The 47,217-nt window shown below is 66.5% G+C and carries 46 protein-coding genes and 2 tRNA genes; 24 read left to right on the top strand and 24 right to left on the bottom strand.

Annotated features, from left to right (window positions below; genetic code table 11):
• The coding region (locus C6P61_RS11715) for a heavy metal translocating P-type ATPase (RefSeq protein WP_146115046.1) at positions 1 to 1,235 on the bottom strand (1,235 nt) is incomplete at its 3' end.
• A 118-nt stretch (positions 1,236 to 1,353) separates the two neighbouring features.
• Here C6P61_RS11715 and C6P61_RS11710 point away from each other — a divergent pair.
• The 9 genes from C6P61_RS11710 (at position 1,354) to C6P61_RS11670 (ending at position 7,170) form a co-directional block, all read left to right on the top strand.
• The gene (locus C6P61_RS11710; protein ID WP_105730112.1) at positions 1,354 to 1,551 is read left to right on the top strand and encodes a heavy-metal-associated domain-containing protein; all 198 of its coding nucleotides are present in this window, start codon (positions 1,354 to 1,356) and stop codon (positions 1,549 to 1,551) included.
• 401 nt (positions 1,552 to 1,952) lie between these two features.
• Positions 1,953 to 2,702 (top strand): septum site-determining protein MinC, encoded by a 750-nt coding sequence (minC, locus tag C6P61_RS11705; RefSeq protein ID WP_105730111.1) that lies wholly within the window; start codon positions 1,953 to 1,955, stop codon positions 2,700 to 2,702.
• 29 nt (positions 2,703 to 2,731) lie between these two features.
• Positions 2,732 to 3,547, top strand: a complete 816-nt coding sequence (gene minD, locus C6P61_RS11700; RefSeq protein WP_105730110.1) for a septum site-determining protein MinD — start codon at positions 2,732 to 2,734, stop codon at positions 3,545 to 3,547.
• Positions 3,548 to 3,552: 5 nt separating this feature from the next.
• A complete protein-coding gene (gene minE / locus C6P61_RS11695; RefSeq protein ID WP_105730109.1) occupies positions 3,553 to 3,813 on the top strand; it encodes a cell division topological specificity factor MinE in 261 nt (86 codons plus the stop codon).
• 31 nt (positions 3,814 to 3,844) lie between these two features.
• Positions 3,845 to 4,120 (top strand): YXWGXW repeat-containing protein, encoded by a 276-nt coding sequence (locus C6P61_RS11690; protein WP_105730108.1) that lies wholly within the window; start codon positions 3,845 to 3,847, stop codon positions 4,118 to 4,120.
• A 92-nt stretch (positions 4,121 to 4,212) separates the two neighbouring features.
• On the top strand, positions 4,213 to 4,866 hold the full coding sequence (locus C6P61_RS11685) for a YXWGXW repeat-containing protein (RefSeq protein WP_105730107.1): 654 nt from the start codon (positions 4,213 to 4,215) through the stop codon (positions 4,864 to 4,866).
• Positions 4,867 to 4,991: 125 nt separating this feature from the next.
• Positions 4,992 to 5,831, top strand: a complete 840-nt coding sequence (locus C6P61_RS11680; RefSeq protein WP_105730106.1) for a DUF2589 domain-containing protein — start codon at positions 4,992 to 4,994, stop codon at positions 5,829 to 5,831.
• A gap of 31 nt (positions 5,832 to 5,862) precedes the next feature.
• Positions 5,863 to 6,585 carry a hypothetical protein gene (locus C6P61_RS11675; protein ID WP_105730105.1) on the top strand — a complete coding sequence of 241 codons (723 nt, stop codon included), beginning with the start codon at positions 5,863 to 5,865 and terminating at the stop codon, positions 6,583 to 6,585.
• Between the two features lie 6 nt (positions 6,586 to 6,591).
• Positions 6,592 to 7,170, top strand: a complete 579-nt coding sequence (locus C6P61_RS11670; RefSeq protein WP_105730104.1) for a hypothetical protein — start codon at positions 6,592 to 6,594, stop codon at positions 7,168 to 7,170.
• Between the two features lie 65 nt (positions 7,171 to 7,235).
• On the opposite strand, the gene C6P61_RS11665 is transcribed toward C6P61_RS11670, so the two are convergent.
• Genes C6P61_RS11665 through purE form a run of 3 tightly spaced genes read right to left on the bottom strand, consistent with a single transcriptional unit; the run spans position 7,236 to position 10,002 of the window.
• Positions 7,236 to 8,297, bottom strand: a complete 1,062-nt coding sequence (locus C6P61_RS11665) for an L-threonylcarbamoyladenylate synthase (protein WP_105730103.1) — start codon at positions 8,295 to 8,297, stop codon at positions 7,236 to 7,238.
• Positions 8,288 to 9,502: a 5-(carboxyamino)imidazole ribonucleotide synthase gene (locus C6P61_RS11660; RefSeq protein ID WP_105730102.1), complete on the bottom strand. Its 1,215-nt coding sequence runs from the start codon at positions 9,500 to 9,502 to the stop codon at positions 8,288 to 8,290. Before C6P61_RS11660 ends, C6P61_RS11665 begins: the two co-directional genes overlap by 10 nt.
• Positions 9,499 to 10,002 carry a 5-(carboxyamino)imidazole ribonucleotide mutase gene (gene purE, locus C6P61_RS11655; RefSeq protein ID WP_105730101.1) on the bottom strand — a complete coding sequence of 168 codons (504 nt, stop codon included), beginning with the start codon at positions 10,000 to 10,002 and terminating at the stop codon, positions 9,499 to 9,501. The genes C6P61_RS11660 and purE overlap by 4 nt, the downstream gene beginning before the upstream one ends.
• Before the next feature lie 113 nt (positions 10,003 to 10,115).
• On the opposite strand from purE, the gene C6P61_RS11650 reads away from it, so the two are divergent.
• The 3 genes from C6P61_RS11650 (at position 10,116) to C6P61_RS11640 (ending at position 11,635) form a co-directional block, all read left to right on the top strand.
• Positions 10,116 to 11,093 (top strand): tetratricopeptide repeat protein, encoded by a 978-nt coding sequence (locus C6P61_RS11650; protein WP_105730100.1) that lies wholly within the window; start codon positions 10,116 to 10,118, stop codon positions 11,091 to 11,093.
• 25 nt (positions 11,094 to 11,118) lie between these two features.
• Positions 11,119 to 11,520, top strand: coding sequence for a YkgJ family cysteine cluster protein (locus C6P61_RS11645; protein ID WP_105730099.1), 402 nt, complete (start codon positions 11,119 to 11,121; stop codon positions 11,518 to 11,520).
• Between the two features lie 39 nt (positions 11,521 to 11,559).
• A tRNA-Phe gene (locus C6P61_RS11640) sits at positions 11,560 to 11,635 on the top strand.
• Between the two features lie 224 nt (positions 11,636 to 11,859).
• Here C6P61_RS11640 and C6P61_RS11630 read toward each other — a convergent pair.
• Positions 11,860 to 12,618 carry a UTRA domain-containing protein gene (locus C6P61_RS11630; protein ID WP_211296973.1) on the bottom strand — a complete coding sequence of 253 codons (759 nt, stop codon included), beginning with the start codon at positions 12,616 to 12,618 and terminating at the stop codon, positions 11,860 to 11,862.
• Positions 12,619 to 12,812: 194 nt separating this feature from the next.
• Between C6P61_RS11630 and C6P61_RS11625 the strand changes: the two genes are divergently transcribed.
• From C6P61_RS11625 to C6P61_RS11600, 6 genes are read left to right on the top strand one after another with little or no spacing between them, the layout of a single operon-like run.
• Complete coding sequence (locus tag C6P61_RS11625; RefSeq protein ID WP_105730097.1) at positions 12,813 to 13,865, top strand: ABC transporter substrate-binding protein; 1,053 nt, start codon at positions 12,813 to 12,815, stop codon at positions 13,863 to 13,865.
• A 7-nt stretch (positions 13,866 to 13,872) separates the two neighbouring features.
• The gene (locus tag C6P61_RS11620; RefSeq protein WP_244908901.1) at positions 13,873 to 14,763 is read left to right on the top strand and encodes an ABC transporter permease; all 891 of its coding nucleotides are present in this window, start codon (positions 13,873 to 13,875) and stop codon (positions 14,761 to 14,763) included.
• Positions 14,753 to 15,535 (top strand): ABC transporter permease, encoded by a 783-nt coding sequence (locus C6P61_RS11615; protein ID WP_105730096.1) that lies wholly within the window; start codon positions 14,753 to 14,755, stop codon positions 15,533 to 15,535. Before C6P61_RS11620 ends, C6P61_RS11615 begins: the two co-directional genes overlap by 11 nt.
• On the top strand, positions 15,532 to 16,548 hold the full coding sequence (locus C6P61_RS11610) for an ABC transporter ATP-binding protein (RefSeq protein ID WP_105730095.1): 1,017 nt from the start codon (positions 15,532 to 15,534) through the stop codon (positions 16,546 to 16,548). Before C6P61_RS11615 ends, C6P61_RS11610 begins: the two co-directional genes overlap by 4 nt.
• Positions 16,545 to 17,213 carry an HAD family hydrolase gene (locus C6P61_RS11605; protein ID WP_105730094.1) on the top strand — a complete coding sequence of 223 codons (669 nt, stop codon included), beginning with the start codon at positions 16,545 to 16,547 and terminating at the stop codon, positions 17,211 to 17,213. The genes C6P61_RS11610 and C6P61_RS11605 overlap by 4 nt, the downstream gene beginning before the upstream one ends.
• A 24-nt stretch (positions 17,214 to 17,237) precedes the next feature.
• Entirely contained in the window at positions 17,238 to 18,302 is a 1,065-nt protein-coding gene (locus C6P61_RS11600; protein ID WP_105730093.1) for a sugar phosphate isomerase/epimerase family protein, read from the top strand.
• A gap of 68 nt (positions 18,303 to 18,370) precedes the next feature.
• On the opposite strand, the gene C6P61_RS11595 is transcribed toward C6P61_RS11600, so the two are convergent.
• Together C6P61_RS11595 and C6P61_RS11590 are read right to left on the bottom strand one after the other, a co-directional pair.
• The gene (locus C6P61_RS11595; protein WP_105730092.1) at positions 18,371 to 20,560 is read right to left on the bottom strand and encodes a 3-hydroxybutyrate oligomer hydrolase family protein; all 2,190 of its coding nucleotides are present in this window, start codon (positions 20,558 to 20,560) and stop codon (positions 18,371 to 18,373) included.
• A gap of 203 nt (positions 20,561 to 20,763) precedes the next feature.
• A complete protein-coding gene (locus tag C6P61_RS11590; protein ID WP_105730091.1) occupies positions 20,764 to 22,296 on the bottom strand; it encodes a sigma-54 interaction domain-containing protein in 1,533 nt (510 codons plus the stop codon).
• 141 nt (positions 22,297 to 22,437) lie between these two features.
• Here C6P61_RS11590 and C6P61_RS11585 point away from each other — a divergent pair, with 141 nt between their 5' ends.
• From C6P61_RS11585 to C6P61_RS11575, 3 genes are all read left to right on the top strand, one after another.
• A complete protein-coding gene (locus C6P61_RS11585) occupies positions 22,438 to 23,370 on the top strand; it encodes a VTT domain-containing protein (protein WP_105730090.1) in 933 nt (310 codons plus the stop codon).
• A gap of 110 nt (positions 23,371 to 23,480) precedes the next feature.
• Positions 23,481 to 23,556, top strand: a tRNA-Gly gene (locus C6P61_RS11580).
• 83 nt (positions 23,557 to 23,639) lie between these two features.
• Complete coding sequence (locus C6P61_RS11575) at positions 23,640 to 25,856, top strand: FUSC family protein (protein ID WP_244908899.1); 2,217 nt, start codon at positions 23,640 to 23,642, stop codon at positions 25,854 to 25,856.
• A gap of 15 nt (positions 25,857 to 25,871) precedes the next feature.
• Here C6P61_RS11575 and modC read toward each other — a convergent pair whose 3' ends face one another.
• Genes modC through modA form a run of 3 tightly spaced genes read right to left on the bottom strand, consistent with a single transcriptional unit; the run spans position 25,872 to position 28,385 of the window.
• The gene (modC, locus tag C6P61_RS11570; RefSeq protein ID WP_105730089.1) at positions 25,872 to 26,957 is read right to left on the bottom strand and encodes a molybdenum ABC transporter ATP-binding protein; all 1,086 of its coding nucleotides are present in this window, start codon (positions 26,955 to 26,957) and stop codon (positions 25,872 to 25,874) included.
• Positions 26,954 to 27,637, bottom strand: coding sequence for a molybdate ABC transporter permease subunit (gene modB / locus C6P61_RS11565; RefSeq protein ID WP_105730088.1), 684 nt, complete (start codon positions 27,635 to 27,637; stop codon positions 26,954 to 26,956). The genes modC and modB overlap by 4 nt, the downstream gene beginning before the upstream one ends.
• Position 27,638: 1 nt before the next feature.
• Positions 27,639 to 28,385 carry a molybdate ABC transporter substrate-binding protein gene (gene modA, locus C6P61_RS17985; protein ID WP_161124868.1) on the bottom strand — a complete coding sequence of 249 codons (747 nt, stop codon included), beginning with the start codon at positions 28,383 to 28,385 and terminating at the stop codon, positions 27,639 to 27,641.
• A 96-nt stretch (positions 28,386 to 28,481) separates the two neighbouring features.
• Here modA and gph point away from each other — a divergent pair, with 96 nt between their 5' ends.
• The gene (gph, locus tag C6P61_RS11560) at positions 28,482 to 29,162 is read left to right on the top strand and encodes a phosphoglycolate phosphatase (protein ID WP_342352622.1); all 681 of its coding nucleotides are present in this window, start codon (positions 28,482 to 28,484) and stop codon (positions 29,160 to 29,162) included.
• A gap of 81 nt (positions 29,163 to 29,243) precedes the next feature.
• Positions 29,244 to 30,395, top strand: a complete 1,152-nt coding sequence (locus tag C6P61_RS11555; RefSeq protein ID WP_202428115.1) for a glycerophosphodiester phosphodiesterase — start codon at positions 29,244 to 29,246, stop codon at positions 30,393 to 30,395.
• A 37-nt stretch (positions 30,396 to 30,432) separates the two neighbouring features.
• On the opposite strand, the gene C6P61_RS11550 is transcribed toward C6P61_RS11555, so the two are convergent.
• From C6P61_RS11550 to C6P61_RS11525, 5 genes are all read right to left on the bottom strand, one after another.
• On the bottom strand, positions 30,433 to 31,341 hold the full coding sequence (locus C6P61_RS11550) for a phosphoribosylaminoimidazolesuccinocarboxamide synthase (protein WP_105730085.1): 909 nt from the start codon (positions 31,339 to 31,341) through the stop codon (positions 30,433 to 30,435).
• 350 nt (positions 31,342 to 31,691) lie between these two features.
• A complete protein-coding gene (locus tag C6P61_RS11540) occupies positions 31,692 to 33,014 on the bottom strand; it encodes a leucine-rich repeat-containing protein kinase family protein (protein WP_105730115.1) in 1,323 nt (440 codons plus the stop codon).
• On the bottom strand, positions 33,011 to 34,075 hold the full coding sequence (gene fba / locus C6P61_RS11535; RefSeq protein WP_105730083.1) for a class II fructose-bisphosphate aldolase: 1,065 nt from the start codon (positions 34,073 to 34,075) through the stop codon (positions 33,011 to 33,013). Before fba ends, C6P61_RS11540 begins: the two co-directional genes overlap by 4 nt.
• 233 nt (positions 34,076 to 34,308) lie before the next feature.
• On the bottom strand, positions 34,309 to 34,950 hold the full coding sequence (locus tag C6P61_RS11530; RefSeq protein WP_105730082.1) for a DsbA family protein: 642 nt from the start codon (positions 34,948 to 34,950) through the stop codon (positions 34,309 to 34,311).
• A gap of 23 nt (positions 34,951 to 34,973) precedes the next feature.
• Positions 34,974 to 35,852: an MBL fold metallo-hydrolase gene (locus C6P61_RS11525; protein ID WP_202428116.1), complete on the bottom strand. Its 879-nt coding sequence runs from the start codon at positions 35,850 to 35,852 to the stop codon at positions 34,974 to 34,976.
• Positions 35,853 to 35,966: 114 nt separating this feature from the next.
• On the opposite strand from C6P61_RS11525, the gene C6P61_RS11520 reads away from it, so the two are divergent.
• Positions 35,967 to 36,887 (top strand): LysR family transcriptional regulator, encoded by a 921-nt coding sequence (locus C6P61_RS11520; RefSeq protein ID WP_105730081.1) that lies wholly within the window; start codon positions 35,967 to 35,969, stop codon positions 36,885 to 36,887.
• Between the two features lie 222 nt (positions 36,888 to 37,109).
• Here the strand turns inward: C6P61_RS11520 and pyk are convergent, their stop codons facing one another.
• The 9 genes from pyk to C6P61_RS11475 all read right to left on the bottom strand — a co-directional run.
• On the bottom strand, positions 37,110 to 38,540 hold the full coding sequence (gene pyk, locus C6P61_RS11515; protein ID WP_105730080.1) for a pyruvate kinase: 1,431 nt from the start codon (positions 38,538 to 38,540) through the stop codon (positions 37,110 to 37,112).
• A 148-nt stretch (positions 38,541 to 38,688) separates the two neighbouring features.
• Positions 38,689 to 39,696, bottom strand: coding sequence for an NAD-dependent epimerase (locus C6P61_RS11510; protein WP_105730079.1), 1,008 nt, complete (start codon positions 39,694 to 39,696; stop codon positions 38,689 to 38,691).
• Entirely contained in the window at positions 39,693 to 40,409 is a 717-nt protein-coding gene (locus C6P61_RS11505) for a phosphatase PAP2 family protein (RefSeq protein ID WP_105730078.1), read from the bottom strand. Before C6P61_RS11505 ends, C6P61_RS11510 begins: the two co-directional genes overlap by 4 nt.
• Entirely contained in the window at positions 40,406 to 41,971 is a 1,566-nt protein-coding gene (locus C6P61_RS11500; protein WP_105730077.1) for an ArnT family glycosyltransferase, read from the bottom strand. The genes C6P61_RS11505 and C6P61_RS11500 overlap by 4 nt, the downstream gene beginning before the upstream one ends.
• Positions 41,968 to 43,539: an ArnT family glycosyltransferase gene (locus C6P61_RS11495; protein ID WP_211296972.1), complete on the bottom strand. Its 1,572-nt coding sequence runs from the start codon at positions 43,537 to 43,539 to the stop codon at positions 41,968 to 41,970. The genes C6P61_RS11500 and C6P61_RS11495 overlap by 4 nt, the downstream gene beginning before the upstream one ends.
• Positions 43,508 to 44,536: a glycosyltransferase family 2 protein gene (locus tag C6P61_RS11490; protein ID WP_105730075.1), complete on the bottom strand. Its 1,029-nt coding sequence runs from the start codon at positions 44,534 to 44,536 to the stop codon at positions 43,508 to 43,510. The genes C6P61_RS11495 and C6P61_RS11490 overlap by 32 nt, the downstream gene beginning before the upstream one ends.
• Before the next feature lie 19 nt (positions 44,537 to 44,555).
• On the bottom strand, positions 44,556 to 45,491 hold the full coding sequence (locus C6P61_RS11485; RefSeq protein WP_105730074.1) for a lysylphosphatidylglycerol synthase domain-containing protein: 936 nt from the start codon (positions 45,489 to 45,491) through the stop codon (positions 44,556 to 44,558).
• A gap of 41 nt (positions 45,492 to 45,532) precedes the next feature.
• Positions 45,533 to 46,357 (bottom strand): phosphatase PAP2 family protein, encoded by an 825-nt coding sequence (locus C6P61_RS11480; protein ID WP_105730113.1) that lies wholly within the window; start codon positions 46,355 to 46,357, stop codon positions 45,533 to 45,535.
• A 72-nt stretch (positions 46,358 to 46,429) separates the two neighbouring features.
• Positions 46,430 to 47,217, bottom strand: a 788-nt coding sequence (locus C6P61_RS11475) for a nucleotide sugar dehydrogenase (protein ID WP_105730073.1), incomplete at its 5' end; no start/stop codon positions are given.

Genomic DNA, 47,217 nt, shown 5'->3' with positions numbered 1-47,217 from the left:
CCCGCCATGATCGCTGCTGGCGTCGCCAGCCCGAGCGCGCAGGGGCAGGCGATCACGAGCACCGCCACCGCCGGCAGCAGCGCGTCTTCCAGCGCCACGCCCTGCCAGAAGTACCAGGCACAGAAGGTCAGCAGCGCGATCAGCAGCACCACCGGCACGAACACCGCCGCGACCTGATCGACCAGGCGCTGGATCGGCGGCTTGGCCGCCTGCGCGTCCTGCACCAGCGCGATGATGTGGTTCAGCACGCTCTGCGCGCCGACTGCCGCCACCTCGAGCTCGACCGCGCCGTCGCCGTTCAGGCTGCCGCCAGTCATCCGGTCGCCCGGCTGCTTGGGCACCGGCATTGGCTCGCCGGTCAGCATTGACTCGTCGACCTGGGTGCTGCCCTGCAGCAGCGAGCCATCGGCCGGCACCCGCTCGCCCGGGCGCACCAGCACCCGGTCGCCCGGCAGCAGCTCGGCCACCGGCACATCGACCAGCTGTTCGCGCTTGATGCCGTCAGGCAGCAGATGCGCGACCTCGGGCCGCAAGGCGTGCAACGCGCGAATTGCCTCGGTGGCCTGGCGCTTGGCGCGCGACTCCAGCCATTTGCCCAGCAGCACCAGCGTGATCACCAGCGCCGAGCCCTCGTAGTACAGATGGGGCATCTCGCCGGCCTCGGCGCGCCACCAGAGCCAGCTGCTCAGGCCCCAGCCCGCGCTGGTACCGATCGCCACCAGTAGCTCCATGTTGCCGCTGCGCGCTTTCAGCGCATGCCAGGCCGCGCGGTAGAAGCGCGCGCCAAGCCAGAACTGCACCGGCGTCGCGAGCGCGAACTGCAGCCAGGCCGGCAGCATCCAGTGCTGGCCCAGCAGCGAGCCGAACATCGGCAAGGTCAGCGGCGCTGACAGCAAGGCCGCCAGCAGCACCGGCCAGGCATCGCGCGGCAAGCCGAGCCAGCCTGTCGCCGGCTCGGCCTCGGCCGCTTCGAGCGGCCTGGGCTCGTAACCGGCGTCGCGCACGGCGCGCTGCAGCCGCGCCGACATGGCGACCGCATCGCCAGCGTCCGCTTGCCAGTGCACGCGCACCGATTCGGTCGCGAGGTTGACGCTGGCCTGCTGGACACCGGGAATTTTCTTGAGCGCGCGCTCGACGCGTCCCACGCAACTGGCGCAGGTCATGCCACCGACGCCGAAATCCGTCTCGCTGGCGGAAGGCTCCACCGCTGCGGTCGCTGTGCTTGCTTGTTCCATGCAGCAAGTATGTACCGGAAGTCGATCCGGTTCATGACGCCGCGGCTGGCGTGCGGCATCGGCTGGCTGGCGCGATACTTCGACGGCTGATCATCCACTCCACTGAAAGGAACTACTGATGCAACAGATCTTCACCGTCACCGGCATGACTTGCGGCCACTGCGAAAAGGCCGTGACACAGGCGATCCGGTCGCTCGACCCGCAAGCCCAGATCCAGATCGACCGGAGCCAGAACCGGGTCGAAGTCGAGTCCACCCAACCGCGCGAGAAGCTGGCAGGAGCGATCGCCGAGGAGGGCTACCCGGTCCAGGCCTGATCACGCCCCCGCTGGCGCTGCCAGCCCAGCCCAGACCCACTCGATGCCGCCCCGACCAGGCGGCATTTTTCATAAGTCTGTGGATAGATTCATGCTTAATCCGTAGTTATCAACAGGATGTGCATATTTCTCTGACTTGTTAGTCCGCGGAACGAGCAAAAAAGACCAAGCGTCCACAGGCTTGTGCAATGACAAAGCTGTTGATAAAAAATCACAAAATAAACTTATCCACAGATATGTACTACCCTCTACTACTACGACTATTTTTAAAGTAGATTCAAGTAAACAGAAGCGATAAAGTTCTGCTGGCTGACACAAAGCTTTTGCTGCAGAGGCACGAATGGCTTTTTTGGCATTTCAGCGCTGGCTGTTAAGATTTATGTTTTCTGACTGTTATTTGCATGTCTTCTGCCGCACCGGGCTCGACAGCCCATCTGTTCGAGGTCAAGAGCGCCCAGCTCCAGCTGGTGACGTTGTTGCTGAAGTCGACTCATCTCAACGAGGTGGCGAATGAGCTCCAGCAGCGCTATGGCAACAATCCCGACTTCTTCGCGGGCGATCCGCTGCTGATCGACCTGTCCGCGCTGCGCGACAGTGAAGAGTCGGTGGAGTGGAGCTTCCTGCTGCCGCTGCTGCGCCGCTATCACCTGGTGCCGGTGGCGGTCAAGGGCGGCAGTCCCAGGCAGATGCAATCCGCGCTGCAGGCCGGGCTGGCCCAAGGCGATGAAGCCACCTACGCCCGCGCCGAGGCGGCAGGCCAGGCGGTTCTGCGGGCAGCGGCTGCGCCCGTGCCGGAACCCGAGCTGCTGCCGGCGCTGATCGTCGACAAGCCGCTGCGCTCGGGCCAGCAGGTCTATGCGCGCGGCCGCGATCTGGTGGTGCTGGCCATGGTCAATCCGGGTGCCGAAGTGATCGCCGATGGTCATATCCATGTGTTTGCCCCGCTGCGCGGCAAGGCGATCGCCGGTGCGCGTGGTTATACCGATGCCCGCATCTTTGCCGCCAGCCTGGAAGCCGAGCTGATCTCGATCGCCGGCGTCTATCGCACCAGCGACAAGCCATTGCCCGCCAACGTGCAAGGCCGGCCGGCACAGGTCAGACTGCAGGCCGGTCCCGATGGCGAGAAGCTGGTGCTCGAACCTATCAACTAATCTGATCCTTCTTTCATAAAGAATCAAAAATGGCAAAAATAGTCGTTGTGACTTCTGGTAAGGGTGGGGTCGGCAAGACCACCACCAGCGCTAGCTTCGCTACCGGTCTAGCGCTCAAGGGCTTCAAGACGGTCGTGATCGACTTCGACGTCGGCCTGCGCAACCTCGACCTGGTCATGGGCTGCGAACGCCGCGTGGTGTATGACTTCATCAACGTCATCCACAACGAGGCCAACCTGCACCAGGCCCTGATCAAGGACAAGCAGTGCGAAAACCTCTACGTGCTGGCTGCCAGCCAGACGCGTGACAAGGACGCGCTGACCCAGGAAGGCGTCGGCCGCGTGCTGGCCGAGCTGGCCAACATGGGCTTCGAGTACATCGTCTGCGACTCGCCGGCCGGCATCGAGACCGGCGCGCTGATGGCCATGCATTACGCCGACGAGGCGCTGGTCGTGACCAACCCCGAGGTGTCCTCGGTGCGTGACTCCGACCGCATCCTCGGCATGCTCGGCAGCAAGACCCAGCGCGCGATCGAAGGCAAGGAGCCGGTCAAGGAGCACCTGCTGATCACGCGCTACAACCCGAACCGGGTCGAGGACGGCCAGATGCTCTCGCTCGAGGACATCCATGACATCCTGCGCATCGGGCTGATCGGCGTGATTCCCGAAAGCGAGACCGTGCTGCAGGCTTCCAACGAAGGCCTGCCCGCGATCCACAAGGAAGGCAGCGACGTGTCCGAGGCCTACAAGGATCTGGTCGACCGTTTCCTCGGCCATGAGCGCCCGCTGCGCTTCGTCGAGGCGGTCAAGCCGGGTTTCTTCAAGCGTCTGTTCGGTGGGAGATAAGCACCATGTCTTTTTTTTCCTTCCTGCTTGGCGAGAAGAAGAAGACCGCCTCGGTGGCCAAGGAGCGACTGCAGATCATCCTGGCGCACGAGCGCAGCGGTCGCCACACTTCCGAGCCTGACTATCTGCCCGCATTGCAGCGCGACCTGATCGAGGTGATCAGCCGCTACATCAACATCAATCCGGAAGATATCAAGGTCCAGCTCGATCGCGAGGACAACCTCGAGGTGCTCGAAGTCAAGATCGAGCTGCCCGAGCCGCGTTGAGCCCGATTCGACCGTCAACCCCGGGCTGGACATGCAAACCCTGAAATGGCTGTTGCCGCTGACCCTGGCGCTGCTGGCCGGTTGCGTCGTCGCTCCCGCGACGGTCGAGCCCGGGTCAGCGCCCGAGCTCGACGCGCGCGGCCAGCCCGCGCCGCCGGCACCGCGCCTGGAGCACCCGGGGCGTCCGACCCAGAACGGCCAGTTCTGGATCGCTGGTCACTGGAAATGGATCGACGGCCGCTACCAATGGCAGGCCGGGCGCTGGGAGTCCGAACGGCGCGAACTCGCCCAGCCGCGTCGGCGCTGACTGCCGCGCGCTGCCCTGTACCCAGGTGTGACAGCTGTAAGCAGCTGTAGCCTGGGCTTGTCCGCATCGGAGCGGACGCCGACAATGCCGCCATGGCATCTCATTTCCCGTTTTTCCTGCTCGCGTCGGCGGCCTTGACGGGTTGTGCCGTGGTGCCTGGACCGGTGGACTACGGCCCGGCTTACGGGCCCGCCTACTCGACCACGATCTACGCGGCGCCGCCGTCGCCGCCACCCCGGATCGAATACCGTGGACTGCCGCCCGGCCCGGGTCAGGTCTGGGTCGACGGCTACTGGAACTGGGGCGGTTCCCGCTATCTCTGGGTGCCGGGTCGCTGGTCGGCGCAGCGCCCGAGCCAGGCCTGGGGGCCGCAGTTCTGGCAGCGTGACAGCGAGCCCAGGCGACCGCATGGCGGCCAATCGGAAGAACGCCGTCCGCCGCCGCAAGCCCGGCCGCGCTTCGATGAACCCGAGCGCGGCTGGCGCAACGAGCCACGCGCTCCTCGCCATGAGTTGCCGCCCCAAGCCCAGATCCAGCCTCAGCCACGCCACGCTGCACCACCGGTCATCCAGCAGACCGAGCCGGGCCGGGCCGGTTTCATGCGCGGGCTGACCGAGCGCGCTCAGGCCGAACGCCAGCCACCAGCGCCCCGGTCCGCTGACGCCGGCCCGCGCCATCCTCCCGAGACTGGTCGGCGCGACGAACGCGGCCGGCCGGTACCCGGCGAGGGGGGTGACCGGCATTGAGGTATACCACGAAAAAATAGCAGTTGCCGGGCAATTTTCCCGGATCTAGAATGAAAAAGCAGGCTGGTCCCGCTGATGGTCAGGTTCTGTCCTGCAATTTTCATCATAGATACAGGGGGTGAGTCATGGCTGCCAATCCAGGAACCGAGCTGTCGAGTCTGAACTTCGGGAACATGATCGGGGGGCCGCTCTGCGCGGTCATCGAGGCGCAGACCCAGGCGGCGCGCGCCACGGCCGACTTCATCAAGACGGTCGGCTTCGACAAGGACAACAAGCCGGTCTATGTCGAGTTCAAGTATCCGAAGGAAGTCGCCCCCTACCAGCCAGCGGTCGAGGCCCATGTGGCTTCGGTCTCGGTCAGCAACCAGGGCACCGGCTACGAAAGTGCACCGGCCGTGACCTTCTCGGCCGGTTCGGGCGAGACCGCTGCTCAGGGTCAGGCCGTGGTCGAGAACGGCAAGGTGGTGCGCATCGAGCTGACCGATGGCGGCAGTTACAGTTCGGCGCCCAGCGTCACCATTGCCGCGCCGACCGGAGTTGGCGGCACGCAGGCGGTGGCCAGCGTGGTGTTCGCGGCCCGCAAGGATGCGGTGGATGCCAAGTTCCAGGACATGAAGATCGAGGTCCCGCTGCTGACCATGCTGCCGATTCCCTTCATCCGGGTCGAGGAGGCGACGATCGACTTCAATGCCAAGATCAATTCGATCGAGACCCAGAGCCAGAGCAGCGACCTGGCCATCGGCGGCAACCTCGAGGTCAAGCAGCGCTGGCCGGGCGGCTCGGCCAAGCTCAATGTGTCCTGCTCCTACAAGAAGACGACCGCCAGCGGCAGCAATGTCGAGCGCACCTACTCGATGCATATCTTCGTCAGGGCTTCGCAGGACGAGATGCCGGCTGGCATGGAGAAGCTGCTCGGCGTGCTCGAGGGTGCCATGCGCTCGACGCCGGTCGGCGCTGTGAAGTAATCCCTCCCTGACCTGCCACCCGGACCGGAACATGAGCGAACTCAGCGAAACCCTCGGACATCTGCTGTGCGAGATCACGCGCGCCCGCATGGCGGCCGATCGCGAATCGGTCCGGATCGCCCGGCAATACGCCGAGGACGATGGAGGTTTGCTGCGCCATTTTCCGGTCCCGCGCATGCGCATGCCCCAGCTCGAGCTGACGCTGCCGGTGGTGGTGTCGCATATCCCGCAGGGCTATGTCGCCAAGGTGGCGCCCGACATGCTGGTGTCGGCGCTGTCGGCCAACCTCAAGGAGGCGCTCAAGGGCCTGGCCATCCATGTCAGCACGACCGAGATCCGCAAGATCGTGCGCGCTGACGCCAACCTGAGCCAGGGCCTGGTCAGCGACCAGTTGCCGACCCTGCTGACCGAGCAGTTGCACGACCACACGCGCCGGCTGGTCGAGCGCCAGCTGGCCAAGGCGGCGGCCGGCAATGGCGAGGCGGTGCCGGCGAGCCAGAGCGCGGAACGCTTCAAGGAAATCGCCGCCATCATCCGCACCCAGGTCAACCGCACGCTGGATGCGCTGCCGCAGCGCCCGGTCGGCATCAGCGTCGACGCGCGTACCCAGCAGGTCAAGGAAGTGAATCAGGGCGGCAGTTTCTGCCTCAGCCTCAAGCTCAACGTGACCGAGGAAGGGCTGGACATGGTGTTCGAGGACTCCGAGCCCGGCCAGGACAAGCTGCCCGCGCTGAGCCGGCTGGTGCCGGAGTAAGCCGGCATGCAGATCGTCGTGACGGCCTTTCTGGACGAGTCGCAGGTGCTGGTCGAGGAATCGACTCGGCTGGTCGATCTGTACCAGCACAAGCAGCCCGATTTCCCGGACCGGCTGGTTGACTGGCTGCGCCGGTGCGAGGACCTGCTCAAACGGCATCGCCGCAGCCAGCTGGCACCCTTGTCGGCGCTGCGGGCCCGGGCGCTGGCGGCGATTGCCGGTGTGCACGAAGGGGCCGAGTCGGCAGCACGCCGGCTGCAGGCGCGCAAGCAGACGACAGGCGCCTGTGCCTTGCTGCTGGGTCAGGCGCAGGGCCTGCTGCACGAGGCGCAGGCCGCGCTCGAGCCCAGGCGCGACGAAGCCGCACGCCTGATCCAGCAGATGCTGCAGATCCTGATCCAGAACGGCCTGTTGCAGGCCCTGCTCGATGCGGCGACCGGACCGGCCGAGCGCCTGGCCCGGGTCTGGCTGGCCTGCCAGACCCGGCCCGAGGTCGCCAATGGCGCGCGTCAGGTGCTGGGCCTGGTGGCCTGGGCCGACGCGCTGCGCCTGATCGACCAGACGCTGGACGCCTGGCGGCTCTGAGCCCGCCTGTCCGCTTCCGGCCCGGTTTGAACCTATGCCTGCCGGTGCGCCGGGCCTGGCCCGGCTCAGGCTGCCGCGCGCTGCAGCCGGTCGCGCACGCCGTCCCAGGCCGCATCGGCCGGCGGGGTCTCGACCCAGATCAGCCGAGTGTCGGGCTGATCCAGCTCGCGCAGCACCGCGAACAGTTCCTGCGCACAAGCGTCGGCGCGCGTGGGCATGTAGCGCAGCAGCAGATGCCGGCTGGCGCTGCTGACCGGCTGTCTTGTATAGATCGCGATGTGGCGCGCTTCCGAGCCGAGCAGGTCGAGCGCGGCTTGCATCTCGGCTTGCGGCATCAGGCGCACGCGAGCGGTCGGCGCGTAGTGCGATTCCAGCGTGCCGGAGGCCTTGGGCGCGGCCTGGTCGCGCAGCGCGACCGGCTGGCCGAGCGCGGCTTCCAAGGCCTCGATGCCGATCATGCCGGGGCGCAGCAGCACCGGACGGCCGCGGCTGCAGTCGACGATGGTCGACTCGATGCCGACCGGGCAGGGGCCACCGTCGAGGATCAGCAGCTCGTCATCGGACAGCAGGGCATCGAACTCGTCGCGCACATGGTCGGCCGAGGTCGGGCTGACGCGGCCGAAGCGGTTCGCGCTCGGTGCCGCCAGGCCGTGGATGCCGATGGCCTGACAGGCCTGTAGCAGCGCCTGTGCCACCGGGTGTGCCGGGCAGCGCAGGCCGATCGAGTCCTGGCCGCCAGCGGAGGCCGTGCCTACTTCGGGCCGGCGCGGCAGGATCAGCGTCAGCGGACCGGGCCAGAAGGCCTGCATCAGCTTTTCAGCGAAGTCAGGCAGCTCGCGCGCGTAATGCGCGACGCCGGCCTGCCATTGCTCCGCAGTGGCGCCAGCCAGATGCACGATCAGCGGATGGTCCTTCGGCCGGCCCTTGGCGTCGAAGATGCGGCCCACCGCCTGCGGCTGGTCGGCGTCCGCCGCCAGGCCATAGACGGTCTCGGTCGGCAGGCCGACCAGGGCGCCGCGCTGCAGCGCCTGGGCTGCCTGTTCGACTGCCTGCCGCGCCGGCTCGAGCGCGGCTGCACCGGCCTGAGCCGGTTGCAGCAGCGCGCGCGCGTCCAGTGTCAGCGCCATGGCGCCATGCCCAGCAGCTCGGCGCAGCGCAGCGCGGTGGCCTGCGCCTGCTCGACGCTGGCGCCGGTCAGGTTGAGGTGGCCCATCTTGCGGCCCGGGCGGGCCTGGAGCTTGCCGTACAGGTGCAGGTGTGCGCCCGGCAGCGCCAGGATCTGCGCCCAGGGCGGCTCGACCGGCTGGCCGTGCTGGAACCAGAGGTCACCCAGCAGGTTCAGCATCACGGTCGGGCTGTGCAGGCGCGGCTGCACCAGCGGCAGGCCGGCCATCGCGCGTACCTGCAGCTCGAACTGCGAGCAGTCGCAGGCATTGATCGTGTAGTGGCCGCTGTTGTGCGGGCGCGGTGCCATCTCGTTGACGACCAGGCCGCCATGCTCGCTGCCGTCGTCGATCACGAAGTACTCGACGCACAGCACGCCGACATAGCCGAGCTGGCGTGCGACGGTGGCGGTGGTGGCGATGGCGCGCTCGGCCAGTTCGGCCGGCACGTTGCCGTCGAACACCTCGGTCACGGCCAGGATGCCGTCGCGGTGCAGGTTGCGCTGGACCGGGAAGTTGACCACCTGGTCGTCGGCGCCGCGTGCGACGATGACCGACAGCTCGGCTTTCAGCGGCAGCATCTTCTCGAGCACGCAGGCGACGCGGCCCATGCTGTCCCAGGCGGCGGCGAGCTCGGCCCGGTCCTTGACGCGGGCCTGGCCCTTGCCGTCATAGCCCAGTCGGGCGGTCTTGAGGATGCCGGGCAGCAGCAAGTCGCCGACGGCAGCCAGGTCGGCCTCGGTCTCGAGCGCGGCATAGGGCGCCGGACCGACGCCGCCGGCCTGCGCGCAGGCGACGAAATGCGCCTTCTCGGCGATGCGGTCCTGCGCCACGGCGACCGCGCTGGCGGCCGGCGCGACCGGGCGGCTGGCCGCCAGGGTCTGCAGTGCGGGGGCCGGCACGTTCTCGAACTCGGTCGTGATGGCGTCGCAGCGTTCGGCGAGCTCGGCCAGGCCGGCTGCGTCCTCGTAGCCGGTCTGGATGTGGAAATGGCTGACCAGGCCGGCCGGGCTGACCGGGTCGGCGTCGAGCACGGCGGTGTAGTAGCCCATTTCCTGCGCGGCCTGCACGAACATGCGGCCGAGCTGGCCGCCGCCCATCACGCCCAGGGTCGCGATCCGGCCTTCGGCATTGACCGATCCGGGCAGCAGGGTCTTGACGGCGCTCATGCCTGGCCCACCGGCGGCAGGACCATGGCGCGCGCGGCCTCGGTCTGGGCGCTGCGGAAGGCTTCGAGCTTGGCGCGCAGTGCGGCGTCCTCGTTGGCCAGCATCGCGATCGCGAACAGCGCCGCGTTGGCGGCACCGGCGGCACCGATGGCGAAGGTCGCGACCGGAATGCCCTTGGGCATCTGCACGATGCTGTGCAGCGAGTCGACGCCCGACAGCGCCTTCGACTGCACCGGCACGCCGAGCACCGGCACCACGGTCTTGGCCGCCAGCATGCCCGGCAGATGGGCGGCGCCGCCGGCACCGGCGACGATGGCCTTGAGGCCACGGCCGACGGCGGCTTCGGCATAGGCGAACATGTCGTCGGGCATGCGGTGCGCCGACACCACGCGTGCCTCGCAGGCCACGCCGAACTGCTGGAAAATCTCTACAGCGTGCTTCATGGTGTCCCAATCGCTGTTGGAACCCATCACCACGCCCACCTTGATTGCTTCGCTCATCACCGCTCCAAAAGTTGCGATTTTACTTTTGGCCCCCAGATAGAGGGCAAAATCCTTCAGCAATTCCGTGCCGAGCCGCTGCCGGCTCATCCACTTCACACAAGCGCCCTCCCATGATCGACGTCAACCTTGTCAATTTCGAAGCCGAAGTCATCGAAGCCTCGCTCCGCGTGCCGGTGCTGCTGGACATCTGGGCCGAATGGTGCGGCCCCTGCAAGCAGCTCGGTCCGCAGCTCGAACAGCTCGAGGCCGAGCTGGCTGGCAGCTTCGTGCTGGCCAAGCTCGATGCCGACAAGACGCCCGAAATCGCCGGTCAGCTGTCGCAGATGTTCGGCGTGCGCAGCATCCCGTTCTGCGTGCTGTTCAAGGACGGCCAGCCGGTCGATGGCTTCGTCGGCGCCCTGCCGCCGGAGCAGCTGCGCGCCTTCCTGGCCAAGCATCTGACCGTTGGTGAGCCGCAGGCCGATGCCGAAGCGCAAGCCGAAGTCCAGCCCGATGCGGAGCCGGTCCAGGCCGCCGATGCCCGTTCGCTGCTGGAGCAGCTGGCCGACGCGCTGGCCCAGAACCCCGGCAACGACGACCTGCGCTTCGACTATGTCAAGCAGCTGATCAGCCATGGCCAGCTGGCCGAGGCCGCCGCCGCGCTGGCGCCCGCGATGGGTCAGATCCCGCTGCAGCTGCGCTTCGAGTCGCTGCAGCAATGGCTCAACGCGCTCGAGTTCGTCAGCAACGACCCGCGCGGCCGCTGGAGCGTCGAGCAGTTCGAGCAGGCGATCTCGGCCAACAAGCGCGACTTCGACAGCCGCTTTGCCAAGAGCCGGCTGCTGATCGCCCACGGCGACTGGCAGGCCGCTATGGAGGAGCTGCTCGAGATCATCATGCGCGACAAGAAATGGGCCGACGAGGCACCGCGCAAGACTTATGTCGCGCTGCTCGAGCTGCTGACGCCGCCCAAGCCGAAAGCCGATCCCGGCGCAGCGGGCAAGAGCGCCGGCGGCATCGAGATCGCGGCCCCGGTGACGCAGCAGCAGGACCCGCAGGCCGAGCTGGTGGCGCGCTATCGCCGCAAGCTCAGCATGGCGCTGAACTGAGAACCAACCCGATTCCCGCAGTCACGTGAAGTCTTCGATCCAATTTGTCGACGTCGATCGACCCGAGACCTGGACCCGCTACCGCAACGGCCTGTGCCAGGATTGCGTCGCCAACTGCTGCACCATGCCGGTCGAGGTCAAGCTGCCGGACCTGGTGCGGCTCGGGCTGGTCGATCCGTTCGAGGCCGAGCACGAGGAGCCCAAGCAGATCGCCAAGCGCCTGAGCAAGGCCGGGCTGATCGAGCATTTCAACTTCCGCCACAGCATCTTCACGCTGGCGCGCCGGGCCAGCGGGGATTGCCATTTCCTCGATGCCAAGACCCGCCTGTGCACCGTCTACGAGCAGCGCCCCGGCACCTGCCGCCTGCATCCGCAGGTCGGTCCCCGTCCCAATCACTGTCCGTACAGCCCGCGCGGCAAGCGCTGACGCAAAACACAGGCGCGCTTGTGTCATAATATTAGTCTTGGCCCGGTAGCTCAGTTGGTAGAGCAGCGGATTGAAAATCCGCGTGTCGATGGTTCGATTCCGTCCCAGGCCACCAAAACTTGACGCCCAACTGTTCTCAGTTGGGCGTTTTTGTTTGTGCTGCCACAAAACGCGCGGGATTTGCACGCACTCTGCTTGTGCCAGGGGGCTGCCTTAACCGGTGCCTGAGGTGTCGCCAGCAATTGGTTTGCTACGGGGCCCCGTCAGCTTGAGCCCTATGGCCCAAGCTACTTCCAACAGTCCGGCAAGGACCAGGATCAGCCACTGCATGGGCGCGTCTCACATCCCGGCGGGTACGGGGACTGGGTCCGGCGCATCCGCTGTTTGCTGGTCCTGGCTGTCCACGACGATGCGCACGGCATCGTGGCGCCAATACTCGTGGTCACAATCGACCAGGGTGCCATGCTGGTCGTAATTGATACGCTTGATCATCAGAATCGGGCTGCCGGCCGTAATGTTGAGCTGCTGCGCGACCTCCCCATAGGCCGCCGCCGGGTAGATGCTGAAACGCGAGCGCGAAAAATGCAGGCCGTAGTGCTCTTCGTAGGTCTGGGTCAGCGACTTGGTATGGTCCTGCTCCAGGATGCCGGGGAAGCGCGCGGGCTTGAGAAAGTGTTCCACGTACGAGACGATGCGGCCATCCAGATAGCGCAGCCGGCAAATCTGATACAGCTTGCTCAACGCTGGCAGCTCCATTTCCCGTGTCAATGTCGCACTGGCCAGCAATTCCCGGGTCGCCAGCACCTTGGTTTCCACACTGCGGTTCTGCAGGGTCACCATGCGTTGGAAATACAGCTTGTACAGGGGGTTGTAGTCCAGCCTGGGGTAGGAAACATGCCAGCCCTTGTGTTTCTCGCGGTAGATGCGCCCGTCCGCCTCCAGGGCCAGCAGCGCATCTTTCAGGGTGATGCGCGTGGTGCCGAACAGCTCGCACAGTACCCGGTCCGACGGCAACCTGGACCCGGCTTGCAGCAGGCCCGTGTCGATCTGGTTTTCTAGCGTCTGCCGAATGTGGCTGATCTGGGTGGCTGGCAGCACAGACATATTTTGCATAGTCAAATATTCACTGGGCCGCGGCACGAATTTTCCGTGCAAAACGCCCAAATTTTGTGCAATTATAGGATCAAGCCATCGTTGAAGGCTTGTTTTTGCCAAAAATCTTGCGTCATAAGCCTGTCATATTGCTTGTTTACGATGAAAACTCAATTTTTGACTAGTCAACGGACTCAAACATGCGCAAGCTACTCGTACATAGTCTCGTCACCGCAGCGGTGAGCCTGGTTTTCGGCACGGCTTCGGCTCAGGATCTCAACAGCCTGATCGCTGGCGCCAAAAAGGAAGGCGCGATCAACAGCCTGGGCATGCCCGACGACTGGGCCAACTGGAAGGACACCTGGGCCCAGATCACCAAGACCTATGGTCTGACCCACAGGGACACCGACCTGAGCTCGGCCCAGGAAATTGCCAAGTTCGAAGCGGAAAAGACCAATGCCTCCGGTGACATCGGTGACGTGGGTCAGTCCTTCGGCCCCATCGCTGTGAAAAAGGGCGTGACTCAGCCCTACAAGCCCAGCACCTGGAAAGACATTCCCGCCTGGGCCAAGGACGAGGACGGTCATTGGGTGGTTGCCTACACCGGAACCATGTCCTTCATCAGCAACAACAAGCTGGTCAAGAACCCGCCCAAGACCTGGAACGACTTGCTCAGCGGCAGCTACAAGGTGACAGTGGGTGAAGTGGGCGTATCGGCCCAGGCCAACAGCGCCCTGCTGGCCGCTGCGATTGCCAAGGGTGGCAGCGAAAAGAACCTGGAGCCGGCCTACAAGCTGTTTGCCGAGTTGGCCAAGCAGGGGCGCATTTCCACCATTGACGCCAGTGTGGCGAACATGGAAAAGGGTGAAGTCGAAGTGGCCCTGATGTGGGATTTCAATGCCCTGGGCAAGCGCGCCATCATTGACCCGGCACTGTTCACCGTCTCCATTCCGCTGGATGGCAGCGTCACCGCCGGTTACGCCACCATCATCAACAAGTACGCCAAGAACCCCAATGCGGCCAAGCTGACCCGGGAGTTCATTCTGAGCGACGCGGGTCAAATCAACCTGGCCCGTGGCCATGCCCGCCCCATCCGCAGCAATGTCGTGCTGCCCAAAGATGCCAAGGACAAGATGCTGCCTTCGGAGCAGTACAAGAACGCCAAGCCAATCCAGGACTTCGACGGCTGGGAAGTCACCACCAAGGCGATTCCGCGCCAGTGGCAAGAACAGGTCATGGTTTACAAGAAGTAAATCCAGCGTGGACTCCATCGGTTCTGCAGCCTTGGCCGGGGCTTCGACCTCGGCACAGGACAGATTCAAGGGGGTTCGCCATGGGCGAGCTCTCTTGGTCTTGCTGCCCTTCATGGTGATGCTGCTGCTGTTCTCCATAGCGCCCACGCTGTGGATTGCGTTGAACAGCTTTCAGTACGAAGGGGCATGGTCCCTCGACAACTTCGCGGAGATACTGCGCTCCGCGTTTTACCGACAGGCGTTCGCCAACAGCGTCTGGATTTCCCTGTGCTCCAGCCTGATCGGTCTGGCCATAGCCACCCTGGTGTCGGCCTCCTTGCGCCGCGTGGATTCCAGCGTGCGCGATCTGGTGGTGGCCTTCACCAACATGGCCTCCAACCTGAGCGGTGTGCCGCTGGCCTTCGCCTTCATCATCGTGATGGGAACCAATGGCGCGCTCACCTTGTTGCTGCGCCAACTGGGCTGGATCTCGGACTTCAGTATCTACTCGCAAGGCGGCCTGATTCTGGTCTACAGCTATTTCCAGATTCCATTGGCGGTGTTGCTGCTCTACCCCGCCTTCGATGCGCTGCAGGACGACTGGCAGGATGCCGCGGCCCTGCTGGGGGCCAGTCGCTTGACCTACTGGCGACAGGTGGGGCTTCCCGTGCTGATGCCAGCCATCCTGGGCACCTTTGTGCTGATGCTGGCCAATGCGCTGGGTGCCTATGCCAGCGCCTACGCGCTCATGACTTCGAACTACAACCTGGTCACCATCCGCATTTCCAGCCTGGTCGCCGGCGATATCTCGCTGGAGCCGAACCTGGCGGCGGCCCTGTCCCTGTTGCTGATCGTCATTCTGGTGGGCGTGGCAATGGTCAACCAATTCCTGATCAAGCGAAGCTACCATGCGCGCTGAACACTATCACAAGGCCGTGGTCTGGCTGTTTACCGCTGTGCTGGGCATCCCGGTCCTTGCCACCCTGCTGTACTCGCTGTCCCAACGTTGGGGCGCCACCATATTGCCCGAAGGCCTGACCCTGGACTGGTACCTCCGGCTCTGGCAGGACACCCGTTTCCTGGCGGCCTTTGGTCATTCCCTGTTGATTGCGGCAGCCACTTTGGCGCTCAGCACGCTGCTGATTGTTCCCACCGCCTTTGTGGTCTTCTACTACTTCCCGCGCCTGGAACGCTGGATGAACATCCTGATACTGATGCAGTTCGCGGTACCACCGGTGGTGTCTTCGGTCGGGCTGCTGCAGTTGTATGCGGAGGGTCCGCTGCCCATCATCGGGACGCCCTGGGTGCTGGTGGGCTGCTATTTCACCATTGCCCTGCCTTTCATGTACCGGTCGGTCAGCAACGGGCTCAAGAGCATCCATGTGCACGACCTGATGGATGCCGCCCACCTGCTGGGAGCGTCCACGCCCCACGCGTTCCTGACGATCATCTTGCCCAATATACGCAAGAGTCTGCTGGCCTCGCTGTTTCTGTCGTTTTCGCTGCTGCTGGGCGACTTCGTGTTTGCCAACATGCTGGTGGGCGCACGCTACGAGACCTTGAACGTCTATCTATTTTCGGTGCGCGCCACCAGTGGGCATTTCACCAGCGCCATTGTCATGAGCTATTTCCTATTCGCCCTGGGCGTGACCTGGATCGCCACACGCCTGAGCCGCCAGACAGACCTATGAGTTATCTTGAAGTTTCCTCCCTGTCCAAAGCCTTTGGCCAGCAGCCTGTGTTTGAAGACATCCATTTCTCCTTGCAGGAAGGCGAGCTGGTCACGCTGCTGGGGCCCAGTGGCTGCGGCAAGTCCACGCTCTTGCGCTGCATTGCGGGCCTGACCGATGTCGACTCCGGCCGCATCACGGTGGCAGGGCTGGACATCACCCGCATGCCACCGCAAAAACGCAATATCGGCATGGTGTTTCAAAGCTACGCCCTGTTTCCCAATCTGCGCGTGGCGGACAACATCGCCTTCGGGCTGAGGGTCAAGAACCTGCCGGCAGACGAGTGCGCCCAGCGCGTGGCGGACGTGGTGCGTCTGGTGGAGCTGGGTGGCCACGAAGACAAATATGTGCACCAGCTTTCGGGCGGCCAGCGCCAGCGCGTAGCCCTGGCCCGGGCCCTGGTGGTGCGACCCCGCATATTGTTGCTGGACGAGCCGCTGTCGGCACTGGACGCCCGCATACGCAAGAACCTGCAGGAGGAAATCCGTCGCATCCAGCAGCAAATCAGGCTGACCACCGTTTTTGTGACGCACGACCAGGAGGAGGCGCTGATTCTGTCCGACCGCATCTTCCTGATGAACGCCGGTCGCATTGTGCAGAGCGGCAGTGCCGAGTCGGTCTACACCCGACCTGAAAGCCGCTTTGTGGCGGGATTCATGGGGAATTACAACCTGCTGGATGCCGCCGCCGCCCGGGCACTGCTGGGACTGGATGTCAAGGGCCATCTGGCCATCCGGCCCGAGTCCATCCATGTCGTGCTGCCGGGTGAAACGCCGCTGGCGAACCAGGGCAAATCCTATCCCGCAGTGGTGCAGCAGCATCAGTTGCTGGGCAATGTGATTCGTTATGTGGTCGATTCGGGTGGCTGCCGCCTGATGGTGGATCTACTCAACCGCTCGGCCTCCTCCCTGCTCGCCCAAGGCGCCACGGTGCAGCTGCAATTCAACGCCGAAGAACTGCAGGAGGTGGCATGAGCGTGCTGGCCATATTCGACATGGACGAAACCCTGATCGCCTGCGACAGCTCCACGCTATGGCTGGCCTACCTGGTGGAAAAAGGGCTGGCACCGGCGGCGATGCTGGAAACCGAAAAGGCCATGATGCAGTCCTACCATGCTGGCGAGCTGTCCATGCAAAGCTATATGGATTTCACGTTGCGCCCCCTGGCAGGCAAGACGGTAGCCGAGGTGGATGCCATGGCCAGCGACTATGTGGCCCGCATTGTGCCCCACCAGGTGTATGCGCAAGCGCAGGCACAGCTGCAATGGCACCGCCAGCAGCAGCACACCTTGCTGGTGATTTCAGCGACCGCTGACTTCATTGTGCGCAAGGTTGCGGCCGCCCTCGGCGTGACCGAGGTGCTTGCCATTGCGCTGGAGCAGCACCAGGGCCGGTACACGGGTGCGACACAGGGCGTGCTGAGTTTCCGCGAGGGAAAGGTGCAGCGCCTGAATGCCTGGATGCGGGCCTATGGCCACAGCCTGTCGGGCAGCTATGGCTACAGCGATTCGGTGAACGACATGCCGCTACTGGAAGCCGTGGACAAGCCCCATGTGGTCAACCCCTCCGCAGGCTTCCAGCAGATGCTTCAACCACGCCAGTGGCCGCAGTTGCGCTGGCAACTGCCTGCCGCCGTTTAAACACAGCACCTGCGTGCCTCGCCCATGAACGCCATCCAATCCCGCTTCCAGTCATTGATGCAGCACAAGCTGGCAGGCGATGAAGCCAGCCCCAGCCCGGTGCTGACACCAGCCCTCGCCGCCAAGCTGGTGCAGCGCATCGCTGGGGTACGTCTGTTTGCCCATGCCTACCCGCATCTGGCGCAGTTCACACATGGCAGCTACCGCCCGCTGGACTTGCTGGATTTCGCCCATGCCCATGCACTCAGCGGCATCAGCATCCATATGCTGGACGGCGAGGAGCGCAGCCTGGACTGCATGGGGCCGGATGGATTGCGTGCCGTTGCGGCCAGGGCAGCGCAATACCGTCTTGCCATTCATCTTGAAATCAGCAGCACCCGCAAGGACGACGTTGATCGCGTGGTGGCTGCAGCGCGCATCCTGGGCGTGCAAAACATCCGGGTCTATTCGCGCTATGAAGGCCGGCTGTCACAGCTGCTTCAGATGATTGCAGCCGACTTGCGCTACCTTGCAGCACAAGCCGACTTGCACGACCTTTATTTCGATTTCGAGCAGCACGAAGAACTCAAGAGCCAGGAAATCATGGCCCTGCTCACGCATGTCAACCATCCCAGACTGAACGCGCTACTGGACTTTGGCAACATGGTCAACGCCGGCGAGCGGCCGCTGGCCGCCCTGCACACGCTGGCGCCCCGCATCCGGCAGGTGCACTTGAAGGGGGTGCAAGTTGTTCCGGAGCCGCACGGATGGGGTCACTATGGCGTGTTGCAGGGCAGTGCGCAAGACGACTTGCCCAGCCCTCGCATGCTGTATGAGTTGCTCATGCTGGGCGATGCCGCCCCTCAGGTGATTGCATTTTGCCTGGAGCAGGAAAACCATTACCGCGCACCAGCCTTCCGCTACACCAACGAAGACGCCGATCCTTTTATTCCCTACCGCCCGATGAGCGAGACCGAGATCCCGGTCGGCATGAGTCTGGAACAGGTGCTGGAACTGGAGGAGCGCTGGGCTATTGATCAAATCACCTATGTGCGCGGCCTGCTGCAGGAATTCAAGTTGCTGGCTGAATTGACATTGCACAATGCCTGAATGGGTCGCCTGCTTTCAGGTGGGATGCAGGGCGACTATCTCAAGAGACGCCCTGCACAATCCAGCGCTCAGTTCGGCACGCTGATCGAAGTGCCGGCAAAGCCGATCTGGTTGCCCGCCGTGGGCACCGCCACGAACGGTGGCACGTTGGCTGCCGTGATGGCGGGCGCTGCCCCTGGCAAGCCACCGCGCGGCGTGGTGCGCACCACCTGGCTGGGTGGCAAGGCGCTGCCGGACTTCAGGTGGGCCAGCATCGCATCCATGGCCTGGTTGAAGTAGGGGTGCAGCGGCACGAAGCGGGTGTCGAAGCCGCTGAACGGCAGGAAGCTGTCGAAATGCTGGCCGTTCGTGACCTCGATGTAGCGCAGCTGGCTGGCATTGCCCTCGACTACCCGGTTGTAGGCGGTGTAGGCGCGCGAGTTGTTGTTGACCGGAATCAGCGCATCGCTGCGGCCGCTGACGATGATGGTGGGCTTGCCACGCAGGTTGCCGTTCAGCACGACCTCGGCAATGCCCGCGCGCACGGCGTCGCTCTGGGCCTTGCTGGGCTGGCTGCTGGCCGTGAGCGCCGCGCCGCTGACCGAGTCCACTCCCGTCACCAGCGCGCGCTGGCACAAGGCGTTGTCCAGACCGAAATCGGCCACGCCGGTCGATGGCGATACCGCAAACTGCCACGACTTGGCGCCGCCCACCGAGTCGTTATAGACCACGGCAACCGGCGTGCCGTTGGAGGTGCCGTTGGCGGTGGCAAAGCTCTGTGCCAGCGCCGTCGGCGCTACCGCTACCGGCACGCCCGTGGCGGGATTGACCGCCGCAAAACTGGTGTTGCAGACATTGGCATCGACGGCAAAGCGGCCATAGCTCACCGGGTACATGGCCGACAGGATGGGGCCGTTGCCCAGTGCATAGTGGGCGTTGTGCATCGGGTCGCTGTCACGCGTCCAGCCGTAGGCGCGCAGCTTGTTCAGCGCGTCCTGGGCCCGGGCGGCGGTGTCGGCGCCGCTGACCAGGCCCTTGGCGGCCAGGCCATCGCAGCGTGCCTGGGCCCGTGCCGTCATGCCGACCAGTCCGATGTAGTTGAAGATGGAGGTTTCGCTCAGCGCCGCATCGGCCGCCAGCGCGGCACAGGGCTGGTAGAGGTTGGCGTAGGTCACGAAGTCGGCCAGCGTCTTGCCGTAGCCTGTCACTGCAACGCCGCCAAACTGGATGCCATAGCCGCTGCTGGTGGGCATTTCGGTCACCGGTTCGGAGGCCACCACGCCGTCGATCAGGCCGTTGCCGTCTTGCTCGGCCGCACGCAGCGAGGCCGCGCCGCCGTTGGAGGCAGATCCCGCGATCACGAGGGTGTTCTCGGGCGTGAACGGAACCCGGTTGTCAGCCGTGCCATAACGGTCGTTCAGCACATACATCGCATAGCGGCCTGCCGCCAGCGTGTCGTTGCCCCAGTCCTTTTCAGGATTCATCTGGGAATGGGCATGCTTGATGGCCAGGCGGTTCGGGAACAGCGCGTTGTAGGCCGCGCGGGCCGTATCGGTGATGTTGGCGGCAAAGAAGCCCAGGCTGCCGGCAGCGGCGCGGCTGGCGCGTGTGCCATCGATCTGGTGGACGGTGTCGTCCGTCATGTTGTAGATGCCCACGCCCTTGCCGGCATCGGTGAGTGCCACGGCGCAGCCATTCTTCAGGCCCCATTCGCCTGCCGTGCCGATCGCGCCGTACACGCCGCGCGAGCCCGATGATGCGCCGAGCACCACGCAGGGGTTCGAGGGATTGAAGCTGTCTGGCAGTTGCACGGCGATCACGGTCTTCTTGCGGCCCGAGCCATCATCGAGCACGGCCACATATTCACGGCCCGGAATCAGGCCTTCATTGCTGGTCACCGCGCCCGCGGCCGTGACGTTCGGGCCATACAGACTGCCGTAACCGCCTGCGCTGCTGCCATCGAGAATGCCGCGGTAGTTGGAATACAGGGCATTGCGCCGCAGTTCGGCTGCCGTGGGGTTGGCAGGGTCGGCATAAGCGGGGGCTGTGGCCAGGCCCAGTCCGGTTTTACCAATGCCGCCGGTCAGCAGGTCTTGCGTGGCAGCACTGTCACCCTTGCCGACCGTGGTGGCGGGATAGACCGAGGCGCTCAGTGGCGTGATGCCTGCGGGCAGGTCGTTGCTGGGGTCGTCCGAGCCGCCGCAGGCGGCCAGCACGGCGCCTGTCAAGGCGGTCAGGGCCAGTTTCGCGGCCCGAGGTGGTTGCAGATTCGCTTTCATGTTGTCTCCTCTTTTTTTCTATTGACACAAAGGCGTGCTTGACGCGCAACACGCAGGGATCATGCCAATAGCCCCAGGCAATGCCTGACGATTGGCGTTCCCTGGGCAACAGGGCTGGGTCTGGGCAACAGGATCGGGACCGCCTGGATAAAGTGTTCAATTTGCAGACGGTTGGAGTGCCTGAAATTCAGACAGTTGTCTGATTACTTGTCAGGGTTTTCCAGGCGCGCGTACAAGGTCGCACGCGAAATGCCCAGTTGGCGGGCGACCGCTTGCTTGTTGCCGCCATGCGCCTTGAGTGCGGCGGCAATCGCCCGGCGCTCCAAGGACGCCACCTGTTCGGCCAGCGGGCGCAACAAGGCCGTCTCGTCCGCCGCGTCCTCCGGACGGGTGGCCGTACCGTCGGGCAGTAAGCCACAGGCCGCCGGCGCGGCCGGCTCCAGCCCGGCTTCGCGCAGCACATGCTCCAGTTGCGCGGCATCGATCGCCCGCGACTCACTGCCCAGCACCGCCTGTTCCAGCACATTGCGCAGCTCGCGGATATTGCCGCGCCAGGGCTGGGCTACCAGCAGGGCCAGGGCATCGGGCAGCAGCTCGGGCGGCGCGGTGCCGTTGCGCAGCGCCAGGTCTTCGCCCAGCACCTCGACCAGGGCCGGGATGTCGCTGCGCCGCGCCCGCAGCGGCGGTACGCGCAGCGGCAGCACATGCAGGCGGTAGAACAGGTCTTCACGGAACTGGCCGCCCTGCACCATGGCCACCAGGTCGCGCGAGGTGGCGGCCACCAGGCGCACATTGAACGGCACCAACTGGTTCGAGCCCAGCGGCTCGATCTCGCCCTCCTGCAAGGCGCGCAGCAACTTGGCTTGCAGGCTCAGTGGCATGTCGCCGATCTCGTCCAGGAACAGGGTGCCGCCATCGGCCAGCTTGAACTTGCCATCGCGTCGCTTGCGGTCGGCGCCGGTGTAGGCCCCGGGGGCCACGCCAAAGAACTCGGCCTCCAGCAGCGTGTCGGGCACGGCGGCAATGTTCACGCTGACGAACGGCCCGCTGGCGCGCGCCGACGCGGCATGGATCGCATGGGCCAGCAGCTCCTTGCCGGTGCCGGTTTCGCCCAGCAGCAGCACCGGACTGGCGGACTGGGCGGCGCGGCGGGCCTGGCGCTTGACTTCGGTGGCGGCGGCGCTCGAACCGACAAAGCTGGCGAAGGTGTACTTGGCTCGGCGTTCCCCCGTTCCTGCACCGGCCAGCGAGTGGCCCCGCTGCAATACCAGCTCACGGCGGGCCTCATCCAGGTCGCGCTGCAGCAGGGCAAACTTGCTGATCAAGGGTTGCAGCGTGGTTTTGGGCTGATCGAACAGCACGATGCCAATCGCACCGATCACCTGCTGGGCTTCATCGCGCAAGGGAATGCGGCTGACGACGAAGGTGCCGGCCCGGTTGTCAAGCAGGTCCAGCAGCACGGGCTCGCCCGTCTCCAGCACGCGGCGCATCTGGGTGTTTGGGATCACCTCCTCGACCATCCGGCCCAGGAACTGGCTCAGCGAGGAGAAACCCAGGCTGGGCAAGAAGCGCTGGTAGCCCTCGTTCACCCATACGATACGGCCTTTGCGGTTCACCAGGAACATGCCTTGGCTGACGCTGGAGAACAGGTGGAACATGGACTGGGCGGCCAATTCCAGAATGTGCTGGGCGTCCAGGGGCAGCGTTGAGCTGTTGTCGTGCAAGGTGGTGGACATGCGAACGATGGTAGCGCCAGCTGGCACCTCACCCGTGGCAGACCTGGGTCGGGCGGCAGAGATTCACGCTGCTTTGCTGGGACTCCAGCCAGCCTTGTATCATGAGGAACAGGCCGGCCAGTTGCGTCGCAGAGCGAATTCATGGATATCAATCAGATCAGCCAGACCCTTCGCGAGGACGCGATCACCGTCGTGTTCGTGAACGTCCTGTTGCAGCAGATCGGCCTGCCGGTGCCGGCTGTGCCGACCCTGTTGCTTGCCGGCAGCCTGGCGGCGACCTCGGGCAGCCTCGGCCAGATCCTGGCGGCGGCGGTCGTTGCCTCGGTGATTGCCGACTGGATCTGGTACCTGACCGGCAAGCTGTTTGGCTACCGGGTGCTGGCCGGTCTGTGCAAGCTCTCGATCAATCCCTCGTCCTGCGTCAGCCTGACCGAGGCGCGCTTCATCCGCTGGGGGGTGTCGTCGCTGGTCGTGGCCAAGTTCATCCCGGGTTTTTCGACCGTGGCGCCGCCGATTGCCGGTGCGATGCGCATGAACCCGCTGGGCTTCCTGCTGGCGGCGGCTGTCGGGTCCGCGCTATGGGCCGGACTCGCGCTCGGCGCCGGCTGGCTGTTGCAGGATGCCGTGCAGTCAGTCATCGCGCTGCTGGACCGTCATGCCAGCTGGCTGTTGTTGCTGGTGCTCGTGTTGCTGGTCAGCGGGATCGGTTGGAAGCTATGGCAGAAATACCGCTTCAGGCAACTCAGCGCCGTGCCGCACATCACGCCAGACGAGCTGATCGCAGCCTTGGCCGGTGCCGAGCCGCCGCTCGTGCTCGACCTGCGCAGCGCCACGATGATCGCCGAGACCGGTCCGATCGATGGCACCCGGGTGGCCGAACATGACTGGCTGCTGGAGGCGGTCGGCGACTGGCCCAAGGAGCGGCCGATCGTGACCCTGTGTGCCTGCCCCGAGGACGCCAGTGCCGTGCAGGCGGCGCGCCAGCTGCAGCAAGCCGGTTATTCATCGGCCAAGCCCCTGAAGGGAGGCTACCAGGCCTGGCTGGCGACCCGGGCGCAGCGCGGTTCAAGCTGATGCCCGTCGGACCCGGTTACGCCCCAGCTGATCCACTGGTCAAGAGATGCGCTGCCTGGCGGCTGTGTAGTCGGGGATTTTCTTCTGCTACAATCACGCCACCAAATTTCGCGGGATTAGCTCAGTTGGTAGAGCGATACCTTGCCAAGGTATAGGTCGAGAGTTCGAGTCTCTTATCCCGCTCCAGATCAAGCCCCAGTGGCTAGGCACAAGCCCCTCCTGTTGATTCAGGCGGGGCTTTTGTTTTGCTGCCGGTTCCCTGGCGTACCATGACTGTCACCATGGACATGATCAGGCAAGCGATGAGCCATCCGCGCCTGCGGGCCGCCGCACGGGTGTTGTTGAGTCCCTATTTTGGCAACGGGGCCATGGCTGCGCTTGGCCTGCTGCTGATTTCCGGTCTGGTTCGGCTCTGGCTCGGGCCGGAAGCGGCTGCCGCCGCTTCGGTCGGCGTGATCGTCTGCATTCCGCCTGACCAGGCCTCGCCCCAGCGCGGCAAGATCTGGCTGCTGCTGCCCTCGGCCATCCTGGGCCTGCCCTTGTTCGCTGCCGTGCAGGCACTGCATGCCTCGCCGCTCTACCTGGGCTTGCTGCTGGTCTCGGCCACCTTTCTGGCCTTCCTGGCCGGTGCCTGGGGCAAGCGGGGCCTGCCGATCGTCATGTCGCTGATGTTCGCGGCCTTGTTCTCGATGGCCATGCCCCGGCAGGCCAGCGTGCTGTTCAACAGTGCCTGCTTCGCGCTCGGCGCTGGCGTCTACCTGGTCTGGGCCACGGTGGCCAATGCCTGGCTGAACCCGTTCTACCGGATGGCGACCCTGGCCAACACCCTGTTCTCGCTGGTGGCGCTGATGCGGTTGCAGGCCAGGCAGTTCCAGCCCCGGGACGAGCCGGCATCGGCGTCCGGCCTGCCGGTCATCGGCGCCGTGCTGCGCCAGCAGGCCCAGCTGGCCGATCAGCTGCAAGCGGCGCGCGACATCCTGCTCGAGTCGCCGCGCACCCCGCGCCGCCAGCAGCTGGTGGCCATGCTGCTGCTGGTCATGGAACTGCGTGACCATCTGCTGGCCTGCGAGCTCGACCTCGACGCGATCCGGGCCCGGCCCGGACATCGATCGGCCTTGCCGCTGCTGTCCCGGGTCATGCAGGATTGCGCCAGTGCGACCGAGCAGGTGGCCGACGCCTTGTTGCGCGGCGATCTGCCGCCGGCCTTCCCGGATCTGGGCCAGCCGCTGGCGCCCTGGCGCCAGGTCGACTGTGCCGCCGATCACGCCCGCGAAGCGTCCGATGCCCTGCCGGCGGCGCTGACACTGAGCCTGGCCAACCGGGTCGCCAATCTGAGCGATGATGTCTTGCGCCTGATCGAGCTCGGGCGTGGCCAGGCAGCGCCGAACCTGGCAGCGGTCCGCACCGCCTGGCAGTTGTTCGTGAGTCCCACCTACTGGAGCTGGCGGCCTCTGGCCTCGCTCTGGCGCTGGAACGCACCCTCGCTGCGGCATGCGATCCGGGCCAGCCTGGCGCTGGGCTCGGCCTATGCCCTGGCGCAGGTCCTGCCCTGGGGCACGCATGATTACTGGATCCTGTTGACGATTGTCGTCGTGCTGCGCGGCAGCCTGGCCCAGACCCTGGAGCGCCGCAACCACCGCGTGCTGGGCACCTTGATCGGTTGCCTGCTGTCGGCTGCGCTGCTGTCGGCCCATCTGTCGGCGCTGCAGCTGCTGCTGGTCCTGACGCTGGCCCAGGCCTGCGCCCATGCCTTCGCGGCCAGGCGCTATCTGGTCACTGCCGTGGCGGCCACGCTGCTCGGGTTGGTCCAGGCCCATATGCTCAATGCCGGAGCCTCGCCGGTGTTCGACGTGATCGAGCGCATGGCCGACACGCTGATCGGGGTCGGCTTTGCCTGGCTGTATAGCTATTTCCTGCCGTCCTGGGAACGCCAGGCCATGCCATCGCTGCTGAACCGGACGTTGAAGGCGCAGGCCCGCCATGCCGAGGTCGCGCTCGGACTGGGCCAGCTGCAGGCGATAGACAACGCGCCCGAGATCGAATGGCGGCTGGCCCGCCGCGAGGCCCATGACAGCCTGTCCGCACTGATGCAGGCGATCCAGCGCTCGCTGTCCGAGCCGCGCGCCGTCAGGCCGCCGCTGGAGCCGCTGGAGCGCTTGCTGGCCTACAGCTACCAGCTGCTGGCCCAGTTGACGGCGGTCAAGACGATGCTGGTCCAGCATCGGGACCGGATCGACCTGCTGCCGTTGCAGCCGCCGCTGGCGCAGGCGGTCGATGCGATCGGGACCGTCCTGACCCAACCCGAGGTGGCCAGCTTGCCCGCAGACGCCTTGCCCTTGGCCGAGCTCCCGTCGTTCGTGGCGCCGCTCGACGATGCCCTGGAGCCCTGGTTGCTCAGGCGGCTGCAGCTCGCGACCGCGGTGTCGGGCCGGGTCCGGGCCGAGGCCGACCAGGTCCTGGCGGCGCTGGCCCAGTCGCGCCAGTAAGGCCTCTGGCCGGCCTTATTGCACCACGGCCACCGACTTCACCTGCACCCAGACGATGCTGCTCGGCTGCAAGTGCAGCAGGGCCTGGGCGCGCCGGGTGATGCGCGCCAGCAGCACCGCCTCGCCGCAACGCACGCGCACCAGCACCTGCGACGGATGGGCATCGGGGGCGATCGAATCGATCCGTCCCGGCAGATGGTTCTGGATGCTGGTGTGATGCGGTTCGGTGGTCGTCAGGCTCACGTCGCGCGCCAGCACGCGCAGCCGCACGGTCTGCCCGACGGGGATGTCGCGGTCGCGCACCCAGAGCTCGCCGCCCTCGAACGCCACCCGGGCCAGCTGCCAGTCGCCATCGCGTTCGGCGATCTGGCCTTGCAGCAGCACGCCTGCGTCCTCACCGACCACGACCGGGCTCTGCAGCGAGTCCAGCACCTGCTGCACCGGACCGACTGCCTGCACCTGCCCGCGCGCGAGCACCACCAGATGGTCGGCCAGCCGCGCCAGCTCGTCGGCAGAATGGGTGACATAGAGCATCGGAATGCTGAGCTCGTCGCGCAGGCGTTCGAGCCAGGGCATGATCTCGAGCCGGCGCGCCAGGTCGAGCGCGGCCATCGGTTCGTCGAGCAGCAGCACCCGCGGCGCCGTGGCCAGCGCGCGCGCGATCGCGACCCGCTGGCGCTCGCCGCCCGAGAGTTGGGCCGGCCGGCGCCGCAGCAGCTCGGCGATGCCCAGCAGCTCGATCGCCGCTTGCAGCTGCTGCCTGGCTTGCGGCGTGCGCGCGCGCTTGACGCCGTAATCGAGGTTGCCCTGCACGTCCAGATGCTCGAACAGGCTGGCTTCCTGGAACACATAGCCCAGCGCGCGCCGGTGGGTCGGCAGGAACAGGCCGGTTGCATCGTCCTGCCAGACCTCGCCAGCGATGGCGACATGGGCCTGTTGCGCCCGCTCCAGCCCGGCGACGCAGCGCAGCAGGCTGGTCTTGCCCGAGCCGGAGGCCCCGAACAGCACCGTGATGCCGCGCGCGGGCAATTGCAGGTCGACCTGCAGCGCGAAATCGGCCCGTGGCAGCGTGAGCCGGATCTGCAGCGCCGGCTCGCTCATGGCAGTCCCGGGCCGCGCTGGCGCTTGAGCAGCGCCAGGCTCAGCAGCACCACGAAGGAGAACAGCACCATGGCGCCGGCCAGCCAGTGCGCCTGGGCATATTCCATCGCCTCGACATGGCCGTAGATCTGGGTCGACACCACCCGGGTCTGGCCCGGGATGTTGCCGCCTATCATCAGCACGACGCCGAACTCGCCGACCGTGTGCGCGAAGCTCAGGATCGCCGCCGTGACCAGCCCGGTCCGCGCCTGCGGCAGCGCGACCGTGAAGAAGGCGTCCAGCGGGCGCGCGCGCAGCGTGGCGGCGACTTCCATCGCACGCTGGCCCTGGGCCTCGAAGGCATGTTGCAGCGGCTGCACCGCGAACGGCAGCGAGAAGATGACCGAGCCGATCAGCAGACCCGTGAAGCTGAACGACAGCAAGCCCCAGCCGAGCGCCTGCGTCAGCTGGCCCAGCGGGCCGTGCGGACCCATTGCCAGCAGCAGGTAGAAGCCCAGCACCGAGGGTGGTAGCACCAGCGGCAGCGTCACCAGCGCGCTGATCGGGGCGCGCCAGCGCGAGCCGGTCCGCGCCAGCCACCAGGCCAGCGGCGTCGCGATCAGCAGCAGCAGCACCGTGGTCAGCGTTGCGAGCTTGAGCGTGAGCCAGATCGCCTGCAGGGCAGCCGGGTCGAAAGGCATGTCAGAACTCGTAGCCGTGGGCGCGGATGATGGCGCGCGCCTTGTCGCCTTGCAGGTAGCGCAGCAGCGCCGCGGCAGCCGGATTGTCCTTGCCCTGCGTCAGCAGCAGGGCATCCTGCCGGATCGGGCGGTGCAGCCAGGCCGGCAGGACCCAGGCCGAGCCCGCGCGCAATCGGCCGTCGGCATGGACCTGCGACAGGGCCAGCAGGCCGAGCTGGGCATTGCCGCTGGCGACGAACTGGTAGGCCTGGGCGATGTTCTCGCCCTGCACGAACTTGGCTTGCAGGTCCTGCAGCAGGCCGAGCCGGGTCAGGCTTTCGATCGCGGCGGCGCCATAGGGGGCGAGTTTCGGGTCGGCCAGGGCCAGTTTGTCGAAGCGGCCCTGCCTGAGTACCAGGCCTTGATCGTCGACCAGGCCGGGCTGCGGACTCCAGAGCACGAGCCGGCCGATCGCGTAGGTGAAGCGGCTGCCGGCCACCCCCAGGCCTTCACGCTCGAGCCGGGCCGGGGTCTCGTCGTCCGCAGCCAGCAGCAGCTGGAACGGCGCGCCTTGCTGGATCTGGGCGTAGAAGCGGCCGGTCGAGCCGAAGGCCAGCCGGGCCTGGTGGCCGCTGTCCTGCTCGAACGCGGCGGCGATCTTCTGCATCGGCGCCGTGAAGTTGGCGGCCACGGCCACGGAGACCTCGGCTGCCTGGGTCGGCAGCACCAATCCCAGTGCACAAAAGCAGGCCGCGAGCATTCGCTTCATGAAAAATCTTACTATCTGTCTGATGGATGGAGAAAGTGTACGGCCTTGCCCGGCCCGAGCGATCACCAGCCACCGATCCACCGCCACTGCCTGACCATGACAAGCGCCAGCCACCTGCCTCCCGACCTTCCATCCGGCCTCGACGCCGCCATCATCGACCTCGACGGCACCATGATCGACACGCTGGGCGACTTCGTCGCCGTGCTGGGCCTGACGCTGGACGAGCTTGGCCTGCCGCGCGTGGAGCGCGCCTTCGTCGAGCGCACCGTCGGCAAGGGCAGCGAGCACCTGATCCGCCAGACCCTGGCCGCGGTCGGTGGCGACCCGGCGCGCTACGAGCTGGCCTGGGCTGCCTACCAGCGCCATTACCTGGGCATCAACGGGGAGTTTGCCGCGGTCTTCGCTGGCGTGGTCGAGGGCCTGCAGTCGCTGCGCGACGCCGGCCTGCGCCTGGCCTGCCTGACCAACAAGCCGCTGGCCTTCGCGCGGCCGTTGCTGGCGGCCAAGGGGCTGGACGGCTATTTCGAGTTCGTCTTCGGCGGCGACTCGTTCGCGCGCAAGAAGCCCGATCCGCTGCCGCTGCTGGAGACCTGCCGGGCGCTCGGTACCCTGCCGGCGCGCACGCTGATGGTCGGCGACTCGCGCAACGATGCCGAGGCGGCGCATGCGGCCGGCTGCCCGGTCGCGCTCGTGAGCTATGGCTACAACCATGGCGAGCCGATCCGCGCCGTGCCGGCAGCGGCCTATCTGGACCGGATCGGCCAGCTGCTGGGCTGATTCACGAGATCTTCATTGAGCGATCACCGGGGCTTCACGGGGCCGGCCTAGATTGGGCGGTTTCCCCCCAGAGAAGCCCTCATGACCCAATCCACCCTCCTCATGCCCACGACGCTGGCCCTGGCCGCCGTGCTCTCCCTGGCTGGCTGCAACGACAGCGAAGACAGCTATATGCCGCCCACGCCGACGGTGATTGCACACCGCGGTGCCTCGGCGCTGCGTCCCGAGCACACGCTGGCGGCCTATCAGAAGGCGATCGACGACGGTGCCGACATCATCGAACCCGATCTGGTCATCACCAAGGATGGCGTGCTGGTCGACCGGCACGAGAACGCCATCGCGATCCTCAACGCCGACGGCTCGGTCAAGGAAGCCACCACCAACGTCGCCGAGCTGCCGCAGTTCGCCTCGCGCAAGACCACCAAGGTCGTCGATGGCACCAGCATCACCGGCTGGTTCACCGAAGACTTCACGCTGGCCGAACTCAAGACCCTGCGCGCGCGCGAGCGCATCCCGGCAATTCGTCCCGCCAACACCCAGTACAACGACCAGTTCGAGGTGCCGACGCTGCAGGAGGTCATCGACCTGGCCAAGGCCCAGTCCGCCGCCAAGGGCCGCGTGATCGCGATCGAGCCGGAAACCAAGCACCCGACCTATTTCAAGTCGATCGGCCTGCCGCTGGAAAAGCCGCTGCTGGCCACGCTCGAGAAGAACGGCTGGAACCACCGCGGCGCTCCGGTGTTCGTGCAGTCGTTCGAGGTCGGCAACCTGAAGGAAATCAGCAAGCTCAGCACGGTCCGCCTGGCACAGCTGATCAACGGCAGCGGTCGTCCCTACGACTTCGTGGCTGAAGGTGCATCCAACACCCGCAGCTATGCCGACATGGTGACCCCAGCCGGCCTGAAGGAAATCGCCAGCTATGCCTATGCCGTGGGCCCGTACAAGGAGTGGATCATTCCCTTCGTGCGCGTGAACGGCGTGGCGACCGAGCTCGGCGCACCGACCAGCTTCGTCAAGGACGCGCATGCCGCCGGTCTCGTGGTCCATACCTGGACCCTGCGCCCGGAAAACAGCTTCCTGCCGGCCAGCCTCAAGGGCGCCCCGACCAGCGATGCCAGCGCACGCGGCAACAGCATCGCCGAAATCCAGGCCTACCTGAAGACCGGCATCGATGGCTTCTTCACCGACGACTCGGCCGTCGGCCGCGCCGCCGTGAACAGCTTCAAGCCCTGAAGCAGACAAGCTGGCGGCCACCCGGACCGCCAGCGGTTCAGCCCAGCACGCGCTGCAGCGCTTCCTGGTACTTGGCGGCGGTCTGGGTGATGACTTCCTGCGGCAGGCGTGGCGCCGGTGCGGTCTTGTTCCAGAGCTGGCCGTTGACGGTCGCGGTCTCGAGCCAGTCGCGCAGGAACTGCTTGTCGAAGCTCGGCGGGTTGCTGCCCTCGACATAGCTGTCGGCCGGCCAGTAGCGCGAGCTGTCCGGGGTCAGCACCTCGTCCATCAGCACCAGGGTGCCGTCGGCATCGAGGCCGAACTCGAACTTGGTGTCGGCGATGATGATGCCCTTGGTCAGCGCAAATTCGGCCGCAGCCTGGTAGAGCCGGATCGAGGTGTCGCGGATCTGCGCGGCCAACTCGGGGCCGATCATCTCGACCGTCTTCTCGAAGGTGATGTTCTCGTCATGCTCGCCGACCTCGGCCTTGGCGGCCGGGGTGTAGATCGGCTCGGGCAGCTTGGAGGCGTTCTGCAGGCCTTCGGGCAGGGCCACGCCGCAGACCGAGCGGCTGTCCTGGTATTCCTTCCAGCCGCTGCCGGCCAGGTAGCCGCGCACCACGGCCTCGACCGGGATCGGCTTCAGGCGCTTGACCAGCATCGAGCGGCCCGCGACCTGGGGCGCTTCCTCGGCGCTGACGACGCTGGTCGGGTCCTGGCCGGTCAGGTGGATCGGGCAGATGTTCTGGCCGTTCGGGCCCAGCAAGTCGAACCAGAACAGGCTCAGGCGGGTCAGCAGCTCACCCTTGCCAGGAATCGGCTCGCCCATGATGACGTCGAAGGCGCTGATGCGGTCGGAGGCGACCATCAGGATGCGGTCGTCGCCCACGGCGTAGTTGTCGCGCACCTTGCCGCGTGCGAGCAAGGGCAGGGACTTGAGGGCGGAGGTGTGGAGTGCGTGGGTCATGGACAGAGCGGGCCAGGATCAAATATTCGATTATCGCAAGTCTTGCGTTTTGCGCCCAGCCAAGCTAGGCCTGTTGCTGCCAGCCTGGCAATGACTGTCAGTGGCCATACCATGAATAATGTGATTAATTTGAATCTATTGAAAAAATGAAATGAAATTGCTGGCGAATCAAAAGGATTTGTAGTAAATTTGCAGCCGGGATTCGTCCCCGTCGCTCACCTCCCTGGCGACGAGCCGCAAGGCTTTCCAAGCCCCCTCGTGGGGCTCTTTTTTTGTCCACGCTATGTCGGCTGGCGCTTGGACGTGCAGGGTGGGGGTATTGCTGAGCCTGTGCCGGGGCGCGGCGGTCACTACCGCTGAGTCAGTGCTGCGACCAGGGTCTTGAAGTCGGGCCGGCTGGTTGGCAGCGGGTCCAGGCAGGCGTCGCGCAATGCGGTCAGTCGGGCCAGCAGCAGGTCGTCGCCTGCGGCGGGGACTGTGCGTTCCAGCAGTTCCTCCAGCAGGCAGCCGAAGGCGCGCACTTCGAGCTTTTGCAGTCCCGCTGCCAGAGGCGCTGGCAAGCCGCTCAGCAGGGTAGCGGCGCCAAAGTCGCCCAGCAGCGCCTGGCCGCTGCCGTCATGCAGGATGTTGTGGCCATAGAAGTCGCCATGCAGCACGCCGCGGGCGTGCAGATGGGCCAGGGTCGAGGCCATGCTGCTGGCCAGCTTGAGCGCGATCGCCGGGCTCCAGCGGCTGTCGGCAGGGTAGATGTCGCGCGTGCAGGAGTCCAGGCTGGGCGGACCGGCCAGGCTGCGGAATTGCGCGCTGACCAGCGCCATCACCAGACCTTGGCCGGCTTGCGGATGGCCTTCGATCCGGCCTAGCAGCGGAATCAGGTGCGGATGGTCGCCGCCCGCGAGGCAGGCAGCCATTTCGGATTCCGGCAGTCCGTCGCTGGTCATCTCGCCCTTGAACAGCTTGACGGCCACCTGCCGGGTCGCATCGTCTTGGCGCTGCTCGGCCAGGTGGATCACTCCTGAAGCCCCGGCGCCCAGGATCTGCTGCAGTTGCAGCGATTGCCAGGCTATGGCGGCGATCGGGCTCTGCGTCAGCGTCGCCTGTTCCTGCTCGAGGCAGCAGGGATTGCCGGCATAGGCCAGCCAGGTCAGTCGGGGCAGTTCCAGCAGCCAGGCCGGCAGTTCGGTCAGGCGGTTGGCGGCAATCCGCAGCAGTTCGAGGTTGTGGCAGGCTGCCAGTTCGGCCGGCAGCGCCTGCAGCCGGTTGCCGGCCAGCGCGAGTTTCTGCAGCCGGGCGCAGCGGCCGATCTCGGGCGGCAGCGCTTCGATCTGGTTGTCGGTCAGTATCAGCCAGCGTAGCCGGGGCGGCAGCGCGGCGGCAGGGACCTGCTCGATGCGGCAGGACTTGAAGCCCACCAGTTCGAGCTGTTCGCAGCGGCCCAGCACCGCGGGCAGCTCGGTGAACGGATTGTCCGAGCCAAACAGCACGCGTAGCCGGTGCAGGCGCGGCAGGTCCTCGGGCAGCGCGCTCAGCGCATTGCCCGACAGGTCCAGGATTTCAAGCGAGTCGGCGAGGTCGAAGATCTCGCGCGGGAACTCGGTCAGCCCCGCCCGCAGCGTGAGCCGGCTGGCACCGGCGAGCGCGCCGGCGCGCAGCTGCTCCAGCGTCTGGATCAGTTGACCACCTGGGTCAGCTGGCCGGCGGCGTATTGGGATGCTACGACCTGCAGGCTGTGGCCCTTGATCTTGCCGGCCTGGCCTTCGCAGCCGAATTCGAGGAAGCGCTGCTTGCACAGGGCCTGGGCCGCGGCGCGCGCGGGCTTGAGCCATTCGCGGGCGTCGAACTTGTCCGGGTTCTCGAACAGGAACTTGCGCACGGCACCGGTCATCGCGAGGCGGATGTCGGTGTCGATGTTGATCTTGCGCACGCCGTACTTGATCGCTTCCTGGATTTCCTCGACCGGCACGCCGTAGGTTTCCTTCATCTGACCGCCGTACTGGTTGATGATCGCCAGCAGGTCCTGCGGCACGCTCGACGAGCCGTGCATCACGAGGTGGGTGTTGGGGATGCGGGCGTGGATTTCCTTCACGCGCGAGATCGCCAGGATGTCGCCGGTGGGCTTGCGGCTGAACTTGTAGGCGCCGTGGCTGGTGCCGATCGCGATCGCGAGCGCGTCGAGCTGGGTCGCCTGGACGAACTGGGCCGCTTCCTCGGGGTCGGTCAGCATCTGGCTGTGGTCGAGCTTGCCGACCGCGCCGATGCCGTCTTCCTCGCCGGCTTCACCGGTTTCCAGGTTGCCCAGGCAGCCGAGTTCGCCCTCGACCGAGACGCCGAGCTTGTGCGCCAGCTCGACCACGCGGCGCGTGACGTCGACGTTGTACTCGAAGCTGGCCGGGGTCTTGCCGTCTTCCATCAGCGAGCCGTCCATCATGACCGAGGAGAAGCCCAGGTCGATCGCGCCCTGGCAGATCGCCGGGCTCTGGCCGTGGTCCTGGTGCATGACCAGCGGGATGGTCGGATAGGCCTCGACCGCTGCCTGGATCAGGTGCTTGATGAAATGCTCGCCCGCGTACTTGCGCGCACCGGCGCTGGCCTGCAGGATCACCGGAGCGCCGACTTCCTTCGCCGCCTCCATGACGGCCTGGAACTGTTCCAGGTTGTTGACGTTGAAGGCCGGAATGCCGTAGCCGTTGGCAGCAGCATGGTCCAGCAGTTCGCGCATCGAGACGAGAGCCATGGGGATTTTCCTGTGGAGTTTGAAAAGCGGGGCCTAGTGACCGGGAGTTTTCCGGGCAGGTCTATCCATCCATTCTAGCGTCGCAGAGCTATCAGCCCATGACATGCCGCAGGCCTGTAAGGCCTCCTGATCGCGGGCCGTTCCTGTCGTTTCGGCACGGCATGGTGTGCCTCCTGGTCGAACGACCATCATGCGTCTTGGCTGGCTCACAGCATGAGCCTGTCGCGTTGGCGTCAAACCAGGAGCGCGTCCAGCTTGTCGTTCAGCATGCTCAAGGACGTGCCAGTCGCGCGGAGCGGGTGCACGCTGTCGCCGTCAACGAAGAGCAGCGTCGGATAAGACGTCACACCCAATTGACGGGCCAACGTGAAGTCGGCTTGCGCCTGCGCTTGGCCTGCGCCGCTCTTCAGGTCGCGCAGCACGGCGGCCTCGTCCAGACCATTGGCCGCTGCGATACCGGCAATCGTGGCCGGGTCCGACAGACTGAGGCCTCGGTCGTAGCACGCGGCTTGCAGTTCATGGGCCCAGTGCACAGCCCTTGTCGGCGCGTGCGCACGAAGCACTGCCAGTCCGGCGCCGGCGTCCACCGAGTCCATCACCAGATGGCCGTCCTTGAGCAAGCCGTTGTACGCATCGCCAAAGACGGCGCCGGTCAGGCGGGCGATGTGGGCATTGGCCTCGGGGATGTGAGGATAGGCGGCGATGGGCTTGGCCCGCTCGCCGACGAACAAGCCGCCACTGATGGCCGTGAAGGGCACCCGGTGGCGGTTGGCGGCCTCGAACTCGCCCAGCCGCTCCGAAAAGCCCCAGCACCAGCCGCAGTAGGCGTCCATGACATAGACGACGGACTTGGGGGGCAGGTTGAAGGCGTTCATGAAGGTTCCTTGCGTGGATGGGGTTACCACTTCATCTCGCCGGTGGCGACCTTGGCACCGATTTCCAAGGCGATGCCCAGGCCTGCGGTCGGATAGGCCGCCTTCATGGCGCCGATGAGCGTGGCGCTGTCGCTGGCTTTCTTCAGCTCGGCGTCCCAGCGCTGCAGGTAGGTCTGCGTAAAGGCGACCTGCGAAGCGTCTTGGGCAGCGCCAGCTGCCGCGTGGCCCGGCACAACGACGGCCGGCTTGAGCGCGGCGATGTCACTCAGCTTCTTGGACCACGCGGCGCGGTCTTCGGCGCTGGCAGCGTCGGCAGTCCAGACGTGCAAGCCGGCGAACACGTTGACACCACCGACCACGGCCTTGATGGAGGGAATCCACACGTAGCTGCGGTGGGGCAGCCGGTCGTCCGTGCCACGGATTTCGAGGGCTTCGTTCTCCAGCGTCAGCGTGTTGCCGACCAGCACCTCGGGCAGGCTGACGGACTTGGGGGCGTTGGCGCCCATCTTCGATGGCCAGAAGCCCAGCTTCGTCGGCAGCGTCGCCTCGATTTTCTTGACGGTGGCAGCGGTCGCGACGACCTTTGCGTCCGGGAAGTACGACTTCAGGATGTCGATGCCGAAGTAGTAGTCCGGGTCCGGCTGGCTGATGTAAATGGTTTTCAGCGTCTTGCGGCTGTCGAGCACCATGGCGGCGATGCGCAGCGCATCGGCACGGGTGAAACCGGCGTCGAACAGCACTGCGTCGGTCTTGCCGGCCACGAGCACGGCATTGACGTTGAAGCTGTCGGCGTCGGCGTGATGGACCTTCAAGGTCAGGGGAGCCGTTTGCGCATTAGCCGCCGTGGTGGACAGGGCAAGAGCGACGGCAGCGAGGCTGGAAACAGTGCGAGCGATGGACATTTCGGTTCTCCTTGGCGGCAGCAACGAGCTGTCGATGAATGAACTTTATTTGCTCTTGCCATGAAGATAAACTTCACTTGTTCGGCATGACTGTCAACTGAATCGAGCAAACATATGGACCGTGTCACCGCAATGCGGGTGTTCGTCGAAATCGTGGACCGCGGCAGCATCAGCGCGGCGGCTGACGCACTGGACATGTCCCGGGCGATGGCGAGCCGCTACCTGGAAGGGCTGGAAAGTTGGCTGGGGGTGCGGCTACTCCATCGCACCACGCGCAAGCTCGCGCTGAGCGATGCTGGCGAGCAAGCGCTGAAGGGCTTCAGGGAGATGGTCGCGCTCGCCGACGACGTCCATGCGCAGGCCAGCCAGCAAGGGGAGGTCCAGGGGCGGCTGCGCATCACATCCTCGCCCTCGTTCGCGCAAGCGCAGCTGACGGCGGCGGTCGTCGACTTCCAGCAGGAATACCCCAAGGTCGAAATCGACCTGATGATGGTCGACCGCACCGTCGACCTGGTGCAGGACCGCATCGACCTGGCCATCCGATTGAGCAACCGCATCGACGATACCCTGGTCGCGCGGCGGCTCGCGGTGTGTCACTCGGTCTTGTGTGCATCACCGTCGTACCTGGCGCGCGCTGGTGTTCCCAAGAAGCCCGAAGACCTGGAGAGGCACCGTTGCGTCGTTCACAGCGCAGGGTTTGCGCCCTCGTACAAGCTGCGACGCGGTGACAGTACCACCACCGTCAGTACGCACGCGGTGCTGACGGCGAACGAAACCTCCATCATTCGTGCTGGAGCGCTGGCGGGAGCGGGTATCGCCATGTTGCCAACCTACTATGTCACGGAGGAACTCGCGCGCAAGCAACTGCGGGTCGTCCTGCCCGAGTACACGGTAGACCCCTTGGACATCCAGGCCGTCTACCTCTCGCGCCGACATCAACCGCAGCCATTGCGCAAGCTCATCGAGTTTCTGGCAGAGCGGTTCGGGGGCGATGTGGCGCCCTGGGACCGGAGGCAGCCTGCCGTGGTCGAGTGAGACGATTCGACGTCTCGTCTTCATTCGCCGCAGGCGGGACTTCGGTTTTTCTATCAAGCAGGTCACAGGCACGGGAACTGGTCCGGCCGGTCGATGTGGATAGCGTGCGACGACATTCATGTCTGCGCGCCATCGTTGTTGTGCTTCGCCGTTTGCAGTTGGGCCAGCGGCACTCACGCCGACTGCACTGACGACCCCTTCAGTCCGGGGTTGGCGCTGGCTTTACTGTGCGCGGCAGATCTTGAGCATGTTGGTGCCGCCCGGCGTGCCCATCGGCTCGCCGCAGGTGATGGCGTAGACATCGCCGCTTTGCACGATGCCGCGATCCTTCAGATGCTGTTCGGCCTGCTGCAGCGCGGTGTCGCGGTCGGCGCTGGTGTCCATCAGCAGCGGGCGTACGTTGCGGTAGAGCGCCATCTTGCGCTGGGCCGACAGCTTGGAGGTCACGGCGTAGATCGGCATCGCGACCTTGTGCCGGCTCATCCAGAGCGCGGTCGAGCCCGAGTCGGTCAGCGCGACGATGGCCTTGGCGCCCAGGTGGCTGGCGGTGAACAGCGCGCCCATCGCGATGGTGTGGTCGATGCGGTCGAAGGTCTTGCCGGTGAAGTCGGCCTCGAGCTCGTAGCTGTCGGCGGCTTCGGCCGCTTCGCAGATCTTGGCCATCTCCTGGATCGTCTGCAGCGGGTATTTGCCGGCGGCGGTCTCGGCGCTCAGCATCACGGCGTCGGTGCCGTCGAGCACCGCGTTGGCGACGTCGCTGACCTCGGCGCGGGTCGGCACCGGGTTGGTGATCATGCTTTCCATCATCTGGGTCGCGGTGATCACGACCTTGTCGTTGGCCAGCGCGAGCTTGATCATGCGCTTTTGCAGTGCCGGCACGGCGGCGTTGCCGACCTCGACCGCCAGGTCACCGCGTGCGACCATGATGCCGTCCGAGACGCGCAGGATGTTCTCGAGCTCGGGGATGGCCTCGGCGCGCTCGATCTTGGCGATCAGGCCCGGCTTGTGGCCGGCCGGTGCCGCGACCTGGCACAGCTGGCGCGCCAGCTCCATGTCGGTGGCGGTCTTCGGGAAGCTGACCGCGACATAGTCGGCCTTCAGGCCCATCGCGGTCTTGATGTCGTCCATGTCCTTGCCGGTCAGCGCCGGCGCGGTCAGGCCGCCGCCCTGCTTGTTGATGCCCTTGTTGTTGGACAGCTCGCCGCCGATCACGACCACCGTGTGCACCGCCTCGCCGGCCACCCGCGTGACTTCGAGCACGATCAGGCCGTCGTTGAGCAGCAGTCGGTCGCCGGCCTTGACATCGCGCGGCAGGTCCTTGTAGTCCAGGCCCACGCCGTCGAGGTCGCCCGGCTCGCTGCGCGCCGCGTCGAGCACGAACGCTGCGCCATCCTCCAGCATCACCTTGCCATCGGCGAACTTGCCGACCCGGATCTTGGGGCCCTGCAGGTCGGCCATGATCGCTACCTCGACGCCGGCACGCTTGGCCGCCGCGCGAACCATCTCGGCGCGGTCGATATGGTCCTGGGCCTTGCCGTGCGAGAAATTCAGCCGCACGACGTTGACGCCGGCACGGATCATCTGTTCGAGCAGGGCGGGATCGCTGGAGGCGGGACCAAGGGTGGCGACGATTTTGGTGGCGCGCTGGGGCATGAGATTCCTTCAGGAAAGCGGCGGGTTTCTTGTCCGTGACATTGCGGTGACTCCGCTATCTCATTATCCGGGACCGATATGACATGCGGGTAACGTTCGGAGTTCAACTTGCGGTTCTTGTTCCGGCATGACCCGGTTCCGCAGCGCCTCAATGGCCGTAGTAGCCGCGGTACCAGTCGACGAAGCGCGCCACGCCGTCCTTCAGCGGCGTCGCTGGCTGGAAGCCGATCCAGTCGCGCAGCGCGCTCGTGTCGGCGAACGTGGCCTCGACGTCGCCGGGCTGGGCCGGCAGCATGCGCTTGTCGGCTTCGCGGCCCACGGCCTGCTCGATCGTGCCGACGAAGTCCATCAGCTGCACCGGGTCGGCGTTGCCGATGTTGAAGACGCGATAGGGCGCGAAGCTGGTCGAGCTGCGCGGTTGCTGGCGGTCGAAGTCCGCGTCGGGTGTGGCGGGCTTGTCGAGAACGCGCAGCGTCGATTCGACGATGTCGTCGACATAGGTGAAGTCGCGCATCTGGCGACCATAGTTGTAGATGTCGATGCCCTGGCCTTCAGTGATCGCCTTGACGAACTTGAACGGTGCCATGTCGGGCCGGCCCCAGGGCCCATAGACCGTGAAGAAGCGCAGGCCGCTGGTCGGCAGCTGGTACAGGTGGCTGTAGGTATGCGCCATCAGCTCGTTGGCCTTCTTGGTCGCGGCGTACAGGCTGACCGGGTGATCGACGGAATGGTCCTCGCTGAACGGCAGCTGGGCATTGGCGCCATAGACGCTCGAGCTGCTGGCATAGGCCAGGTGCTCGACGTTCCAGTGGCGGCAGAGTTCGAGCACGTTCAGGAACGCAACCAGATTGGCCTGGGCATAGGTATGCGGGTGGTCGATCGAATAGCGCACGCCGGGCTGGGCCGCCAGGTGCAGCACGCGCTGCGGCTTCCAGTCGCCCAAGGCGACCTGCACACCTGCGAGGTCGGCCAGGTCCTGTTCGATGAAGCGGAAGTTGGGATAGGCCGCGAGTTGGGCCAGGCGCGCGCGCTTGAGGCTGACCTCGTAATAGGGCGTGATGTTGTCGATGCCGACCACCTCGTCGCCGCGCTGCAGCAGGCGCAGCGCCGCGTGCATGCCGATGAAGCCGGCCGCGCCGGTGAGCAGGATTTTCATGTCGTAGCCTTTTTGGTGTTGATGGGCTGCAGCTTATGCCAGCGCCGCAGGCGCCAGCGGGTCCAGCACGCGCGGATGGCCAGGCTGGTGCCCCACAGCAACAGGCCGCCGAACAGCACGTCGGACAGGAAATGTCCACCCTGGGCAATGCGCAGCGCGCCCAGCAGCAGGCCGGTGCTCCAGCCCGCGATCAGCCAGCGCCGGCGGCTGCGGACCGTGCCCAGCGTGCCGAGCGCGATCAGTGCAAAGCCGGTGCCGGCGTGGCCGCTGACGAAGGAGCAGTTGCGCTGGCATTGCGTCGCCGGTTGCCAGGGCGGGGTGTAGGCGGCTGTTCCGCCGAACTGGCTCACCTGCAGCGGGCGCGCGCGGCCCCAGTGTTCCTTCAGTGCGCCATGTGCCAGCAGTCCGAGCCCGAACACCAGGCCGAGGAACAGGGCGGCGGCTGGCCGGCGCAGCTGGCGCAGTCCAGGCCGACGGCCATAGCTTCCAAGCAGCCAGCCGGCCAGCGAGCCGACCAGCAGCAGCCGGCCGATCCAGGGCACGGTGTGGTGCACCGCCTGCACCCAGGGCTGGTCGTCGACCCAAAAGCCGCTGTCGGGGCGATAGAACCAGGCGCTGACCGGCAGGTCGAGGCCGGGCCAGACGACATAGATCAGCAGCAGCGCCAGCAAGAGCGCCAGCCAGAGTCGGGTTTCGCGGCGGGTGGCGCTCATGGGTGTTGTCCGGTCGGTGTCAGGGTGGCCAGCGCGGTGCCAGGACGCTCCAGCAGCCAGGCCTGCAACCGGACCCGGCCCGATTCGACCGCTGCCAGCGGGCGGGCCAGCGGATAAAGGGCCAGCAGGGCGGCGTCAGGCGTTTCGTCGCCCAGGAAGACCAGTGCTGCCGGTGCGGCCTCGGGGCGCAGCGGCTGCTTCCAGTCGAAATGGTGCCGCACCTGGCCGCCCGGACTCCACGAGCGCAGCTCAGGCTGCAGCGCACGCAGTTCGTAGCCGGTCTGGACCAGCAGGGTGCGGTCGCTGGTGACCCAGGGCAGGTCGCGATGCGGCGCCAGCGCCGGTGCCAGCGCGCCGAGTGCCTCGTGCCAGCCGCGCATACGGCTCCAGATGTCCCAGGCCGGCTTGCCGGCTGCGGCCGGGCGGCCGATCCAGCGCCGCAGGTCGCCGCCTTGCGCGATCGCCGCCGACAGCAGCAGGCCGGCCAGCACCCAGGTCGCCAGTACCTTGCCGGAGATCTTGCTGCGTACCGCCAGCCAGCCTGCTGCCAGGCAGATGCCGAGCAGCGCCGGCAGCGCCCAGTTGACCTGGGCCTTGGCGCGCAGGGCCTGCAGCAGCCCGAGCGCGAGCAGCGGCCAGGCAAAAGCCCAGGCGTAGCCCAGTGCGGACCAGAGCGCGGGCGTTGCGGTCGTCGCAGGCTGGGCGACCGGCTGGTGGCGGCGCTTCCAGGCCAGCGCCAGCACCGCCAGACCGGCCGGGCCGAGCAGCAGCAACTGGCCGAGGCCGAATTCGGCTGCCGAGCCCAGCTTGTGGCCCCAGCCGGCTGCGCGGTCCGCCGCTGAAGCCGCGCCGCCCTGGACCGTGATGTCGAGCGTGTGGTGCAGCGTCGGCCAGCCGTTGTGCATGTTCCAGAACAGGTGCGGCAGCAGCAGCAGGATGGCGATGCCGGCGGCCAGTGCCAGCCCGGCCAGCAGCTGGCCACGCCGGGCCGGCGGACAGCGCCAGAGCAGCCAGAGCGCCGACAGGCTCAAGGCGCCGGCGGTGTACTTGGACAGCAGGCCCAGCCCGAGCGCCAGCCCGGTCAGCGCCCACCAGCGCCAGGCCACAGCGCCCTCGGCATGCGCCGCGCGCCAGCTGCCCCACATCACGAGCGACCAGAACAGCATCAACACCGAGTCGGTGGTGGCGCTCAGGCCCAGCAGCCCGGAAGCCGGTGTCGCGGCCAGCAGCGCGGCGGCGATCAGGCCGGCGCGTTCGCTGCCCATCGCGGCGCCGAGGCGCCAGAGTACGGCCGAGGCGAGCAGCCAGGCCACCATCGTCAGCGCCTTGACGCCGAGCAGGCCGTGGCCGAATAAATCGGTCGAGAGCCGGATCAGCCCGACCAGCAGCGGCGGCTTGGAGAAATAGCCCCAGTCCAGCGGTCGTGACGACCAGTACCAGTATTGCGCCTCGTCGACATGCAGGCCGGCGCCGCTGTGCAGCACCTGCCAGCAGCGCCAGGCCAGCAGCAGCGCCAGACCCAGCGCGACCGCCAGCGCTGGCTTGAGCCGGCTGCCGATCATGGCTGCGGCTCCGTCAGCCGGCGTACCAGCAGCAGGCCGCGCTGCTCGAAAACGACTTCATGCGGGTAGGGGAAATCGCCCAGCCGGTGCCGCTTGACCAGCGCGAGTTCGCCAGCCGCAGGATCACGCTGCGGCGTCGGGATGCCGCGGTAATAGGCAAAGCTGGGCTGGTGCATGCGCCACTGGACCATGGTCTCGCTGCGCCCGCTGGCCCAGACGCCGGCGGCCTTGAACGGCCCCTGCAGCGTGTCGGACAGCCAGGGAATCACCGCGCCGACCCACAGCAGCGCGACCGCCAGCACGGCGGCGCCGTAGCGCTGGCCGAAGTCGAAGCGGCGCAGCAGCAGCGCCGCCAGGGCCAGCACAGCTGCCAGCCCGGTCCAGAGCGGCAGCCAGCCAGCGCCTGGGGCGGTCTCGAACAGGCCACGCACCCAGACATCCTTGACCTGGGGTGCCAGTGCCGGCAGCAGGGTCGGCAGCGCGGCGGCCAGCGCCAGCTGCAAGGCCAGCGCGGACCAGAGCGCGGCGCGGCCGAAGCGGCCGATCGCCCCGAGCTGGCGCGCCATCAGCAGCGCCAGCGGTGCCACGCCATACAGCATGTAGTGCGGCAGCTTGGTGCCCGACGCCGAGAACAGCAGGAAGACGAAGCCGGCCCAGATCAGCAGGAAGCGCGCCAGCGGCTCGCGCCACAGCTCGCGCGCCCGCGCCAGCACGGCCACCAGCAGCGGCGACCAGGGCAGCAGCAGCAGTGGCAGCACGACCAGGTAGTAGGCGAAGCCGCCGCCATGGCCTTCGAGCGTGCCCGAGAAGCGCTCGACGTTGTGCTTCAGGAAGAAGCCGTCGATGAAGGCCTGGCCGTGGCGGTTCAGCGCGTACAGGTACCAGGGCAGCGCGACCGCCAGTGCGATCAGCCAGCCCAGCGGCTCCCAGGCCGCGCGCAGCGCGGTGCGGCCGCGGTCGCTGAACAGCGACCACAGCACCAAGGCGCCACCCGGCACGATCACCGCGACCGGCCCCTTGGCCAGCAGCCCGAGGCCGCACCAGAAATAGGCCCAGCGCAAGGGCTTGCGCGCGCCGCTTTCGGCAAACTGCCACAGCGAGAGCGAAATCGCGACCAGCAGCGCGTTGAGCAGGCCGTCGGCGGTCGAGGCGCGGCCGATCGAGAGCAGGCCCAGGCCGCTGCCCAGCACCAGCGCGGCCAGCGCACCCGTGGGCTGGCCCCAGCGCCGGGCGGCAAAGCGGCCTGCGGCCCAGGTGGAGGCCAGCACGCACAGCGCCGACGGCAGGCGGGTTGCCCACTCGTTGACACCGAAGACCGCCATAGACGCCGCCTGCAGCCAGTAGACCAGGATCGGCTTGTCGAAGCGGTCGGTGCCGTTGAGCGTGGTGTGGCCCCAGTCGCCCGAGCTCAGCAGCTCGCGCGTGGCCTCGGAGAAAGCGCCTTCATCGACATCGAACAGCGGTGCCGCGCCGAGCTGCCACAGATAGAGCAGGACCAGCGCGAGCGCCACGGCCCAGAGCCGGGGTGCCGCCCGCTCAGACGGCTGCATCGGCAGCATCCTGGTCATGCCAGCCCTCTTCGGTGCTGCGCGGGTCCGGTCGCATCACCTGGTAGGAACGCGCACCGGACTGGTCGAAGTAGCTGCGCATCAGGATCTCGGCCAGCACGCCGGTGGTCAGCATCTGCACCCCGGCCAGCACCGAGAAGAAGCCCAGCCAGAGCAGCGGTCGGCCGCCGACATCCTCGCCCAGCAGCTTGAGCACGCCGAGATAGGCCAGCATCAGACCGCCGATCGCGGACAGGATCAGGCCGAAACCGCCGAAGAAATGGCCCGGGCGGGTGCCGAAGCGCAGGAAGTAATGCATCGCCAGCAGATCGACGATGACGCGGAAGGTGCGCGAGATGCCGTACTTGGACTCGCCCATGCGGCGCGCATGGTGCCGCACCGGTTCCTCGGCCATGCGGCCCGGCGAGGTCACGGTGGCCAGCCAGGCCGGGATGAAGCGGTGCATCTCGCCATAGAGGCGGACCTGGCGCAGCACATCGCCGCGGAAGGCCTTCAGGCTGCAGCCCAGATCCTTGAACTCCAGCCCCGAAACCTTGCGGATCAGCCGGTTCGCGATCATCGAGGGCAGCTTGCGCAGCAGGAAACCGTCCTGGCGCTTCTGACGCCAGCCCGCGACCATGTCGAGGTCCTCGTTCAGCAGGCGCGAGACCAGCTTGGGGATGTCGCGCGGGTCGTTCTGCAGGTCGCCATCCATCGTCACGATCACGTCGCCGCGCGCGGTGTCGATGCCGGCCTGCATCGCGGCGGTCTGGCGGAAGTTGCGCCGCAGCTCGACCACATGGACATGGTTGCCGAGTTCGGCGGCGCGCTGGCGCAGCGCGCGCGGTGTGCCGTCGGTGCTGCCATCGTCGACCACGATCAGCTCCCAGGGCTGCGGGTAGTCCTGCAGCGCTTCCTGCACCGCGTCGATCTGCAGCTTGGCGTTGTCTTTCTCGTTGTACATCGGCACCACGACCGACAGACGGTGGGGCGGCAGGAGGAAGGTCGGTTCGGACATGGATAGCAATCTTGTGTTGTCAGGCCGGACCAGGTCCGGAATGGGGCAGGCGCAGGTCGCGGTGACTCCAGCCCAGCAGGCGGGCCAGGACCGACGAGCCGACCGTGACGGCCAGTGCGAGCAGATGCACGACCAGCGCCGCGACGGCGATATCGCTCCAGGCGACTTCGGCTGCGCTGCGGATGGCGGCGATGACGCCCGCCTCGTAGGGGCCGAAGCCGGCCGGTGGTTGCACCGGCAGCGCGGCGGCCAATTCGCCGCCGGCCGCGCCCTTGAGCGCGGCGTCGAAGTCGAGCGGCAGCAGGCTCAGCAGCGGCCAGGCGATGGCGGCGAGTTTAACGACCCAGTTCGACACCGCATAGGCCCAGCTGGCCCAGGCCGGCGCGGGCAGCTTGCGTCCGCTCTCGCCGCTGCGGCGGATCGCGCGCTCCTGCGCGATGAACCAGACCATGGGCAGCAGCCAGACCGCTGCCACCAGCATGGCCAGCAGCAGCAGCAGGCGCAAGGGCCAGTCAAAGGGTGCAAACAAGGCCAGCGCCAGCACCGCCAGCACCGCCATGTCCTGCAGTCGCAGCCGCAGCAGGCTCAAGCCGGCTTGGCGCAGCGGCACGCCGCCCTGGCGGTGCAGCGCCCAGACATAGATCGCTTCGCCGCCGCGCATCGGCACCAGCACGACCCAGGCGCTGTGGCGCACCATCAGCCCCCAGGCCTCGCGCCAGCCCATGCGCAGCTGGCTGCGCCATTCGGCGCGCACCCGGCCTGCGCGCAGCAGATGGCTGGCCGCCATGCCGAGCGCCGACAGCAGCCAGACATGGAGCGGCACGCGCGCGCCGGCCTGCGCCGCCTGCTGCCAGTCGACCTGGCGCAGCATCCAGCCCAGCGCGAGCACGGCCACCAGCGTGACGAGCAGGCTGAGCCAGAGTTTCTTGCCTGATTTCTTGTGTGGTTCGCTCATCGCTGCCTTGTGTCACTGCCTGCTGTCGCTGTCGGCCGCCATCAGCCGTGGCTGCGGCGTTGACCCAGATGGCTGGCCAGCCGCCAGCCGGCGCTGGCCAGCGCGGCCAGGCCGAGCGCCCATTGCAGCGCCTGGACCTCGGGGTAACCTTCGCGTGCCGTGAAGGCGGCCAGCGCGCCGAGCAGCTCGACCGCCAGCGGAATCCAGAGCGACATCCAGCCGCCCTGACGCAGCCAGCCTGACTGCAGTTGCCAGCACAGCGCGGCGACCGCGATGCCGAGGCCGGCGCCGACCAGGATGTCGGCCGGCCAGTGCGCGCCGACCGCGACGCGCGAAAACGCCATCGCCGCACCCAGCGCCCAGGCCAGTGCCTGCAGCCATTGCGGCCGGCCGTCGCGGCGCAGCAGGCAGACCCAGAGCGTCGCGATGCTGAACGCGGCCAGCGCGTGACCCGACGGCATGGCCGGGCTGCCCAGCACCGGACTGCCGATGAAATGCAATGCGCCCTCGGGCAGCACCAGTCCCGGCCTGGGTTGGGCGAACCAGTTCTTGAGGACCTGCGCCAGTCCGCCGCCGAGCAGGAAGGCCAGCAGCACGGCCCGGCCGCCTTCGGCCCCGCGGTCAGCCCCGGCCACCAGGATCAAGGCCGACCAGCCAAAGGCCAGCAGCGTCAGCCCGGCCCAGACCGTATCGGGCAGCAGCCCCAGCCCATTGCCCCACAGCATGGCCGCCTGGTTCCAGGGCGAGCCTTGCAGCAGCGCACCGGCCAGCATCAAGGCCAGCGCCAGCCCCCACCAGTGGCGGGGAACAGCCTGTGCAGCCCGGCCTGGGCGGGCGCTGGGCGCCGGTTTCGAGGGAGCGGGCATGGCGGTGCTGGCTGAAAACAAGGGAAATTGATTTTATCCCTTGCCAGCTGTATCAGTTTTTAGCGGATCCCGTCAGTCGCTGCCGAACAGGTCGCGCGTGTAGACCTTCTGGCTCACATCGTCGAGATCAGCGGTCTGGCGATTCGCGACGATCACATCGCAGTCGCGCTTGAAGCGGCCCAGGTCGCGCACCACCTCGGAGCCGAAGAAATCGTCCTGCTCGAGCACCGGTTCGTAGACGATGACCTTGACGCCCTTGGCCTTCAGCCGCTTCATCACGCCCTGCACGCTGCTGGCGCGGAAGTTGTCGCTGCCGGCCTTCATGACCAGGCGGTAGACCCCGACCACCTTGGGTTGGCGGCGCAGGATGTCGTCGGCGATGAAGTCCTTGCGCGTGCTGTTGGCGCTGACGATCGCGCTGATCAGCGTTTGCGGCACATCCTGGTAGTTGGCCAGCAGCTGCTTGGTGTCCTTGGGCAGGCAGTAGCCGCCATAGCCGAAGCTCGGGTTGTTGTAATGGCTGCCGATGCGCGGGTCGAGGCAGACGCCGTCGATGATCTGGCGCGTGTCCAGGCCGTGGCTGGCGGCGTAGCTGTCGAGCTCGTTGAAATAGGCCACGCGCAGCGCCAGGTAGGTGTTGGCGAACAGCTTGATCGCCTCGGCCTCGGTGCTGCCGGTGAACAACAGCGGGATGTCGGTCTTGATCGCGGCGGCCTGCAGCAGGCCGGCAAAGACGCGCGCGCGCTCGGAGTCCTCGCCGACCACGATCCGGCTCGGATACAGGTTGTCGTGCAGCGCCTTGCCCTCGCGCAGGAACTCGGGGCTGAAGATCAGCTGACTCGTGCCGTACTGGGCGCGCG

Source organism: Malikia spinosa (assembly GCF_002980625.1).
In the GTDB taxonomy this organism is placed as follows: Bacteria; Pseudomonadota; Gammaproteobacteria; order Burkholderiales; family Burkholderiaceae_C; genus Malikia; species Malikia spinosa.
The sequence above is the reverse complement of the archived record's forward strand: the minus strand, read 5'-3'. Positions and strand labels throughout refer to the sequence as shown.

Excerpts from the sequence above, each read along its gene's own strand:
- C6P61_RS11710 (WP_105730112.1), top strand. The coding sequence starts at position 1,354 with ATGCAACAGATCTTCACCGTCACCGGCATGACTTGCGGCCACTGCGAA.
- minC (WP_105730111.1), top strand. The coding sequence starts at position 1,953 with ATGTCTTCTGCCGCACCGGGCTCGACAGCCCATCTGTTCGAGGTCAAG.
- minD (WP_105730110.1), top strand. The coding sequence starts at position 2,732 with ATGGCAAAAATAGTCGTTGTGACTTCTGGTAAGGGTGGGGTCGGCAAG.
- minE (WP_105730109.1), top strand. The coding sequence starts at position 3,553 with ATGTCTTTTTTTTCCTTCCTGCTTGGCGAGAAGAAGAAGACCGCCTCG.
- C6P61_RS11690 (WP_105730108.1), top strand. The coding sequence starts at position 3,845 with ATGCAAACCCTGAAATGGCTGTTGCCGCTGACCCTGGCGCTGCTGGCC.
- C6P61_RS11685 (WP_105730107.1), top strand. The coding sequence starts at position 4,213 with ATGGCATCTCATTTCCCGTTTTTCCTGCTCGCGTCGGCGGCCTTGACG.
- C6P61_RS11680 (WP_105730106.1), top strand. The coding sequence starts at position 4,992 with ATGGCTGCCAATCCAGGAACCGAGCTGTCGAGTCTGAACTTCGGGAAC.
- C6P61_RS11675 (WP_105730105.1), top strand. The coding sequence starts at position 5,863 with ATGAGCGAACTCAGCGAAACCCTCGGACATCTGCTGTGCGAGATCACG.
- C6P61_RS11670 (WP_105730104.1), top strand. The coding sequence starts at position 6,592 with ATGCAGATCGTCGTGACGGCCTTTCTGGACGAGTCGCAGGTGCTGGTC.
- C6P61_RS11665 (WP_105730103.1), bottom strand. The coding sequence starts at position 8,297 with ATGGCGCTGACACTGGACGCGCGCGCGCTGCTGCAACCGGCTCAGGCC.
- C6P61_RS11660 (WP_105730102.1), bottom strand. The coding sequence starts at position 9,502 with ATGAGCGCCGTCAAGACCCTGCTGCCCGGATCGGTCAATGCCGAAGGC.
- purE (WP_105730101.1), bottom strand. The coding sequence starts at position 10,002 with ATGAGCGAAGCAATCAAGGTGGGCGTGGTGATGGGTTCCAACAGCGAT.
- C6P61_RS11650 (WP_105730100.1), top strand. The coding sequence starts at position 10,116 with ATGATCGACGTCAACCTTGTCAATTTCGAAGCCGAAGTCATCGAAGCC.
- C6P61_RS11625 (WP_105730097.1), top strand. The coding sequence starts at position 12,813 with ATGCGCAAGCTACTCGTACATAGTCTCGTCACCGCAGCGGTGAGCCTG.
- C6P61_RS11615 (WP_105730096.1), top strand. The coding sequence starts at position 14,753 with ATGCGCGCTGAACACTATCACAAGGCCGTGGTCTGGCTGTTTACCGCT.
- C6P61_RS11610 (WP_105730095.1), top strand. The coding sequence starts at position 15,532 with ATGAGTTATCTTGAAGTTTCCTCCCTGTCCAAAGCCTTTGGCCAGCAG.
- C6P61_RS11605 (WP_105730094.1), top strand. The coding sequence starts at position 16,545 with ATGAGCGTGCTGGCCATATTCGACATGGACGAAACCCTGATCGCCTGC.
- C6P61_RS11600 (WP_105730093.1), top strand. The coding sequence starts at position 17,238 with ATGAACGCCATCCAATCCCGCTTCCAGTCATTGATGCAGCACAAGCTG.
- C6P61_RS11595 (WP_105730092.1), bottom strand. The coding sequence starts at position 20,560 with ATGAAAGCGAATCTGCAACCACCTCGGGCCGCGAAACTGGCCCTGACC.
- C6P61_RS11590 (WP_105730091.1), bottom strand. The coding sequence starts at position 22,296 with ATGTCCACCACCTTGCACGACAACAGCTCAACGCTGCCCCTGGACGCC.
- C6P61_RS11585 (WP_105730090.1), top strand. The coding sequence starts at position 22,438 with ATGGATATCAATCAGATCAGCCAGACCCTTCGCGAGGACGCGATCACC.
- C6P61_RS11575 (WP_244908899.1), top strand. The coding sequence starts at position 23,640 with ATGACTGTCACCATGGACATGATCAGGCAAGCGATGAGCCATCCGCGC.
- modC (WP_105730089.1), bottom strand. The coding sequence starts at position 26,957 with ATGAGCGAGCCGGCGCTGCAGATCCGGCTCACGCTGCCACGGGCCGAT.
- modB (WP_105730088.1), bottom strand. The coding sequence starts at position 27,637 with ATGCCTTTCGACCCGGCTGCCCTGCAGGCGATCTGGCTCACGCTCAAG.
- modA (WP_161124868.1), bottom strand. The coding sequence starts at position 28,385 with ATGAAGCGAATGCTCGCGGCCTGCTTTTGTGCACTGGGATTGGTGCTG.
- gph (WP_342352622.1), top strand. The coding sequence starts at position 28,482 with ATGACAAGCGCCAGCCACCTGCCTCCCGACCTTCCATCCGGCCTCGAC.
- C6P61_RS11555 (WP_202428115.1), top strand. The coding sequence starts at position 29,244 with ATGACCCAATCCACCCTCCTCATGCCCACGACGCTGGCCCTGGCCGCC.
- C6P61_RS11550 (WP_105730085.1), bottom strand. The coding sequence starts at position 31,341 with ATGACCCACGCACTCCACACCTCCGCCCTCAAGTCCCTGCCCTTGCTC.
- fba (WP_105730083.1), bottom strand. The coding sequence starts at position 34,075 with ATGGCTCTCGTCTCGATGCGCGAACTGCTGGACCATGCTGCTGCCAAC.
- C6P61_RS11530 (WP_105730082.1), bottom strand. The coding sequence starts at position 34,950 with ATGAACGCCTTCAACCTGCCCCCCAAGTCCGTCGTCTATGTCATGGAC.
- C6P61_RS11525 (WP_202428116.1), bottom strand. The coding sequence starts at position 35,852 with ATGTCCATCGCTCGCACTGTTTCCAGCCTCGCTGCCGTCGCTCTTGCC.
- C6P61_RS11520 (WP_105730081.1), top strand. The coding sequence starts at position 35,967 with ATGGACCGTGTCACCGCAATGCGGGTGTTCGTCGAAATCGTGGACCGC.
- pyk (WP_105730080.1), bottom strand. The coding sequence starts at position 38,540 with ATGCCCCAGCGCGCCACCAAAATCGTCGCCACCCTTGGTCCCGCCTCC.
- C6P61_RS11510 (WP_105730079.1), bottom strand. The coding sequence starts at position 39,696 with ATGAAAATCCTGCTCACCGGCGCGGCCGGCTTCATCGGCATGCACGCG.
- C6P61_RS11505 (WP_105730078.1), bottom strand. The coding sequence starts at position 40,409 with ATGAGCGCCACCCGCCGCGAAACCCGACTCTGGCTGGCGCTCTTGCTG.
- C6P61_RS11500 (WP_105730077.1), bottom strand. The coding sequence starts at position 41,971 with ATGATCGGCAGCCGGCTCAAGCCAGCGCTGGCGGTCGCGCTGGGTCTG.
- C6P61_RS11495 (WP_211296972.1), bottom strand. The coding sequence starts at position 43,539 with ATGACCAGGATGCTGCCGATGCAGCCGTCTGAGCGGGCGGCACCCCGG.
- C6P61_RS11490 (WP_105730075.1), bottom strand. The coding sequence starts at position 44,536 with ATGTCCGAACCGACCTTCCTCCTGCCGCCCCACCGTCTGTCGGTCGTG.
- C6P61_RS11485 (WP_105730074.1), bottom strand. The coding sequence starts at position 45,491 with ATGAGCGAACCACACAAGAAATCAGGCAAGAAACTCTGGCTCAGCCTG.
- C6P61_RS11480 (WP_105730113.1), bottom strand. The coding sequence starts at position 46,357 with ATGCCCGCTCCCTCGAAACCGGCGCCCAGCGCCCGCCCAGGCCGGGCT.